Source organism: Amycolatopsis sp. NPDC031561 (assembly GCF_055580625.1).
Genome location: NZ_JBVILA010000021.1, coordinates 95169 through 151046, shown reverse-complemented (window position 1 = coordinate 151046; position 55878 = coordinate 95169). Strand labels below are relative to the sequence as shown.

Annotated in this window: 55 protein-coding genes (2 of these 55 running past the window's edge); 32 read left to right on the top strand and 23 right to left on the bottom strand. The window is 68.9% G+C overall.

Annotated elements, in window-relative coordinates:
* A protein-coding gene (locus ACZ5IK_RS32925) for a glycoside hydrolase family 76 protein (RefSeq protein ID WP_465491268.1) crosses the window boundary here: on the bottom strand, positions 1-1246 show its 5' portion. It extends 179 nt beyond the left edge of the window; only the first 1246 of its 1425 coding nucleotides appear in the window; it begins with the start codon at positions 1244-1246; the stop codon falls past the left edge of the window.
* Between the two features lie 136 nt (positions 1247-1382).
* On the opposite strand from ACZ5IK_RS32925, the gene ACZ5IK_RS32920 reads away from it, so the two are divergent.
* Together ACZ5IK_RS32920 and ACZ5IK_RS32915 are read left to right on the top strand one after the other, a co-directional pair.
* Positions 1383-2465 carry an LLM class flavin-dependent oxidoreductase gene (locus ACZ5IK_RS32920; RefSeq protein WP_465491267.1) on the top strand — a complete coding sequence of 361 codons (1083 nt, stop codon included), beginning with the start codon at positions 1383-1385 and terminating at the stop codon, positions 2463-2465.
* On the top strand, positions 2462-3046 hold the full coding sequence (locus ACZ5IK_RS32915; RefSeq protein ID WP_465491266.1) for an FMN reductase: 585 nt from the start codon (positions 2462-2464) through the stop codon (positions 3044-3046). The genes ACZ5IK_RS32920 and ACZ5IK_RS32915 overlap by 4 nt, the downstream gene beginning before the upstream one ends.
* A gap of 558 nt (positions 3047-3604) precedes the next feature.
* On the opposite strand, the gene ACZ5IK_RS32910 is transcribed toward ACZ5IK_RS32915, so the two are convergent.
* The gene (locus ACZ5IK_RS32910) at positions 3605-3946 is read right to left on the bottom strand and encodes a YciI family protein (RefSeq protein WP_465491265.1); all 342 of its coding nucleotides are present in this window, start codon (positions 3944-3946) and stop codon (positions 3605-3607) included.
* A gap of 274 nt (positions 3947-4220) precedes the next feature.
* Between ACZ5IK_RS32910 and ACZ5IK_RS32905 the strand changes: the two genes are divergently transcribed.
* The 3 genes from ACZ5IK_RS32905 to ACZ5IK_RS32895 all read left to right on the top strand — a co-directional run bounded on the left by ACZ5IK_RS32905 (position 4221) and on the right by ACZ5IK_RS32895 (position 6290).
* Positions 4221-4634: a PGPGW domain-containing protein gene (locus tag ACZ5IK_RS32905; RefSeq protein ID WP_465491264.1), complete on the top strand. Its 414-nt coding sequence runs from the start codon at positions 4221-4223 to the stop codon at positions 4632-4634.
* Positions 4635-4663: 29 nt separating this feature from the next.
* Positions 4664-5347: a TetR/AcrR family transcriptional regulator gene (locus ACZ5IK_RS32900; protein WP_465491263.1), complete on the top strand. Its 684-nt coding sequence runs from the start codon at positions 4664-4666 to the stop codon at positions 5345-5347.
* A gap of 85 nt (positions 5348-5432) precedes the next feature.
* Positions 5433-6290: an oxidoreductase gene (locus ACZ5IK_RS32895; RefSeq protein ID WP_465491262.1), complete on the top strand. Its 858-nt coding sequence runs from the start codon at positions 5433-5435 to the stop codon at positions 6288-6290.
* A gap of 59 nt (positions 6291-6349) precedes the next feature.
* Here the strand turns inward: ACZ5IK_RS32895 and ACZ5IK_RS32890 are convergent, their stop codons facing one another.
* Both ACZ5IK_RS32890 and ACZ5IK_RS32885 read right to left on the bottom strand, forming a co-directional pair.
* On the bottom strand, positions 6350-7174 hold the full coding sequence (locus ACZ5IK_RS32890) for an ABC transporter permease (RefSeq protein WP_465491261.1): 825 nt from the start codon (positions 7172-7174) through the stop codon (positions 6350-6352).
* The gene (locus ACZ5IK_RS32885) at positions 7164-8060 is read right to left on the bottom strand and encodes an ABC transporter ATP-binding protein (RefSeq protein ID WP_465491260.1); all 897 of its coding nucleotides are present in this window, start codon (positions 8058-8060) and stop codon (positions 7164-7166) included. Before ACZ5IK_RS32885 ends, ACZ5IK_RS32890 begins: the two co-directional genes overlap by 11 nt.
* 153 nt (positions 8061-8213) lie before the next feature.
* Between ACZ5IK_RS32885 and ACZ5IK_RS32880 the strand changes: the two genes are divergently transcribed.
* The gene (locus tag ACZ5IK_RS32880) at positions 8214-8672 is read left to right on the top strand and encodes a hypothetical protein (protein WP_465491259.1); all 459 of its coding nucleotides are present in this window, start codon (positions 8214-8216) and stop codon (positions 8670-8672) included.
* Between the two features lie 56 nt (positions 8673-8728).
* Here ACZ5IK_RS32880 and ACZ5IK_RS32875 read toward each other — a convergent pair whose 3' ends face one another.
* The gene (locus ACZ5IK_RS32875) at positions 8729-9052 is read right to left on the bottom strand and encodes a hypothetical protein (protein ID WP_465491258.1); all 324 of its coding nucleotides are present in this window, start codon (positions 9050-9052) and stop codon (positions 8729-8731) included.
* 61 nt (positions 9053-9113) lie between these two features.
* Positions 9114-9761, bottom strand: a complete 648-nt coding sequence (locus ACZ5IK_RS32870; RefSeq protein WP_465491257.1) for a hypothetical protein — start codon at positions 9759-9761, stop codon at positions 9114-9116.
* 707 nt (positions 9762-10468) lie between these two features.
* On the opposite strand from ACZ5IK_RS32870, the gene ACZ5IK_RS32865 reads away from it, so the two are divergent.
* The 4 genes from ACZ5IK_RS32865 (at position 10469) to ACZ5IK_RS32850 (ending at position 16087) form a co-directional block, all read left to right on the top strand.
* Positions 10469-13081, top strand: a complete 2613-nt coding sequence (locus tag ACZ5IK_RS32865; protein ID WP_465491256.1) for a CHAT domain-containing protein — start codon at positions 10469-10471, stop codon at positions 13079-13081.
* Positions 13082-13318: 237 nt separating this feature from the next.
* Positions 13319-13834 carry a lytic polysaccharide monooxygenase auxiliary activity family 9 protein gene (locus ACZ5IK_RS32860; protein ID WP_101612689.1) on the top strand — a complete coding sequence of 172 codons (516 nt, stop codon included), beginning with the start codon at positions 13319-13321 and terminating at the stop codon, positions 13832-13834.
* Between the two features lie 78 nt (positions 13835-13912).
* Positions 13913-14860 (top strand): DNA polymerase domain-containing protein, encoded by a 948-nt coding sequence (locus tag ACZ5IK_RS32855; protein ID WP_465491255.1) that lies wholly within the window; start codon positions 13913-13915, stop codon positions 14858-14860.
* A gap of 72 nt (positions 14861-14932) precedes the next feature.
* Positions 14933-16087 (top strand): 4-hydroxybenzoate 3-monooxygenase, encoded by a 1155-nt coding sequence (locus ACZ5IK_RS32850; protein ID WP_465491254.1) that lies wholly within the window; start codon positions 14933-14935, stop codon positions 16085-16087.
* 175 nt (positions 16088-16262) lie between these two features.
* On the opposite strand, the gene ACZ5IK_RS32845 is transcribed toward ACZ5IK_RS32850, so the two are convergent.
* The 3 genes from ACZ5IK_RS32845 to ACZ5IK_RS32835 form a co-directional block, all read right to left on the bottom strand.
* Positions 16263-16889, bottom strand: a complete 627-nt coding sequence (locus tag ACZ5IK_RS32845; RefSeq protein ID WP_101612692.1) for an AAA family ATPase — start codon at positions 16887-16889, stop codon at positions 16263-16265.
* A 66-nt stretch (positions 16890-16955) separates the two neighbouring features.
* Positions 16956-17621, bottom strand: a complete 666-nt coding sequence (locus ACZ5IK_RS32840) for a DUF998 domain-containing protein (protein ID WP_465491253.1) — start codon at positions 17619-17621, stop codon at positions 16956-16958.
* 107 nt (positions 17622-17728) lie between these two features.
* Positions 17729-18880, bottom strand: a complete 1152-nt coding sequence (locus ACZ5IK_RS32835; RefSeq protein WP_465491252.1) for a beta-ketoacyl synthase N-terminal-like domain-containing protein — start codon at positions 18878-18880, stop codon at positions 17729-17731.
* A 134-nt stretch (positions 18881-19014) separates the two neighbouring features.
* Here ACZ5IK_RS32835 and ACZ5IK_RS32830 point away from each other — a divergent pair, with 134 nt between their 5' ends.
* The 4 genes from ACZ5IK_RS32830 (at position 19015) to ACZ5IK_RS32815 (ending at position 23308) form a co-directional block, all read left to right on the top strand.
* Positions 19015-21591 carry a sensor domain-containing protein gene (locus tag ACZ5IK_RS32830; RefSeq protein WP_465491251.1) on the top strand — a complete coding sequence of 859 codons (2577 nt, stop codon included), beginning with the start codon at positions 19015-19017 and terminating at the stop codon, positions 21589-21591.
* A gap of 131 nt (positions 21592-21722) precedes the next feature.
* On the top strand, positions 21723-22304 hold the full coding sequence (locus tag ACZ5IK_RS32825; protein ID WP_465491250.1) for an Rv1733c family protein: 582 nt from the start codon (positions 21723-21725) through the stop codon (positions 22302-22304).
* Positions 22305-22380: 76 nt separating this feature from the next.
* Entirely contained in the window at positions 22381-22944 is a 564-nt protein-coding gene (locus ACZ5IK_RS32820) for a TetR/AcrR family transcriptional regulator (protein ID WP_465491249.1), read from the top strand.
* Between the two features lies 1 nt (position 22945).
* Positions 22946-23308: a tautomerase family protein gene (locus ACZ5IK_RS32815; protein ID WP_465491248.1), complete on the top strand. Its 363-nt coding sequence runs from the start codon at positions 22946-22948 to the stop codon at positions 23306-23308.
* Here ACZ5IK_RS32815 and ACZ5IK_RS32810 read toward each other — a convergent pair whose 3' ends face one another.
* Positions 23309-24022 (bottom strand): CDP-alcohol phosphatidyltransferase family protein, encoded by a 714-nt coding sequence (locus tag ACZ5IK_RS32810; protein WP_465491247.1) that lies wholly within the window; start codon positions 24020-24022, stop codon positions 23309-23311.
* Positions 24023-24082: 60 nt separating this feature from the next.
* On the opposite strand from ACZ5IK_RS32810, the gene ACZ5IK_RS32805 reads away from it, so the two are divergent.
* The 6 genes from ACZ5IK_RS32805 to ribA are packed head-to-tail and all read left to right on the top strand — an operon-like array spanning position 24083 to position 28969.
* Complete coding sequence (locus tag ACZ5IK_RS32805; RefSeq protein WP_465491246.1) at positions 24083-25063, top strand: dehydrogenase; 981 nt, start codon at positions 24083-24085, stop codon at positions 25061-25063.
* 22 nt (positions 25064-25085) lie between these two features.
* A complete protein-coding gene (locus ACZ5IK_RS32800) occupies positions 25086-25484 on the top strand; it encodes a 6-pyruvoyl trahydropterin synthase family protein (protein WP_465491245.1) in 399 nt (132 codons plus the stop codon).
* Complete coding sequence (locus ACZ5IK_RS32795) at positions 25481-26548, top strand: glycosyltransferase family 4 protein (RefSeq protein ID WP_465491244.1); 1068 nt, start codon at positions 25481-25483, stop codon at positions 26546-26548. The genes ACZ5IK_RS32800 and ACZ5IK_RS32795 overlap by 4 nt, the downstream gene beginning before the upstream one ends.
* A complete protein-coding gene (locus ACZ5IK_RS32790; protein WP_465491243.1) occupies positions 26545-27363 on the top strand; it encodes a class I SAM-dependent methyltransferase in 819 nt (272 codons plus the stop codon). The genes ACZ5IK_RS32795 and ACZ5IK_RS32790 overlap by 4 nt, the downstream gene beginning before the upstream one ends.
* Positions 27360-28340 (top strand): lysylphosphatidylglycerol synthase transmembrane domain-containing protein, encoded by a 981-nt coding sequence (locus ACZ5IK_RS32785; RefSeq protein WP_465491242.1) that lies wholly within the window; start codon positions 27360-27362, stop codon positions 28338-28340. Before ACZ5IK_RS32790 ends, ACZ5IK_RS32785 begins: the two co-directional genes overlap by 4 nt.
* Positions 28337-28969: a GTP cyclohydrolase II gene (gene ribA / locus ACZ5IK_RS32780; protein WP_465491241.1), complete on the top strand. Its 633-nt coding sequence runs from the start codon at positions 28337-28339 to the stop codon at positions 28967-28969. The genes ACZ5IK_RS32785 and ribA overlap by 4 nt, the downstream gene beginning before the upstream one ends.
* 91 nt (positions 28970-29060) lie before the next feature.
* On the opposite strand, the gene ACZ5IK_RS32775 is transcribed toward ribA, so the two are convergent.
* Entirely contained in the window at positions 29061-29756 is a 696-nt protein-coding gene (locus tag ACZ5IK_RS32775; RefSeq protein WP_465491240.1) for a creatininase family protein, read from the bottom strand.
* A gap of 17 nt (positions 29757-29773) precedes the next feature.
* On the opposite strand from ACZ5IK_RS32775, the gene ACZ5IK_RS32770 reads away from it, so the two are divergent.
* From ACZ5IK_RS32770 to ACZ5IK_RS32755, 4 genes are all read left to right on the top strand, one after another.
* Positions 29774-30562 (top strand): inositol monophosphatase family protein, encoded by a 789-nt coding sequence (locus tag ACZ5IK_RS32770; RefSeq protein ID WP_465491239.1) that lies wholly within the window; start codon positions 29774-29776, stop codon positions 30560-30562.
* Between the two features lie 78 nt (positions 30563-30640).
* Positions 30641-31735: a glycosyltransferase family 4 protein gene (locus ACZ5IK_RS32765; RefSeq protein WP_465491238.1), complete on the top strand. Its 1095-nt coding sequence runs from the start codon at positions 30641-30643 to the stop codon at positions 31733-31735.
* A gap of 55 nt (positions 31736-31790) precedes the next feature.
* On the top strand, positions 31791-32528 hold the full coding sequence (locus tag ACZ5IK_RS32760; protein WP_101612709.1) for a GNAT family protein: 738 nt from the start codon (positions 31791-31793) through the stop codon (positions 32526-32528).
* A gap of 459 nt (positions 32529-32987) precedes the next feature.
* On the top strand, positions 32988-33839 hold the full coding sequence (locus ACZ5IK_RS32755) for an NAD(P)-dependent oxidoreductase (protein WP_465491237.1): 852 nt from the start codon (positions 32988-32990) through the stop codon (positions 33837-33839).
* An 86-nt stretch (positions 33840-33925) separates the two neighbouring features.
* Here ACZ5IK_RS32755 and ACZ5IK_RS32750 read toward each other — a convergent pair whose 3' ends face one another.
* From ACZ5IK_RS32750 to ACZ5IK_RS32720, 7 genes are all read right to left on the bottom strand, one after another.
* On the bottom strand, positions 33926-35368 hold the full coding sequence (locus ACZ5IK_RS32750) for a glycoside hydrolase family 3 protein (RefSeq protein WP_465491236.1): 1443 nt from the start codon (positions 35366-35368) through the stop codon (positions 33926-33928).
* A 3-nt stretch (positions 35369-35371) separates the two neighbouring features.
* A complete protein-coding gene (locus ACZ5IK_RS32745; RefSeq protein ID WP_101612713.1) occupies positions 35372-36202 on the bottom strand; it encodes a carbohydrate ABC transporter permease in 831 nt (276 codons plus the stop codon).
* Positions 36199-37185, bottom strand: a complete 987-nt coding sequence (locus ACZ5IK_RS32740) for a carbohydrate ABC transporter permease (protein ID WP_101612714.1) — start codon at positions 37183-37185, stop codon at positions 36199-36201. The genes ACZ5IK_RS32745 and ACZ5IK_RS32740 overlap by 4 nt, the downstream gene beginning before the upstream one ends.
* Positions 37182-38474, bottom strand: coding sequence for a sugar ABC transporter substrate-binding protein (locus ACZ5IK_RS32735; RefSeq protein ID WP_465491235.1), 1293 nt, complete (start codon positions 38472-38474; stop codon positions 37182-37184). Before ACZ5IK_RS32735 ends, ACZ5IK_RS32740 begins: the two co-directional genes overlap by 4 nt.
* A gap of 298 nt (positions 38475-38772) precedes the next feature.
* Positions 38773-39195, bottom strand: a complete 423-nt coding sequence (locus ACZ5IK_RS32730) for a DoxX family protein (protein WP_465491234.1) — start codon at positions 39193-39195, stop codon at positions 38773-38775.
* Between the two features lie 539 nt (positions 39196-39734).
* Positions 39735-41789 (bottom strand): hypothetical protein, encoded by a 2055-nt coding sequence (locus ACZ5IK_RS32725; protein ID WP_465491233.1) that lies wholly within the window; start codon positions 41787-41789, stop codon positions 39735-39737.
* 78 nt (positions 41790-41867) lie between these two features.
* Positions 41868-42665, bottom strand: coding sequence for a thioesterase family protein (locus tag ACZ5IK_RS32720; RefSeq protein ID WP_410665884.1), 798 nt, complete (start codon positions 42663-42665; stop codon positions 41868-41870).
* 59 nt (positions 42666-42724) lie between these two features.
* On the opposite strand from ACZ5IK_RS32720, the gene ACZ5IK_RS32715 reads away from it, so the two are divergent.
* Positions 42725-43420 (top strand): TetR/AcrR family transcriptional regulator, encoded by a 696-nt coding sequence (locus ACZ5IK_RS32715; protein ID WP_465491232.1) that lies wholly within the window; start codon positions 42725-42727, stop codon positions 43418-43420.
* 9 nt (positions 43421-43429) lie between these two features.
* Positions 43430-44635 (top strand): PP2C family protein-serine/threonine phosphatase, encoded by a 1206-nt coding sequence (locus ACZ5IK_RS32710; RefSeq protein ID WP_465491231.1) that lies wholly within the window; start codon positions 43430-43432, stop codon positions 44633-44635.
* A gap of 1 nt (position 44636) precedes the next feature.
* Here ACZ5IK_RS32710 and ACZ5IK_RS32705 read toward each other — a convergent pair whose 3' ends face one another.
* A complete protein-coding gene (locus ACZ5IK_RS32705) occupies positions 44637-45206 on the bottom strand; it encodes a YdeI/OmpD-associated family protein (RefSeq protein WP_465491230.1) in 570 nt (189 codons plus the stop codon).
* 90 nt (positions 45207-45296) lie between these two features.
* Between ACZ5IK_RS32705 and ACZ5IK_RS32700 the strand changes: the two genes are divergently transcribed.
* Positions 45297-45656, top strand: a complete 360-nt coding sequence (locus tag ACZ5IK_RS32700; RefSeq protein ID WP_465491229.1) for an arsenate reductase family protein — start codon at positions 45297-45299, stop codon at positions 45654-45656.
* A 54-nt stretch (positions 45657-45710) separates the two neighbouring features.
* Here ACZ5IK_RS32700 and ACZ5IK_RS32695 read toward each other — a convergent pair whose 3' ends face one another.
* Positions 45711-46892 (bottom strand): MFS transporter, encoded by a 1182-nt coding sequence (locus tag ACZ5IK_RS32695; protein WP_465491228.1) that lies wholly within the window; start codon positions 46890-46892, stop codon positions 45711-45713.
* 75 nt (positions 46893-46967) lie between these two features.
* On the opposite strand from ACZ5IK_RS32695, the gene ACZ5IK_RS32690 reads away from it, so the two are divergent.
* Entirely contained in the window at positions 46968-47510 is a 543-nt protein-coding gene (locus ACZ5IK_RS32690) for an ArsR/SmtB family transcription factor (protein ID WP_465491227.1), read from the top strand.
* Between the two features lie 3 nt (positions 47511-47513).
* Here ACZ5IK_RS32690 and pdxR read toward each other — a convergent pair whose 3' ends face one another.
* On the bottom strand, positions 47514-48866 hold the full coding sequence (pdxR, locus tag ACZ5IK_RS32685; RefSeq protein WP_465491226.1) for a MocR-like pyridoxine biosynthesis transcription factor PdxR: 1353 nt from the start codon (positions 48864-48866) through the stop codon (positions 47514-47516).
* Positions 48867-48913: 47 nt separating this feature from the next.
* Between pdxR and ACZ5IK_RS32680 the strand changes: the two genes are divergently transcribed.
* Positions 48914-49918, top strand: a complete 1005-nt coding sequence (locus ACZ5IK_RS32680; protein ID WP_465491225.1) for an aldo/keto reductase — start codon at positions 48914-48916, stop codon at positions 49916-49918.
* A gap of 86 nt (positions 49919-50004) precedes the next feature.
* Here ACZ5IK_RS32680 and ACZ5IK_RS32675 read toward each other — a convergent pair whose 3' ends face one another.
* A complete protein-coding gene (locus tag ACZ5IK_RS32675) occupies positions 50005-51162 on the bottom strand; it encodes an epoxide hydrolase family protein (RefSeq protein ID WP_465491224.1) in 1158 nt (385 codons plus the stop codon).
* 61 nt (positions 51163-51223) lie between these two features.
* On the opposite strand from ACZ5IK_RS32675, the gene ACZ5IK_RS32670 reads away from it, so the two are divergent.
* The gene (locus ACZ5IK_RS32670) at positions 51224-52180 is read left to right on the top strand and encodes a helix-turn-helix transcriptional regulator (RefSeq protein WP_465491223.1); all 957 of its coding nucleotides are present in this window, start codon (positions 51224-51226) and stop codon (positions 52178-52180) included.
* On the opposite strand, the gene ACZ5IK_RS32665 is transcribed toward ACZ5IK_RS32670, so the two are convergent.
* A complete protein-coding gene (locus ACZ5IK_RS32665; RefSeq protein WP_465491222.1) occupies positions 52177-53838 on the bottom strand; it encodes a sulfatase-like hydrolase/transferase in 1662 nt (553 codons plus the stop codon). The two genes, ACZ5IK_RS32670 and ACZ5IK_RS32665, sit on opposite strands and share 4 nt — an antisense overlap.
* 83 nt (positions 53839-53921) lie before the next feature.
* Between ACZ5IK_RS32665 and ACZ5IK_RS32660 the strand changes: the two genes are divergently transcribed.
* Positions 53922-54539, top strand: a complete 618-nt coding sequence (locus tag ACZ5IK_RS32660; RefSeq protein WP_465491221.1) for a hypothetical protein — start codon at positions 53922-53924, stop codon at positions 54537-54539.
* 47 nt (positions 54540-54586) lie between these two features.
* Positions 54587-55878: the 5' portion of an alkaline phosphatase D family protein gene (locus tag ACZ5IK_RS32655; protein WP_465491220.1), read on the top strand. It continues 295 nt past the right edge of the window; only the first 1292 of its 1587 coding nucleotides appear in the window; its start codon is at positions 54587-54589; its stop codon lies off the right edge, out of view.

The window sequence follows — 55878 nt, the reverse complement described above, 5'->3', positions numbered from 1 at the left end:
GCTCGCCGAGGTTGCGGGCGTACGCGCCCTTGAACGACGGTCCGTCGGCGCCGCAGTCGCCGGACTCGCACGGGTCGCGCAGGATCCCGTTCGCGTGCAGCAGTGACGTCGTGGTGGAGGCGTCGGCGAGCCGACGGGCACGGGTGAGCAGGGCGGTGTCACCGGTCGCGCGGTTCAGTTCGAGCAGCGCGCCGAGGACGATGCCCTGGTTGTAACTCCAGACTGCTTGCCCGTTGTTGGCGCAGGAGGAGTTCAGGCCGTCGTTGATCAGGTCGTCCCCGTTGATCATGCCGCTCGCGCGGAACCAGTCCCAGACCTCGCGTGCCCGCCCGAGCTGGCGTGTGTCGCCGGGGAGCCGGTTGTGCAGTGACGCGGCGACCTTGACGTACAGCTCGTTGGTGACCGCGTTCTTGTAAGTCTTCGCCGTCGACCACCAGAGGCCGCCGCCGCAGGTGCCGTCGCGGTAGGAGTACATGTAGTCCGCCGCGATGACGGCGGTGTCGAGGTAGCGCCGGTCCTTGGTCAGGTCGTAGGCGCGGATCCAGGCGAGCGCCCACCAGCCGGTGTCGTCGATGTACTCGTTCGTGAAGTCGTCGCCGCGGTTGCGGTCGAAGGTGTTGGCGATGGCGTGGCGGTAGTTCCGTGAGCCGGTGCGGGTGCTGTAGTCGAGGATCGCGGTGAGCGCGTTCGCCGAGTTCCACCAGCCCGTGGTCTGCCAGAGGCCGGTGCCGTTGTCGTAGAACTGCATGAGCGCGGTGGCCGCGGCTTCGGCGCGGTCGTTCGCGGCGACCGTGGTGCGGAACCACGGCGTGCAGGCGATTTCCGGCCGGTTGCCCGCCTTCCCGCACGCACGCAGGGCGCCGAAACGGTGGGTGGCGGGGTCGTCCACGTTGAACATCAGGGTCCGCCAGCCGCGCCGGCCGTCGGGGATTTTCGTGTCACCGATCCGGCTGTCGCCCGCCCAGGTGCGGCCGCCGTCGAAAGAGCGGTCGAGCCAGACCTCGTCGCCGGGATCGCCGTTGCCGACGCTGCCCCAACCCATGTTGTCGCCGTCGGAGAGATGCAACGTGATGCCGCGGCCCCAGACCGTCGCCGTGCCGGGTCTTCTTTCGCCGACGGCCAGCGCGGGATCGCGGCTGTCGCAGTATTTGGCGCAGATCGTCGCGGCGACGGCGGGTTCGGGAGTGGTGGTGGCCGGTGTGAGAGCGAATGTCAACGTTGTCACAAGCAGGGAAGTGAGCCACATGGATTCGAGTGTGGGGGCGGCCACTTTCCGGGCCGATCAAGTCACCCTTTCGGCCTGCGTCGATGGTCTGGAATACTTCTTGCGAGCGTGAGGTTGAACGCTCAAGCAACAGTAACCCCGGTCTAGGGAGCAGGTCATGCAGTTCGGAATCTTCACGGTGGGCGATGTGACGACCGACCCGGCCACCGGGGAGGCGCCCAGCGAGTACGAGCGGATCAAGGCGATGGTGCGGATCGCGCTCAAGGCCGAAGAAGTCGGCCTCGACGTCTTCGCGACCGGCGAGCACCACAACCCGCCGTTCGTGCCGTCTTCGCCGACGACGATGCTCGGCTACATCGCCGCGCAGACGTCGAAACTCATCCTTTCCACCTCGACCACGCTGATCACCACGAACGACCCGGTGAAGATCGCCGAGGACTTCGCGATGCTGCAGCACCTCGCCGACGGTCGCGTCGACCTGATGATGGGCCGCGGCAACACCGGTCCGGTGTACCCGTGGTTCGGGCAGGACATCCGGCAGGGGATCCCCCTCGCCATCGAGAACTACCACCTGCTGCACCGGTTGTGGCGCGAGGACGTGGTCAGCTGGTCCGGCAAGTTCCGGACGCCGCTGCAGGAGTTCACCTCGACCCCGCGGCCGCTCGACGGTGTGCCGCCGTTCGTCTGGCACGGTTCGATCCGCAGCCCGGAGATCGCGGAGCAGGCCGCCTATTACGGTGACGGCTTCTTCGCGAACCACATCTTCTGGCCGAAGGAGCACTTCCAGGCGTTGATCGAGCTGTACCGCGAGCGGTACGAGCACTACGGGCACGGCAAGGCGGACCAGGCGATCGTCGGCCTCGGCGGCCAGGTGTTCCTGCGGCCGAAGTCGCAGGACGCGGTGCGGGAGTTCCGGCCGTACTTCGACAACGCGCCGGTGTACGGGCACGGGCCGTCGCTGGAGGAGTTCACCGAGCAGACGCCGCTGACCGTCGGCAGCCCGCAAGAGGTGATCGACAAGACGCTGACCTTCCGCGAGCACTTCGGCGACTACCAGCGTCAGCTGTTCCTGCTGGACCACGCCGGGCTGCCGTTGAAGACCGTGCTGGAACAGCTCGATTTGCTGGGCGAGCACGTGATCCCGGTGCTGCGCAAGGAACTCGACGCGCTTCGTCCCTCTCACGTGCCTGAGGCTCCTACGCACGCTTCGCTTCTTTCGGCTTCGGGGGTTTTGGCATGACGACGATCGCTGTCGTGACCGCGGGGTTGAGCCAGCCGTCCTCGACGCGGCTGCTCGCGGACAAACTCGCCGCCGCGACTTCTTCGGTGCTGCCGGACGTGAAGATCGAGGTGATCGAACTCCGCGACCTCGCCCTCGACGTCACGAAGAACATGCTGACCGGGTTTCCTTCCCCGGCCCTGCGCGCGGCCATCGACACGGTGACCGCCGCGGACGGCCTGATCGCCGTGACGCCGGTGTTCACCGCGTCGTACAGCGGACTGTTCAAGTCGTTCTTCGACGTGCTGGAGCAAAAGGCGCTCGACGGGAAGCCGGTGCTGATCGGCGCCACCGGCGGAACCGAACGGCATTCGCTGGTGCTCGACTTCGCGCTGCGTCCGCTCTTCGCCTACCTTCGCGCCGAGCCAGTCGCGACGGCGGTGTACGCGGCTTCATCGGACTGGGCGTCTCCCGGGGATCTCGACGCGCGGGCTTCGCGGGCGGGGCGGGAGTTCGCGGCTCGGCTGTCTTCGGAGGGGGCGGTTGTGGCTCCGAGCAGCGGGTTTGTGCCGTTTGAGCAGCTGCTGGGCACGGGGGAGTGAGCAAGGGACCTTTGCTATCGCCGGGGTGAGGTGGTGGGGGTGGGGGTCGGTTCAGTGGGTCGTGAGTGGCGATTCTGGTTAGAGCGGACCGGTATTTGCCTACCTACGTGTGACCAGTGCGAAGGTGGGGTGCGGTAGTCGAGGAGCCCTCTCCGGTCTCGGAGTTCGATGACACCGGAATCTCACCGCGACAGGGTTCGAGCGTGGAGGATTCGGGACGCTCAACGTCCTAAATCCTCCACGCTCGGTTCACTCGGCCACCTGACCAGTACGGGGTGGCGGCTCACGCGCGTGCCGGGTGTCGACGATGAAGGAATTGGGACGTTGAGTGTCCTGATTCCTTCATCGTCGAGGGGGGTCGGTCCGGTCTGGGTGCTTGATCGACGGAGGATCGGGGACACTCAACGTCCCCGATCCTCCGTTGATCAAGACCGTGCCACCCCCGCAACCTCGCGGATGGCAGCCGAGTGGGGAGGATCCAGTGGGTAGCCAAATACGGGTCCACCAGAACCCGAATCGCCACTCACGACCACGGTGACCCACTCGGTTCCGCAGGCCTCAGGGAGTCGGCCAGAGCGGCCGGATCTCGATGGTCGCGAACTTGGTGACCGGATGCTTCGAAGCGACCTCGATCGCCTCGTCGAGATCGGCGCACTCGATCAGGTCGTAGCCGAGGATCTGTTCCTTCGTCTCCGCGAACGGCCCGTCCGAGACGAGCAGATCGCCGTCGCGGTGGCGCACGGTGGTCGCGGTGGCCGTCGACCGGAGCCTGCTGCCGGAGAGCCGTACGCCGCGAGCGGTCATCTCGTCGACCCACGCCTGCGTCTTCTCGTCGAGCGGGTCGTCGCAGCCGTCCGCGCCCGGGTAGGGGCTCCCGCAGATCAGCAACATGTAGCGCATCAGTCCTCCATCGTGAGGGCTTTTCCGGGCCGTAGCGCCGAAAGAGCGATCATCAGGTCCAGCGTCTCGAGCAGGCGGCGGCCGCGAATCCCACGCGGAAGCCTCCGGGCCAGAGCAGGGCGGCGCTTGCCATCGGCGCGGGCCGGGTGCATGCGTGCCTCCGTCCTTCAGGGTGGTTCACCACCCCGACGAACGGCCTCGCCGGAAACAGACCGGGCAGGACCAGCGTGTTCCCGGCACAATCAGTCTCAGGAACGACGGCGAGGAGAATGACGTGGGCATCGGAAAACCCGTGAGGCAGGTGCTGATCCTGATCGCGGGCGTCATTCTGCTGCTGGTCGGCATCGCGCTGCTCGTGCTGCCAGGACCCGGACTGCTGCTGGTGCTGGCGGGTTTGCTCGTGCTGGCTTCGGAGTTCCCGGCGGTGGAGAAGTACGTCGATCCCATCCGCGACAGGGCGATGAAAGCGGCCGAGGACAGCGTTTCGTCTCCGCTGCGCATCGCGGGTTCGGTGCTGGCCGGACTGGGTCTGCTGGCCGCGGGGGTGGTCTGGGGGCTCGTGCCCGGGCTGCCGCTCGCCGGCTGGAGCACCGGTTCGAGCCTGATCCTGTCCGGGCTCATCCTGTTCGCGTTGCTGATCTGGAGCTATAAGCGGGTGCAGGCCCGGAGGGCCGCGAAGGCCGAATAACAGCCGGGTGGTCTGGTACCGTGCGGCGCGTGTCCCCCGACTTCCAGCGCGCACGGCGGCCGGAACAGGTGGAGGCGCGGCGCACGGCGATCCTCGGTTCGGCGCGCGAACTCCTGGCCGAGCGGCCCGTCTCGCAGATCAGCCTGCGCGAACTGAGCGATCGCGTCGGCCTGGCGAAGTCGAACGTGCTGCGGTACTTCGACAGCCGCGAGGCGATCTTCTTGGAGGTCCTCGACTCGATCTGGGTCGCGTGGCTCGACGAGCTCGAAGACGAACTATGTGCCCCGAGAGATGTGAAGCCTGGTTACGAGCGCGAAGTGCGCGTCGCGACCGTCATCGCGACGTCGATTTCGCGGCAGCGCCTCCTGTGCGAGCTGATCAGCACGATGGCGGCCGTGCTCGAACGCAACATCTCCGTCGAGACCGCCCGGGCGTTCAAGACCCGGGCAGGCGAACGCACGGAACGGCTCGCGGACCTCATCCGGGCCCAGGTCCCGTTGGACGCCGCAGCGGCCGGGCACTTCGCGAAGGCCGTCTTCATCCTTGTCGCTGGACTGTGGCCCTACGCGAACCCTGGCGAGGCCGTTGCGACGGTCATGGCCGAACGGGGAGCGCCCGCGGGTCGCGAGATGTTCGTCGACGGGCTGGCCGAAGGACTGGCGAACCAGCTGGTCGGTCTGGTCGTTCGCGCAGGTCAGAGCCTCGGTCGATAGCAAAGGTCCCTTGCTCCCTTCCCGCGCGCGCCAAGGCGGCCGACCCTGCATAGGGTGAGCCGGGAACCACGACCAAGGAGCGATCATGAGCCCAGGCGGCACCCTCACTCTCGGCGATCTCACGGTGAGCCGGATGGGCTACGGCGCCATGCGGCTGTCCGGCCCCGGCATCTGGGGGCCGCCGGACGATCGCGAAACCGCGATCGCCGTCCTCCGCGCGGCGGTCGAACTGGGTGTGACCCACATCGACACCAGCGATTTCTACGGGCCGCACACGACCAACGAGCTGATCCGCGAGGCGCTGCACCCGTACCCGGAGAACCTGCACCTCGTCACGAAGGTCGGCGCGAAGCGGACTCCGGACAAGGGCTGGCCTTCGGCGCTCTCGCGTGAGGAGCTGACCTCCGCGGTCCACGACAACCTGCGCAACCTTGGCGTCGACGTGCTCGACGTCGTCAACCTGCGGCTCGCGGGGGAGCACGGCGTCTTCCCGATCCCGGTCTCGATCACGGAGCCGTTCGAGGTTCTCGCCGAACTCCAGCAGCAGGGCCTGATCCGGCACCTCGGCCTGAGCCACGTCTCGGCGGAGCAGGTCAAGGAAGCCCGCTCCATCGCGCCGGTCGTCTGCGTGCAGAACGAGTACAACGTCGCGAACCGCGTCAACGACGGTCTGCTCGACGCGCTCGCGGCCATCAACATCCCGTTCGTGCCGTACTTCCCGCTCGGCGGGTTCACCCCGCTGCAGTCCGGCGTGCTCGACGACTGCGCCCGTCGCGTCGACGCGACGCCGATGCAGGTCGCGCTCGCGTGGCTGCTTCAGCGGTCGCCGAACATCCTGGTGATCCCCGGGACGTCGTCGCTGCTGCACCTGCACGAGAACGTCGCCGCCGCGAAGCTGGAGCTGCCCGAGGACGTCGTCGCGGACCTCGACGCCCTCGCCTGATCCCGCGTGAAGGCCCCCTTCCCTCGGCTGAGTCGCGGGAAGGGGGCCTTCACGCGCTTTCAGAGGACATCCCGGCGCCGCAGCAGCCAGCCGCCGAGAACGGCGAAGGCCACCAGATAGCCGGCCACCACCAGCGTCGCCTGGGAGACGCCGACGAGTTCCCCGATCCCCGGCGTCGCCCCCGAAGCGCCGAGCGACGCGGCCAGCGAACCGGCGTTGGCTCCCGGCAGGGCCAGCTGGAGCGTGCCGACCCAGTCCAGCAGCGGGGCCGCGACGCCGAACAGCAGGTTCTGGACCACCAGCAGCCACACCAGGCCGAGTCCGATCGGCAGCGCCACCCCGCGCATCGCGATGGCGAGCGCGGCGCCGAGGACGGCCCAGGTCATCGCGATCAGCCAGCCCGCGCCGATCCCGGTGACGAGCTCGCCGAACGTGGGCCAGTTCATCGGCTCGTTCTCCGAGGAGGCGATGATCGCGCTCGTGGCGGCTCCGGTCGCGAAGCTCGTCAGCACGACGGCCAGGGTCGCGACGGCCAGCGCGAACAGCTTTCCACTGTAGACGGTCAGCCGCGAAGGTCCTTGTGTCAGAACGGTCTTCCACGTGCTCCAGCCGTATTCGGTGCCGACGGCCAGCACGCCGATCACGAGCACGATCGCGCCGAGGAACACCGGCAGCCCGCCGATCGAGTTGCCGACCAGGTTCGACGGCATGGTCGCGGCCAGCCCGCGATCCGTGCCGGGCGCCCCGCTCGACGAACCCGCCGCGCCCGCGAGCGGCAGCAGATAGGTGAAGGTCAGGCCGAGCAAGACCGCGATCCCCAGCATGAACCAGTTCGCCGGACGCCGGACGAGTTTCGCCAGCTCGGCGGTGCAGCTACCCCACATGACTTGCCACCTCTCCGGTGAGCTCGAAGAAAACCTGCTCCAGATCCCGTTCGCGGACGTGCAGTTCACGTACCGGGATCCCTTCCGTGACGAGTTCGCGGTTCAGCCACGACGCGCGGTCCGGGCCGACGGTCAGATCGAGCCCGGTCCCGCTCGCGCGCACGTTCTCCGCGCCGATCCAGTGCTTCACCAGGTCGGCGGCACGCAGGATCTCGTCGGTTTCGATGTGCAGCACCGTGCCGCCGCGGAGTTCGGTCACCGTGTTCTCCGCGACCAGCCGTCCTCGCGAGACGACGCCGACCCGGTCGCAGATCTGCTGGACCTCGCCCAGCAGGTGGCTCGACAGCAGGACGGTGCAGCCTTCCGCGCCCAGCCGCCGGATCAGCACGCGCATGTCGGCCATCCCCGCCGGGTCCAGGCCGTTGGTCGGTTCGTCGAGGATCAGCAGCCGCGGATCCTTCAGGAGCGCGGCCGCGACACCCAGCCGCTGCTTCATCCCGAGGGAGTAGGTCGAGTACCGGTCCTTACCGCGATCGGCGAGATCGACCAGGGCGAGCACTTCGCCGACGCGGAGCGGATCCGTTCCGCTGTACCGGGCCAGCACCTTGAGGTTGTCCGCGCCGGACAGATACGGGTAGAAGCCCGGCGATTCGATCAGCGCGCCGACCCCGTCGAGGTCGCCGGGCGGTCTGCCGAACAGCCGCACGCTGCCGGACGTCGGGCGGACGAGCCCCAGCAGCATCCGCAACGTCGTCGTCTTGCCGGCGCCGTTCGGGCCGAGGAAACCGTAGATCTCGCCGGGCAGCACGGTCAGCTTCATCCGGTCGACGGCGAGATGTTCTCCGTACCGTTTCGTGAGTTCGTCTGTGTCCACGGGAAGGTTCATGGTGACGAATGGTGGCTCTCGCGAGGCCTCACCACATCCGTTCACAAGCGGCACCCGGCGTACGTCATCGGACGTAGCGCATGGCCGGAATCCTGCGACATCCGTCGAAAACACCCGTATCGGGCACCGGGGTGATGATCTTAGGCTCGGCAGGTGTCGAAAGTACTTCTGATCCTCCACGTGCTCGCCGCCGTCATCGCGGTCGGTCCGGTCACCGTCGCGGCGAGCATGTTCCCGGCCGCCGCCCGGCGCGCGTTCGCCGAACCGGGTTCCGGGCTGTCCGTCCTGCGCATGCTCAACCGGATCTGCCGGGTGTACGCGATCTTCGGGGTGGCCGTGCCGTTGTTCGGGCTGGCGACCGCGGGCAGCATGCGGGTCTTCGGTGACGTGTGGGTGATCGTGTCGATCGTGCTCACCGCCGCGGCCGCCGGGGTGCTGGCGTTGCTGGTCCTGCCCGGGCAGAACGCGATCCTGGCGGTGCTGGACGCCGAGCAGCCGTCGGAACCGGTCACGGCGGGGCGCGTGGCGATGTACACGGGGGTGTTCAACGTGCTCTGGGCCGTGGTGACGGTGCTGATGATCGTGCGGCCCGGGTCGACGACCGGCGCGTAAAAACTCGTGAGTGGTAAGGACGGTTAGAACCGTCCTTACCACTCACGAGGTTTTGGCTACGTGCTCAGCAGTTGGTTGAAGAACGAGCGGTAGCGGCGCAGCGCGATCCGCAGGTCCTCGGTGGCCGGTTCGCCCTGGCTCCAGGCGGATTCCAGTTCCTTCTTGTGGTCCGCGAAGGTCGTGGCCAGGTTCTGGATCACGACGGCGACGAGTTCGTCGGCCTCCTTGACCGCCCGCTGCGGATCGTCCACAAAGGCCGTCTGGATGCCCTGCCAGCTCTCACGGAACCTGTCCACGTCGACGTTTTCGAACAACGTCTGCGCCTCGTCCTCGTGGTGTTCGGCCGTGGTTCCGGTGGTGCGCTCGGGTTCGGCGGCCACCAGGTCCTCGGTGCTCAGCGTGTGCCCGGAATCTTCGTCGGCCCGGGTGTCGCCGAGACCGTCAGCGGTCCGTTCCCCGTCGAGCCGATCCGTCGTCCCCGCGGCGCTTTCCGTGCTCCGCGGTTCCGTTCCCTCGGTTCCCAGAGGCCTGCTCTCCATAACTTTCCGCTCCTTCGCCACCATCGGTCAACAGATCTTCGAACACTTCGCGGTAGTGCTTCATCGCTTCACGCATGTCCTCTGTGGACATTTCGGAATCCCGATGGCGCACCAGCGTGTCGTGCCCGGCGCGGTAGTGCCGCAACGCGTTCGCGTGCCGGACGGACAGATCCGCGAGCTGCTGGTCGTACCCCTCGGTCGGGTAGCCGCGCTCGGCCATCAGGGAGACCAATACCCGGTCCGCGTCGACGACGGCACCGGACGGGCGGTCGACGAACTGTTCCTGGATCAGCGCCCATTCCTGCGCGTACCGGTCCTTTGTGGACGACGGCAGCGGCCGGATGTCGAGGTCCGAGTGGCGTTTCACTCGCGACGACAGCTCGCGTTCCGCTTCTCGCGGGCTTTCGTGTTCCTTGACGGCCCGGTCGTATTCGGGCCCGAACGTTTCTCGCAACCGCCGCTTCCGTTGCTCCGCGACGACGAACCAAGCGGCCGCTCCCACCACCAGGACCGCGGCGATGACGATGATGATGACCAACCACGTGGGCATCGTTATCTCCTCCGGATGTTTTGCCAGGCAACCCCCGACGAGCCGTGAGTTCCCCGGCCTTCGTGGCCGGAAACCCTTGTGCCACAAGTATTTTTGGATCTTAGGCCGGATGGCGCAGTGGGCTCTGCCGGGTCCGCGCGTGGCTTCCGGCCAGTTTCCCTTTCCGGGCAAGGGATTCGTTGATGATCTCGGTCCCGCTAGCGGGTCGGAGACGGCGTACCCCTCGTTCGGCCATTCGGCGCAGGTCGTGAGGTTCGCTAACTAGGCGTCCCCCTTTTGGGTGCCGCCGATGACTCAGTGTAGGTAAAAACTCCCGATCACTGCTCCGTTGTGGCACTATTGCCCCGTTCGCAGGAAGAGGGCCTGCGAATCAGAGGGGGCCCGGTGTGATGGGGCTGCCTGGCACGACAAAGAAAGATCATCAGGGGAGGAGATCGTCAAATGTCGACGCCTACGGACGTCAAGGATCCCATCGGTGAGGAAGAGCCGGTCGACCCGGCTCAGCCCAAGCCCGACCAGGGAGAACACCAGCACAGCCCCGACTGTGAGCACCAGAACGAACGAGTCTGGGACTGCCCTGGCGGATGCGCTCAGACGCCGCCGCCCACTCCCTGAGCAACACTCCTGGCTGAAGAGGTTTCGCCCGTCACCCGGGTAAGAACCGGTGGCGGGCGACTCTCGGCTACGGAGTGTGCTGTCATAGATCAGTGGCGGTTACACAGCTCGATCAAGCCGATGTCATTCGCAAGGCGCGAGAACTGCAGCGCGCCGGTATCGATGCCGCGTGTTCGGCCCGTCAACGCGAGGGAATTCTCCTGCTGCGGCGGGGGATGGCCCTGCTCGATTCGATCCATCCGGTCGCCGAACGGATGAGGAACGACTGGCTGGCCACCCGGATCCGGCTGGCTTCCAGCATCGCGACCGTGGGGTCTGAGACCAGCGGGGGCGTGGCTTCCGGCCTCGCGGGCCTGGACGACGTCCGGTTGTTGCTCAAAGCGGTGGACGACCCCCGGCTCTACGCGGAATTGCGCGGCCAGCTCGACCACAATTACGGACTCCTGCTCATGGCGGTGGGGCGGAACGAGGAAAGCACGGCGTATTTCGATTCCTCGCTCGCGCACAAAGAGGCCCTGCTGGCCATGGAAAAGGATCCCGGGCCCTCGCTCGATCCGTACCTGGGCACGTTGACCACCCGGGGGCTGGCCTACACCAGGCTCGGCGACATCCGCCGTGCCAGGCGGGACCTCGCCAACGCAGTGGCGCTCGCGGAACGGAACGGCCTGCACGCCCAGGCGGCGGACGTCCGCCGCCCGCTGGGCACGCTGGAACTCCGCGTCGGGAACGTGCCCGCCGCACTGCGGCTCTACGAGGAAAGCGAGCGGATCTACCGATCTCTCGACCTGGAGATCCCGCCGCTGCTGCGGTGGGAACGGGCCGAAGCGCTGCTGACCGCGGGCCTGGCCGAAGAGGCCGGAGCCCATCTCGACGAGATCCTGCCGGTGATGCTGGAACAGCGGAGCATCACCAGGGATCTGGGCGGGGTGGAGCTGTTCCGCGCCTCCGCGGCGCTGATGACCGACGACCTGGAACTCGCCCGAACGTACGCCTCTTCGGCCCGGCGCCGGACGCTGCGCTGGGGATGCCAGACCTGTGTCGCCAACGCGACGATCGTCGGTCTTCGTGCCGACGTGCGGGATGCGTTGCGTACCAACGATATCCCGGCCAACCTGACGGCCCGCGCGCTGCGGGCGGCGAACGGGATGCCGATGCCGAGGCTCGCCGATCAGGCCGCTTTGGCGCGCATGCTGGCCGTCCGGGTCGAGCTGCGGAAGGGAAAGCGCAAGCGCGCCGCCGAACTGCTGGCGCGGATTCCGCAGCCGGGCCGGTTGACCGCCGTCGATTACCGGATGCTGCGACGGCTCTGCCGCGCGGAACTCGCGGTCGCCGAGGGGGACAAGGCCAGGGCGCTGGCCGAGATCAGGAGCGGGCTCACCGAACTAGACCGGGTCCGCGACCGGATGGGCGGTCTCGAACTGGTGTCCGGGACGGCGTTGCACGGCAGGGAACTGGCGGATCTGGCCGTCAAGATCGTGCTCGAACGCGCGGACGCGGCCCGGTTGTTCGGCTGGACGGAACGGACCCGCGCGCAAAGTTACCGGTACGAACCTGTTGCCGCGGACGATCCGGATCTCGCCGAGCGGGTCGGTGAGGTCCGGGGTCTCGATCAGGCGATCCACCAGGCGCAGCACGACGGGCATCCGACGGCGGCCTTGCGCGCGAAACACGCCGAGCGGTTGCGTGAGGCGCATCGGCTCGGGTGGCACACCGGACGCTGGGGCAGGCCGCGGCCGGTCGCGCGGCTCGCCGAGGTCGCCGACGAGCTGGGCGAACGCGCGCTGGTGAGCTTCGTGTCCTCCGGAGACGACCTGGTGGCGGTGGTCGTCGCGGGCAGACGGTGCGAACTGGTGCGGCTCGGCTCGGCGGCATCGGCGGCGGAGTCGGCGCGGATGCTGAACGTCGATCTCGACGCCCTCGCGCCGGATCACCTGCCGCCACCCCTGGTCCAGGCGGTACTCGGTTCGGCGCGGAAACAGGCCGAACGGCTCGACGCCCAGCTCATCCGGCCGCTGGAGGGGCTGCTCGGGGATCGCGGCCTGGTCGTCGTGCCGACCGGTCCGCTGTTCGCCGTCCCGTGGGGGGTGCTGCCGGCGCTGCGGTCGCGGCCGATCGTCGTCGCCCCGTCGGCGACCGCCTGGCTGGGAGCCGAACGCACGACGGTCCCCGAGGCGCGGAAGGTCGTCCTCGTCAGCGGACCCGGCCTCGTGGGGACCAGGGGTGAGCTGGCCAAACTCGCCACGCACTACCGGACGGCGCATACGCTGACCGGGCCGGACGCGACGGTGCGGTCCGTCCTCGGCGCGCTGGACGGCGCGAAGCTCGCGCACATCGCCGCGCACGGTGCGCACGAGCCCGAGAACGCCTTGTTCTCCCGGCTGGAACTGGCCGACGGCACCCTCTTCGCGCACGAGATGGCCGGGCTCGCGCAGCCGCCGTCGCAAGTCGTCTTCGCGTCGTGCGAACTGGCGCTGAACCGGATCCGGCCCGGCGACGAAGTCCTCGGTTTCGCCAGCGCGCTGCTCGCGAGCGGCTCGCGGACGGTGATCGCGCCGTTGAGCCGAGTCGGTGACGAAGCCGCCGCAGCCGCGATGGACGATTACCACCGCGGACTCGCCGAAGGCGCCGGACCGGCGACGGCACTGGCGGACGCCGTCGCGGTTGATCCGTTCCGGCGACCGTTCGTCTGTTTGGGTGCGGGCTGATCGCCCGACTTGACAACCCCTGTTCGATCTTCACGACTCCAAGTGCCCGGTTGGTTACTCTTGACCGAGTCGTCTGAACCAATTATGGTCTAGACCACATTCGCCGCTCGGCGCTTCGGCGGATGTGGTCCCAACCTTCATTGGTTTTTCGCTCGCCGTGGCCCCAGGAACCTCGAGTTCCACGGACGGTTCCGCCACCGGGTCGGCGGTGGGTGCACAGATGGGAAAGGGGTAGGCATGAGCTTCAAACGACGGCTTTTGACCCTGGCGGCAGGTGCGGCAACGGTGCCGGCGGTTCTGGTCGCGATCCCGGCGGGTACCGCCAGCGCGCACGGCTACGTCTCCTCACCTGCCAGCAGGCAGGCGCAGTGTGCTCAGAACACCGTTTCCTGCGGTGACATCAAATGGGAACCGCAAAGCGTCGAGGGCCCCAAGGGGCTCATGAGCTGTAGCGGCGGCGTCGGCCGTTTCTCGGATCTCAACAATGACAGCAAGGGCTGGAAGGTGCATTCCCTCGGCCGTACCACCACGTTCCGGTGGACGATCACGGCTCGCCACCGCACCAGCACGTGGGAGTACTTCGTCGACGGCGCGAAGGTCGCGACCGTCAACGACAACGGCGCGCAGCCGGGCGCCACGGTCACGCACAGCGTGAACCTCCAGCAGAGCGGGCGGCACAAGATCCTCGCCCGCTGGAACGTCTACGACACGGCGAACGCGTTTTACGCCTGCATCGACGCCAACATCAGCTAAGCGTCGGCCTCGTGAGTGGTACGGACGGTTCTCACCGTCCGTACCACTCACGAGGCTTTTTGTGTCAGGCTCACCGTCATGAGCGATGACGAGCGTGACGGGGTCAAGCTGACCAACCTCGACCAGCCGTTGTTCGAGGGCGCGACGAAACGCGACCTCGTCGACTACCTGGACTTCGTCGCGGGACGTCTCCTCCCGGTGCTGGAGAACCGGCCGCTGTCGGTGATCCGCGTCCTGCGCGGCCAGGACCCGTTCATGCAGAAGAACCTGCCCAAATACACACCCGGCTGGGTGAAGCGGCACGAAATCTGGGCGGAGACCTCCCAGCGGCAGGTGTCGTACGCGCTGTGCGACGACCGCCGCACGTTGCTGTGGTTCGCGAACCAGCGCGCCGTCGAGTACCACCCGACGTTGATGACCGCCGGGGATGTCGCGGGCCCGACGCATCTGGTCCTGGACCTCGACCCGCCGCCGGGTGACGATTTCGCGCACGTCGTGAAGGCCGCGGGACTGGTGCGGCGGGCGCTCTCCGATTCCGGGCTCGCCGGCGCGGTGAAGACCAGTGGTTCCAAGGGAGTGCACATCTTCGTCCCGTTGGTGCCGGGGCAGACGTTCGAAGACGTCGCGGCCGCGACCCGCGCTCTTTCCGCTCGCGCGGAGCAGGTCGACCCGTCGGTCGCGACGACCGCGTACATCGTGGAAGACCGCGAGGGCAAGGTGTACCTCGATTCGACGCGGGCAGGCGGGAACACGGTCGCGGCGGCCTACAGCCCGCGTTTGCGGCCGGGACTGCCGGTGTCGTTCCCGGTCGCCTGGGATGCCTTGGCGGACGTGGTCCCCGCCGACTTCACCGTCTACACGGCGCCGGGTCTGCTCGGTGACAAGGACCCGTGGGCCGAGGCGATGCCCGCACCGCAGACGCTGCCCGCCGACCTCGTCGAACAGGGGCACACGATCCCGATCGCGCGCGTCGTGGCGATGCACGAAGGGAAACGCCGGGCGAGGTTGCGTGCCCAGAAGGGCTGAACATCCCCCGGCTCAACGCACTTTGTGTACCGTGGATCGCAGTGGGGGAGGGCGCGGGCACGGGGGGCTTTCGTGGGGAAGAACGACGCCGATGTACTGATCGTGGGCGCGGGTCCGGCCGGACTGGTCGTGGGAAATCTTTTGCGCGCGGCCGGAATCGACTGCCTGATCCTGGAGCGGAAAAGCCGGGAGTACGTCGAAAACCGTGCCAGGGCTGGATTTCTGGCCGCGAACAGTGTCCGTGTCCTCGACGGGAACGGACTCGCCGACGGGCTTCTCGCCAACGGCGTCCGGCATGACACCTGTGCCTTCCGTGCCGAACAAGGGGAATTCGAGCTCAGGTACGGCGAACTCGGCGGCGGTGAGGTGCACACCGTCTATCCGCAGCAATTCCTGGTCACCGATCTGATCGCGGAATTCCTCGCCCGCGGCGGGGAGATCCGGTTCGAGACCGAGGTTTCGTCGGTGTCGGGGACGGAGGCCACCGTCATCGCCGACGACCGTCTCTTGCGCGCCGGGTACATCGCCGGCTGCGACGGCAGGCACGGCGTCTCGCGGAGATCCGTTCCCGCCAAGGTCTTCCAGCGAGACCACGCGATCTCGTGGCTCGCGATCCTCGCCGAAGCGCCGCCCAGTATGTCCGCGATCGGCTACGCACTCCACGAACGCGGTTTCGCCGGGCATATGGCGAGGACGCCGACGGTGACGCGCTACTACCTCGAAGTCCCGCGCGGCGAGGATCCGGACACCTGGACCGAAGACCGGATCTGGGACGAACTGCGCCTGCGGATGCGCGGCGAGCGGTACGGCGCGCTCAAACGCGGCCCCGTCATCGAACGCCGGATCGTGGACCTGGGTTCGCACGTGATGGACACGATCCAGCGCGGGAAACTGTTCCTCGCGGGCGACGCGGCGAGCCTGATCAGCCCCGCCGCCGCGAAAGGCGCGAATCTCGCGTTGATGGAGGCCGAGATCCTCGCCAAGGCGTTGATCGCCGCCCACGAAACGGACGACACGACGGCGCTCGACCGCTACTCCGCGGAGTGCCTGCCGCGGATCTGGCGCGCGCAGGAGTTCTCGCACTGGATGATCGGTCTCCTGCACAGCCCGGCCGGATACGACGACGAGGCCCTCTTCCAGCGGGCCCTGCGGGACGCGCGGCTGGAGAGCCTGCGGGTTTCCCGTGCGCACCAGGACTTCTTCGCCGAGAGCTACGTGGGGATCTGACCCGATCCGGGGATGGGGTGAACCGGTGGATCAGCACGTCCGTATCTCCGTGCGGGGGTCCTTCTCTCCGTGGAAAGGACGAACGACGATGCCGGTACGCATCCGCTGGGCGCCAGGGAACCCGTGGCCGCCCCCGAACCGACCCGGACCTTCGGACGAACCCGACCCGGAACCGCTAACCTGCGCGCACTGTGGGCGCGCCGGGCCGGTCGACCGGGAGGAGCCGGACGTCGCCTGAGCGGCCTCTTCCCGGCTCCTCTTCGGTGACGAACCGCAGCGCACCGGTGACCTCGCGGGTCACCATCCGCGCGCCGTGCCAGCCTGCCGGGACCCAGCCGGCGCGCAGGTCGCGGCGCACCTTCTCGGCCCTTCTGACGTGGCGGGCGAACGACCGCGGCCGGATTACGCGCCCGCGCGCGACTTGGCCCGCGCGGGCCTCCTCCGGGGTGACGTCGAGCCACAGCAGCCGGACCGGGCGGCGGCTCACCAGGCCGAGCAGGGCCAGCAGCCCGCGGGTCGTCGCGCGGGTCGACGGCTCGTGCACGACCAGCGGGCCACCGTCCGCGAGCGCGGCCCGGACGACCCGCGCGCGGTGCCACAGGTGGACCAGCGGCCGGTAGCACCGGTACGGCAGCGCGGCGGGCAGCCGTCCGCGCAGCCGCGCGCGGACCTGGTCGGAATCGAGCACCGGCATCGCGCCGGTCGCCGCCCGGGCCAGGAGCGTGGTCTTGCCCGCCCCGGGTATCCCCGCGACCACCAGGAGGTCGCGGCGGCCGAGCTGGAGTGCGATGCGCTCAGTCATACCGCGTCAACGACCCGGCCGATGATAAAGGTTCCTTTACCTTGATCGGCCCGGCTCCGGTACAGGTCAGACCGTCACCCGCGTTCCCGCCGTCACGGTCTTGTCCGGCAGCAGCGTCCCGCCCTTGGTGAGCCACGCGACACCGAACGCGAAGATCGCCACCGACTCCAGCCACAGCGCCGGGTAAAGCGACTTCGTCAGATCGTCGAAGACGAGGCCGCAGAGCACGATCAAGGCCAGGCACACCAGCATGATCACGCCCGAGGTGACGTACAGCCGGTTCCGTTCGGGTTTGCGGGCGCCGGGGATCTCCTTGTCCGACTTGGTGAACAGCACGATGCAGAAGAATGCCAGGGTGAGGAAGAAGACCGCGGCGAACCCGAGGTGCAGCAGGCCGAGGATCTCGTCCGTGCGGTCACCGTTCGACGGTGTCGTGGGGAACAGCGCCACGCCGACCGCGGCCACCGCGGCGATGTTCCCGGCGATGTCGTCGATCCGGCCGTAACCCCGGTAGGACAACAGGAAGACACCGATGGCGCACATGACGCCGACCCAGACGTCGCGCATCCCCGAGTAGTAGTAGCCGCTGATCGAGTTGAGCAGGCCGCCGCCGTCGACGGCGATCTTCCCGAAGATCAGCACGAAAGGCAGTCCGATCCCGAGGAAACCGATGGCACGCCGCAAGAACAGGTAGTTGTGGACGAGGTTGTCGGATGCCGTTCTCGGGCTCATGGCCGCCTCCGTGCCTAGTGCGTATCGCTACTTGGCAGTATCGGCCCGATGAGCACCGGGTATGACACTTCGTGACGACGTTGATACCTTGTGTTATCGAATAGGAGTCAGGCGGCGTCCAACACGACCGCGGCGACGTACCCGCCCATCCCGATCGACGTCTTGACGGTGAGCCCGCTTTCCGGCCGGGACGGCCCGTCCATCAGCTGCGGATGCCCGTCCGCCACCGGTTTCGGCGCCGGGACGAGGTCGCGCTGTGCCGCGAGACAGGTCGTCGCGATCTCGGTCAGCGCGCTGCCGGACTGGCTGTGGCCGGTCAGCGGTTTGATCGAGTAGATCTCCGTGGTGCGGGGGAAGACCGCTTCGAGGATCTGGGATTCCGTGCGGTGGCAGAGTTTCGTGCCCGTTCCGTGCGCGTTCAGGTAGCGGACGTCCTTCGCGGCGGCGTTCGCGTTCTCCAGGGCCCCGGTCACCGCCGAGATCGCGTTCGCCGGGTTCGGGTCGAGCGCCATCGCGTTGTGCGCTTCATGGGACATGGCGCCGCCCAGCACGGTCGCGTACGAGTCGGTCTTCCGCTGGGTCAGCACCACCGCGACGGCGGTCTCGGAGAAGGTGAATCCCCTTGTGCCCTCTTGGAAAGGGCGGCACGCGTCGAGCGGGGGAGTGTCGGTGATCGCCACCCCGCAGTGCACGAAGTTGCGCACCATCGCCCGGGTCGCGGACAGATCGGTGGTGACCACCACGACGTCGTCGGCCATTCCCGCGTCCAGCCACATCTTCGCGGTGAGGACGGCGGCGCTGCCGGTCGCGCACATCGCGGAGGTGGCCATCGACGGGCCGTGGAAACCGAACTCCGACATCAGCGAGGCGATCGGGGTCGAGGGCATCATGCCGATGAACTCGCGCCGGTACATGAGTTCCTCGCCGAGCTGGGTGAGCCTGTCCCAGGTCCGCAGGTCCTCGCGGACACCGCCGGAGATGACGCCCACCCGCCGTCCCGGCGACCAGCCGCGGGTGCCCGCGTCTTCGATCGCTTCCCGCGCGGCGGCGAGCAGAGCGCGGGCGTGCAGACTGCCGTCCCTCGCCTTGCCGCCCTCGGGGATGTGGGCCACCCAGCCGGGCAGTTCCGGGGTTTCCCCGAAGCCGTCGGTGTACTGGGCGCAGGGGACGCCGCTCGCGAGGCCCTCCCACAGCGATTCGCGCCCCCAGCCGTAGGCGGTTACGGCGCCGATGCCGCAGATGTCTGTTTTGCTCCGCACGTGTTTCCCTTCAACTGCATTCCGTCAACGCTGGGGTGGAAAAGCCGCACCGATCAGCTGGACGAGGAGGACGGCTACGTCGATTTAGTGATCTAATCGGAAGCTACATCAGTCGAGTAGGGGGTTTGGATCACATGGATCCTGACGATCTCGACGGTGGGACCCCCGACACCCACCGGCCTTCGGATCAGGATTCCTCGCCAGCGAACGGCACCGCGACCTGCACGGTTGGAGAACCCGACCGTCATGCCTCGCTCGTCCGCCTGCTGACCGAGTTGTCCGCCGAGAGGGATCAACGTGGTGAACCCGCGCTTGCCTTTCTCGGCAAGGGGTACCGCCTTTTGGAGCAAAATTCCGACGGCGGCACTTTGGGTACGCAATACCTCACGATGGTCGAGGCGAGCCCTTACGGGATCTGTGTCCATCAGCGGGGCAAAGTCGTCTTCGTGAACTCGGCCACGATGCGCTTCGTCGGCGCGAGTGTGTCGACCGAAATCATCGGGATGCACATCACGGACCTCGTCGACGCCGGCTCGCAGGACGCGTTGCTGGCGCGGATCGGTTCGCTGGTCGGGCCCGGCTCGTTCAGTGAGCCGACCGAAATGATGCTGCAGACCCTTCAGGGCCACAAAGTCGCCGTCGAATCCCAGGCGGTGCTCACCACCTGGGAGGGCAAACCCGCCTATCAGGTGATCATGCGCGATCTGACCATGCAGAAGGCGGCGGAAGCCGGTCTGCGGTTTCAGGCCGCGCTGGTCGGCCACGCGAGTGACGCGATCATCGCGACCTCGCCCGACGGCCTGGTGACGAGCTGGAACCCGGCGGCCGAGGCCGTCTACGGACACGAACTCGACCAGGTCATCGGGGTGCCGGTGGCCGAAGTCGTGGGCGCGCCGATGAGTCCGCGGCAGGTCGTCGCGGCGGGCGGTGTGGTGCAGGCGACGCATTTCAGCGCCGACGGCACAGCGCTCGCGGTCCGCGTCTCCGCGGCCGAGATGTTCGACGGCTACGTGCTGCTGTGCGCCGACGAGACCGCGCAGCGCCGGGCCGAGGCCGAGTTCGCCACCGTCGTCGAAACGCTCGACGAAGGAGTGCTGCTGGTCGGCCCCAGTGGGCGGATCGAGCTGGCGAACTCCGCCGCGCACCGGATCTCCGGCGTGCCGGAGGGCTCCCTGGTCGGCCTGGAAAGCCGGACGTTGCGGCTGCACGACGAGCACGGCGCCCCGGTGCCCGTCGACGATCTGCCGTCGGCGCGCGTGCGGCGCTCGGGGAAGGTCGAGACCGGACGGGTCGTGCAGGTGCGGCGGCGCGACGGTGCCCATCGGTGGCTTTCGCTGACGTCCGGTCCGCTGATGGCGCCGGGACAGAGCGTGCCCTCGGTGCTGACGTCCTTCGCCGACATCACCGAACGGCGGGCGATCAGCGAGCGGCTGGCCTACGAGGCGACCCACGATCCGCTGACCCGGCTCGCGAACCGCACGCTCGCGCTGAACCATCTGCGCCTCACGATCGCGGATCCGTCGCAGACGACCACCGTGCTGTTCATCGACCTCGACAAGTTCAAGATCATCAACGACTCGCTCGGGCACACCGTCGGCGACCAGGTGCTGCGCATCATCGGTGAGCGGCTGCGGGCCGCCGCCGGGCCTTCGGACCTGGTCGGACGGCTCGGCGGGGACGAGTTCCTGGTCATCACCACCGGTTATCCCGAAGCCGCCGAGGTGCGGGCGCTGGCCGACCACCTCCAGCGGCATCTGGCCGAATCGCTCACCGTGCACGGCAGGGAACTGCATATCAATACGAGCATCGGAATAGTGATCGCAGAACCCGGTGATACCCGCACTGCCGACGAATTGCTGGAAGACGCCGATTTGGCGATGTATCAGGCGAAAACATTCGGACCGGGCCGCTCTGCTTTCTATGCGCCGATCATGCGGAAACGCGTGCAGGACCGTTTCATCCTGGAGCAGGATCTGCGGAACGCCGTCGCGGACGGGCTGGTCGAGACCGTTTATCAGCCCGTCGTCGATCTGCGGACCGGCGACATGGTCGCGGTGAAGGCGAAGTCCTGTTGGGACCATCCGGTCCGGGGGCCGATCGATCCGGCGGAATTGGCCGAGATCGCCGACGACGGCGATCTTTTGACGATCATCGGTGCGGAGGTCCTTGCCAAGGCCGCCGGTGAGATCTCCCGATGGCGTGCCGATCATGGTGTGCACTGTAATGTGAATGTGAGTCTTTCGGTCCGCCAACTGGGCGATCCCACGTTGCTGCAATTGGTTCAGACCACGCTGGAAGACGCGGGGCTGGGACCGCACGACCTGAGCCTCGACGTCGACGAGACGGCACTGAAGGACGCGGCCGACGCCGTCGACGCGCTGCGGAAGACCGGGGTCAGGGTGACCGCGGAACGGTTCGGCGCCGGGTACTCGTCGCTCGCCCAGCTGTGCCGTCTCGATCTGAACGTGATCGAAATCGACCGGTCGTTCGTGGCCGATCTCGGCAGGTCGAGCGACGCCGAGCCGATCGTCGCCGGGATCATGGCGATGGCGCACGCCGTCGACCTCGTGGTGGTCGCCGAGGGAGTCGAGACCGCGCGGCAGCTGAAGGTCCTGCACGAACTCGGCTGCGACTGGGCGAAAGGGCCGCTGGTCGCGCCGGCCGGTCCGGTCGGGGACCTGAAGTCCGCGTACGAACACGTCGTGCGATGAACCGTGCGGCCTCCGCGCACGTGATCCCGGGTGAGAACGTTCCTCGCCGCTGACAGGGACCAAAGCCTCCTATCTCCCCGGCTCTTCCCGGCGCAGTCTTGTCGGTGGGGAACCGGCGAAGGAGGCCCGTCGTGTCGCTTCTGTTCCTGTGGCGCCGGATCCGTCCCGGCCGGAATCCGCTCGCGCGGATCTGGGACCGGATCGAGGCGGTGATCCTCGTCGGCGGCGTCGCGGTGGCGCTGCTCGGCGTCCCGCTGGCCGCGGCGGCCGGTTCGGAGGCTTACGCGGCCATGATGGAGCGCTCGGCGTTCGAGACGGCCGTGCGGCACTCGACGACCGCGTTCCTGCTCGAAGACGCTCCGCAGGCGCGCGTCGGCGTCGATGGGACCCCTTCGGCCGAGACCGCTTCGGTGGCGGCCCGGTGGACGTTGCCGGACGGGACTTTCCGGGAGGAGCCCGTCACCGCCGATCTCGGCGCTTCGGCGGGCGACGGGGTGACCGTGTGGCTCGACGAGGCCGAAGCCGTGGTCGATCCGCCGGTGACGCCGATGGACGCGACCAGTACGGGGGTCGGCGTCGGGGTGGGCGTGTGGCTGATCGCGGTGACGCTGCTGGCGGTGGGGTACCTGATCGCGCGGCACCTGCTGGACCGGGCGCGGCGCGCTGCCTGGGACCGGGAGTGGGAGCGGTTCGGGCAGGACACGCGGTCTTGAGGCGCGGTTAGTCGACTAAATGCGTTCCGGGGGCCTTGGCTTGCTCTCTGTACCTACTAGTATGTACGGTCTCGGTGTGGACAAGAGGGAACAGCTCATCGAGAGCACTCGCGAGCTCCTGTGGGAGCGCGGGTACGTCGGCACCAGCCCGAAGGCGATCCAGGAACGTTCCGGTGCCGGCCAGGGCAGCATGTACCACCACTTCCAGGGCAAGTCCGGACTCGCGCTCGCCGCGATCGGCCGCAACGCCGAAGAGCTGCGGGCCAGGGCGGAGGCCGAGTTCGCCGGACCCGGCACGGTCGTCGAGCGGATCACCGTCTACCTCCGCCGCGAGCGCGACGTGCTCAAGGGCTGCCCGGTCGGCAGGCTCACCCAGGATCCCGACGTGATGGCCGATCCGGACCTGCGAAAGCCGGTCGAGGACACCTTCGGCTGGCTCACCGGCCGTCTCGCCGAACTGCTCGAAGAGGGCCGCGCGAACGGCGAACTGGACGCTTCGCTCGATTCCATCGCCACAGCGACCGCGCTGGTCGCGGTCCTGCAGGGCGGCTACGTCCTCGCCCGCGCCGCCGGATCCCCGGACGTGTTCGCGAAGGCCGTCGACGGCGCCCTCGGCCTGCTCGCCACCAAGGAGAACTGACATGCCCTTCGTGCGCATCGACGCTGTCGGAACCGACAGGCTCGAAGCCCTCGGCAACGCCGTCCACGACGCGATGGTCGAGACGCTCGGCATCCCGGCCGACGACCGGTTCCAGGTCCTCAACGGCCGGAGCACCTTGAAATACGACGACTACCTGGGGATCCACCGGGACGAGGGGATCGTGTTCGTCGCGATCACCATGCGCCCGGGGCGTACCGACGAACGGAAGAAGGCGCTGTACCGGCGGATCGCGGAGCTCGCCGAGAAGTATTCGGGGACCGAGCCGCGGAACGTGCTCGTGACGATCAACGAGACCGATCTGATCAACTGGTCGTTCGGGAACGGCGAGGCGCAGTACGCGTGATCAGGCGGCGTCGGCCGTCACGCGCCGCGTGCCGCTGAAGGCGTGCTGCTCCAGCAGCCACCACGTGTCGCGGCCGAAAGACCAGGTCAGCAGCCCGAGCGCGCCCAGTGTCACGACGAAACCGGCCCAGAGCGGCAGGATCGTCGAAGCCGTCGCGACCAGCACGATGCCCTGCACCGCCGCGACCGTCTTGCGCGCCAGGCTCGGCGGCAGCGGGGTGTTCAGCCACGGCCACAGCCGGCTCGCGGCGACGAAGACGTACCGCATCGCGCCGATCGTGAGCACCCACGGGCCGAGCGATTGGGCGACGACCACGCTCAGGATCAGGATCAGATACGCGTCGACCTCCATGTCGAAGCGTGCGCCGAGGGGCGACGCCGTGCCGGTGCGGCGCGCGACCTGGCCGTCGACGGCGTCCAGGGCGAGCGCGACCGACGCGATGACGACCATCGTGACGATCTCCCCGCCCGCGGTGTCGACGACGAGGGCGGTCACACAGCCGACCAGCCCGGAGCGTCCGAGCGTCACGGCGTCGGCCGGACCGAGGGAGCGCGCGGTGCTCCGGTTCAGGCCGTAGGTCAGGAATCCGCCCACGGCGACGCCGTAGGCCGCTCCGGCGATCCAGCCCAGCGGGCCCAGTCCGGTGACGGCGTCCAGCGTTCCCAACAGTGCCAGCTGGACGAGGACCCCCAGGAAAACTCCGGGGTTGATCACGAGGCCTCCTCGTTATGGTGACGGCGACCCTGTCTCCAAGGTCCGACATGAGAGGACACGATGGAACGCGCCTTCTGGTTCAGTGGTTCCGGTGACGGTGAGCTCCGGCCGGTCACGCTCCCTCCGGTCGGCGACGGCGAGGTGCTGGTCCGCACCCTGTACACCGGCGTGAGCCGGGGTACCGAGACGCTCGTCTTCCGCGGCGAGGTCCCGCCGAGTCAACGAAAAGCCATGCGCGCGCCGTTTCAGGAAGGCGACTTCCCCGGCCCCGTGAAGTACGGCTACCTCAACGTCGGCGTGGTCGAACATGGTCCGGAGCACCTGGCCGGGCAAGTGGTTTTCTGCCTCTATCCACATCAGACCCGCTACGTCGTCCCGGCGTCGGCGGTCACGCCGGTGCCGCACGGGGTCCCGCCGGAGCGCGCGATCCTCGCCGGGACGATCGAGACCGCGGTCAACGCAGTCTGGGACGCGTCGCCGAAACTCGGCGACCGGATCGCCGTCGTCGGCGCCGGGATGGTCGGCAGCAGCGTCGCGAAACTGCTGGCAGGTTTCCCCGCGACGCGGGTGCAGCTGATCGACGTCGACCCGGGGCGAGCGAAGATCGCCGAAGCGCTCGGCGTCGAGTTCTCGACACCGGAGGACGCGCTGGGCGACTGCGACCTCGTCGTGCACGCCAGCGCGAGCGAAGCCGGGCTGGCGCGGTCACTGGAACTGCTCGCGCCGGAGGGCGAGGTCGTCGAGCTGAGCTGGTACGGCGACCGCCGGATCAGTGTCCCGCTCGGCGAGAACTTCCACTCACGGCGCCTGACGATCCGCAGCAGCCAGGTCGGCATGGTCTCGCCCGCTCGCCGCACGAACCGAAGCTACGGCGACCGCTTGGCTCTCGCTTTGCGAATTCTGGCCGATCCGGGCTTTGAAGTGCTGGTCAGCGGGGAATGCCGGTTCCATGAACTACCGGACGTCGTGGGGCGTCTGGCCGCGAATGAACCAGGAACGCTCTGCCTCCGTGTCACGTATCAGATGGAGGACACGCGTTAGGGGCACGACCGGAGGAGGTCCGTTGTTCAGTATCACTGTCCGCGATCACGTCATGGTGGCCCACAGCTTCCGCGGCGAGGTCTTCGGACCCGCGCAGAAACTGCACGGCGCCACCTTCGTGGTGGACGCGACGTTCCGCCGGTCCGCGCTGGACGCCGACAACATCGTCGTCGACATCGGCAAGGCGACCGAAGAGCTCAAGGCGGTGCTCGCCGACCTGAACTACCGCAACCTCGACGACGTGCCCGAGTTCGCCGGGATCAACACCTCGACCGAATTCCTCGCCAAGGTCGTCGCCGACAGGCTCGCTGACCGCGTCCACGCGGGAGCGCTCGGCGAAGGGGCGCGAGGGCTCGAGGGGATCACCGTCTCGCTGCACGAATCCCACGTCGCGTGGGCGAGTTACGAGCGTGTGTTGTGAACGGACTCCACGTCGTCCTGCCCAACGACATCGACGACCTGAGCGCGCCGAGCGGCGGCAACGTCTACGACCGCCGCCTGTGCGACGGCCTCGCCGCGACGGGTGTGGAGGTCCGCGAGATCGCCGTCCGCGGGAACTGGCCGCGGCCCGACACCGAGGCGCGCAAGGTCCTGGCGCGCAAGCTCGCCGAGCTGCCGGACGGTGCGGCGGTCCTGCTCGACGGACTGGTCGCCTGCGGGGTGCCCGAGGTGATCCTGCCCGCGGCGCAACGGCTGTCGATCGCGGTGCTGGTGCACCTGCCGCTGGCCGACGAGACGGGACTTTCGCCCTCGCTCGCCGCCGAACTGGACCGTCTGGAGCGCGAGACGCTCGGCGCGGTCGAGGCCGTGGTCGCGACGAGCGACTGGGCGGCGCGGCGGCTGATCGAGCACCACGACCTCGCCCCGCATCGCGTGCACGCGGTACCGCCCGGCGTCGACAAGGCCGAAGTCTCGCCCGGAAGCCTGAACGGGACGCACCTGGTCTGCGTCGCCAACGTGACCCCGCGCAAGGGGCAGGGCTTGCTCGCGGACGCGCTGAAGTCGCTCACCGATCTCCCGTGGATCTGTGAATGCGTCGGAGCCATCCGCCGCGAGACGCGCTACGTCGAGCGCCTGCGGCGACACACGCTCGGCGAGAGGTTCACCCTCACCGGCCCGCGGTCCGGCGAAGCGCTCGAAGCAACGTACGCGGCCGCAGACCTTCTCGTGCTGCCTTCGCGTGCGGAGACCTACGGCATGGTGGTCACCGAGGCGCTCGCACACGGCGTTCCCGTGCTCGCGACCGCCGTCGACGCGCTGCCGGACACGCTCGGCCGGTCGCCCGACGGCAGCGTGCCCGGGATCCTCGTCCCGGGCGAGGACGTCAACGCGCTGGCCGCAGCCCTTCGCCGCTGGCTCACCGAGCCTGAACTGCGTGACCGTCTTCGCGCCTCCGCCCGCCTTCGCCGCGAGACGCTGACCGGCTGGGACGCGACGGCCCGCGGCGTCGCCGCCGTGCTGCTGAACGAAAGGACGGCGGCATGACCAAGTACGCCCCCAGCTGGCTGCGATTGCGGGAGGACGCCGACGCCGCCGCGCGCGCGACCGAGCTGATCGAGCCGGTCCGTTCCTTCTTGAAGACACAGGACGAGGTCGTCGTCCGGGATCTCGGCTGCGGCACCGGATCACTCGGCCGCTGGCTGGCCAGGCGGCTGCCCGGCCGCCAGCGCTGGATCCTGCACGACCGCGACACCGATCTGCTCACCCACGCGCTGGCCCGCACCAGCCGTCCGGAGCACGCTTTGGACGGAAGCGAAGTCACCGTCGTCGCCGAAGAACGCGACATCACCGAACTGCGCGCCGAGGACCTCGCCGGGACGTCGCTCGTGGCGGCGTCCGCGCTGCTCGACCTGCTCACCGCCGAGGAGATGAGCAGGCTCGCGGAGGCGTGCGTCGAGGCCCGTTGCGCGGTCCTGTTCACGTTGAGCGTTTCGGGCCGGGTCGTGCTGTCGCCCAAGGACAAGTTCGACGTCGAGATCGCCGACGCCTTCAACGCCCACCAGCGCCGGGTGACCAACGGCCGGTGGCTGCTCGGCCCGGACGCGGTGGACGTCGCGTTCGGCGTCTTCGAACGGCTCGGCGCCACCGTGCGGCGAGCCCCGAGCCCGTGGCGGCTCGGGGCGGACCAGGCCGCGCTGACCGCGGAATGGCTCACCGGCTGGGTCGGCGCCGCCCGCGAGCAGCGGCCGGAGCTCGCGGCGGACGGCGACGCCTACCTGCGGTGGCGGCTCGCGCAGTGCGCGGCTGGCGAACTGAACGCGGTGATCCAGCACGAAGATCTTCTGGTGGTGCCGTCGTGAAGCGATTTTGGCCGTGGCTGAGGATCCTCGGCGCGCTCGGCATCCTCGCCGTTCTCGTCTGGCAACTGGGCACCCGGGCCTTCCTGGACGGGCTGCGCGAGGTCGACGCCACCGGCGTCGCCGCCGCGCTCGGGATCGGCTTCGCGACGACGGTGTTCAGCGCCTGGCGCTGGTGCCTGGTCGCGCGGCGGCTGAGCCTGAAGCTGTCGTTGTGGGGCGCCGTCGGCGAGTACTACCGCGCGTTGTTCCTCAACGGTGTCCTGCCGGCGGGAGTCCTCGGTGACGTCAACCGCGCCGTGCAGCACGGCCGCGAATCCGGTGACGTCCCGCGCGGGGTCCGCGCGGTGGTGCTGGAGCGGACGGCGGGGCAGGTCGCGGTGATCGGCGCCTCGGTCGCCGTCGTGCTCAGTGCGCCTTCCGTGGTCCCGCCGCCGATCGACGGGGTCGTCCTGGCCGCCGCGATCGTGGTCGTCGTCGTTGCCTTCGCGGCCGTCGTCACCGGGATGACGGCGGGGAAACACTGGATCCACAGTGGATCGAAGTGGCGCCGCGGTTTCGCCGTCACCCTCGCCGACGTCCGGCTCGGCCTGCTGACCAAGGAGACCTGGCCCGGGGTGAGCCTGCTTTCGGTGGCCACCCTCGCCGGGCACCTCGCGCTGTTCGTCGTCGCCGCGCGGGCGGCCGGGGTCACCGCACCGGTCGGCGAACTGCTGCCGCTGATGATCCTCGCCCTGCTCGCGATGGGGCTGCCGCTGAACATCGGCGGCTGGGGCCCTCGCGAAGGCGTCTGCGCACTGCTGTTCGGCACGGCCGGGCTCGGTTCGGCGCAGGGCGTCACCGTGGCCGTCGTCTACGGCGTGCTCGCGCTCGTGGCGAGCTTTCCCGGCGCCGCCGTACTGCTGGCGCGCTCTTTCAAGACTCATACGCCCGCCGCACCGCGCCTCGGGGTACCTGTACGGATAGGAGAAACGCGATGACCGTGGAGAGGGTCGTAGAGACCAGATTGCCGACCCATTACGGCGTTTTCCGCGCATACGGCTACCTCGACGCCGACGGCACCGAGCAGATGGCGCTGGTGCACGGCGACGTTGAGGGGACGGGCACGTTGGCGCGGGTCCACTCGGAATGCCTGACCGGCGACGTGTTCGGCTCGATGCACTGCGAATGCGGAGACCAGCTCGCCGCCGCGCTGCGAGCGATCGTCGAAGAGGGCGCCGGAGTCCTCGTGTACGCGCAAGGGCATGAAGGACGCGGCATCGGCCTGCTCGCGAAACTGAAGGCGATGCGGCTGCAGGACGAAGGACTCGACACCGTCGAGGCGAACATCGCGCTCGGGCTGCCGGTGGACGCGCGGGACTACCGTGCGGCGGCGGAGATCCTGGCAGACCTCGGGGTGCGGTCGGTGCGGCTGCTGTCCAACAACCCGACGAAGGTCGACCAGCTGAAACTGCACGGGGTGCGGATCAGCGAGCGGGTGCCGCTGCTGGTCACGCCGAACGACGAGAACCTGCGGTACTTGCGGACGAAACGGGAGCGGATGCACCACTTCCTGCCGCACCTGGACGCTGTCGGGCCGATCGGCACTGTCGGTTCAGTCGGCTCCTGAAGCTCCGTTTGCTCCCGCGGCGGATGCAATGAAGGGGACTTTCATTGCGAAATTTGCAATGAAAGTCCCCCTCATTGCACGCGCGGGTGGGTCAGGCGAGCGCGGTCAGGGTGTCCCCGAAGCTCCGCACGAGCGACTCCAGCACCAGCCGTCCCTTCTCCGCCGTCGCCAGCGAAGGACGCCCCACCACGCCGGACTCCGAGTACGGCCGCAGCCCCGTCGTCAGCAGGTGCCGCCGGTCGTCGGCCAGGTGGTCCGCCTCCGCGAAACCGGGCCGGACCAGTGCGGGGTGGGCGTGCAGCAACAGGGAGGTCTCCAGCTCCCCGGCGTGCATGTCGCTGTCCAGTGACGTCTCCAGCCCGGCCGCGTCGTGCGCCGCCTGCCAGCCTTCGACGCCGGGGAAGAGCGCCATCGGCGACGTCGACTCCTGGACCACGTTGGACAGGACGTAGTTGCCGCCGTGCGCGTTCACCAGCACCAGTTTCGGCACCCCGGAACGGCGCAGCGAGGCGGCGACGTCGTTCACCACGGCGTACAGCGTCGCGGCCGAGATGCTGACCGTTCCCGGCCAGTCCGCGTGTTCGTGCGAGCAGGCGATCGTGATCGGCGGGAGGCGCAGCACCGGGTACGCCGAGGCGAGGGCGTCGGCGATGGTGGTCGCGATGATCGCGTCGGTGGACAGCGGGAGGTGCGCGCCGTGCTGTTCGAAACTGCCGACGGGCAGCACCGCGACGTCGGTGTCCCGGGCGCGTTCGTCGGCCGTCGTGGTCGTCGGGAACAGATTCACCGGGCTACGGTACCCAGATGACCGACCACGCCGCATTGTTGTCCGTCGCTCGTGAGGCCGTCGTCAAGGCGACCGGGATCATCCGCTCGATGACGTCGTTTTCCGTTGCCGCCAAGGGTGATCGCGACATGGTGACCGACGTCGACCTCGCCGTCGAGGACGCCGTGCGCGAGTTCCTGGCGCGCGAGACCCCGGAGATCGGCATCCTCGGCGAGGAACGCGGGCACCAAGGCGACGAGAACCTGTGGTGGGCGCTCGACCCTGTCGACGGCACGGCCAACTTCGCGCGCGGAATCCCACTGTGCGGGGTTTCGCTAGGTCTCGTCGACGGTCTCAAGAGCACGGTGGCGGCCATCTCCCTGCCGTTCCTCGATGTCACGTACACCGCTGCGGAGGGTCAGGGCGCGTACGCGGGCGAAGAACGTCTCGAAGCCTCCAAGGCGACGAAGATGTCCGACGCGATCGTCTCGATCGGAGATTTCGCTGTCGGCGAGGGCGCCGAGGCCAAGAACCGCGTCCGGATGGCGTTGCTGGCCGAACTCGGCGGCCGCGTGCAGCGGGTCCGGTTCCTCGGCTCCGCGGCGATCGATCTGGCCTGGGTCGCGCACGGCAAACTCGACGCGAGCGTCATCCTCGCCAACAAGCCCTGGGACACGATGGCGGGTGTCCTGCTGGTGCGCGAGGCCGGGGGAGTGGTCGTCGACGCCGACGGCGCCGACCACACGGTGCGCTCGGCGGCCACCATCGCGGTCGGGGACGGGCTGCATGACGAGATCGTCGCCGCGATCGCCCGCGTGCGCGGCTGAAATTTCCGCCTCCAGATGTGAACCGTCCGGGCTCCGCGTCCGTGTCCCCTTATAAGGCGCCCGCACCTGGAGGTAACCGTGTTCACCTCGAATGTCCGCGTGACCGAACCGGTCGTCTTCGTCCTGCCGGGGGAAGCCGGGGAAACCAGCGGTGAGTACGACCGGCGGATGTGCCAGAACCTCCCGGCCACCGGCCTCCCGTTGCTGGAACTGCCGATCGCGGGCGACTGGCCGATGCCGGGGCCACTCGCCCGGTCGAGATTGGCCCGTTCGCTCACCGCGCTGCCCGACGACACCGTCGTCCTGATCGACGGCGCGGTCGCCTGCGGGGTCCCGGAGATCGTGATCCCGCACGCCCGGCGGCTGCGGCTGGCCGTCCTGGTGCATCAGCCGCTCGCCGACGATCCCGCGCTCGACCCGGCGCAGGCCGGTGACCTCGACGCGTGCGAACGGGAGACCCTGCGGCTCGCGGGAATGGTCGTCGCCACCGGGCCGTGGCTCGCGCGGCAGCTGATCGACCGGCACGACCTCGACCCCACCCGGGTCTACGTCGCGACACCCGGCACGGACGCGGCGCCGCTCGCCGCCGGCGCCGACGGCGTCTCCCGGCTGCTCTGTCTCGCGCCGATGACCGCGCGCCACGGCCAGGACGTGCTGATCCAGGCGCTTTCGATGGTCGACGAACTGGCGTTCAAATGCGTGTTCGCCGGGGCGACGCACCACGATCCCACCTACGTCGACGAACTGCGCTGGACGGTCGAACGGCTCGGGCTCGGTTCCCGGATCAGCCTCATCCGGCCACCGGACGACCTCGACCTGGTCTACGACGGCGCGGATCTGCTCGTCCTCCCGTCGCGGGGCGGCACTTCCGGGCTGGTCGTCGCCGAGGCGCTGGCACGCGGGATCCCCGTGGTGGCCACCGAAACCGCCGGCACGCACGACGCGCTCGGCACGGCGCCCGGCGGCGGGGTCCCCGGCATGCTGGTGCCGCCGAACAATCCGTCCGCGCTCGCGACGGCGTTGGCACGCTGGTCGCTCGACGCCGAACTCCGGCATTCCCTGCGGACGTCGGCGCTCGCGCGGAGCAGCGTTCTCGAGGAATGGGACGTCGCCGCGGGCAGGCTCACCGACGTTCTGTCCCGACTGCAGGCCGCGCCGCGTCAGCTGGCTTGATCATCGCCCGGAAGCAGCTATCGCCGGCGATCATCGGCTCGCTTGACTGGGCGGCATGCGAATCGTCGATCTTGCGTCCCGTCCCGATCTCCTCGACCCCGCACTGAATCTCGGCGATGTCGGGGGTGAGTTCATCTACCGGGGTTTCAGCGGCAAGATGATCACCCCGGAACGGTTCCTGCGGCACTGGGCCCGCTACTTCCTGATCGCGCTGGACGACGACGGCGTGCCGATCGCGCGGGCGCTGTCGGTTCCGCTGACCTATCCCGCCGAGGATCGCCGCGAACTGCCGGAACACGGCTGGGACGAGGCGATCCAGTGGGCCGCGCAGGACCTCATGGACGGCCGCGAGCCGGACACGCTGTGCGCGCTCGAAGTCGTCGTGGCACCGAAAATGCGCGGGACGGGCCTGTCCACGCCGATGTTGAAGGCGCTCAAGGCGCGTGCGGCCGAGACGGGGTTGAAGCGGCTGATCGTCTCGGTGCGCCCGATCGGCAAGGAGGACGAGCCCGACGTCCCGATGGAGGAGTACGCCGTCCGGCGCCGTGAGGACGGTCTGTTCGCCGACCGCTGGCTGCGCACCCACGAACGGCTCGGCGCGCGGATGATCAAGGTCTGCCCGTTCGCCGTGACCATCTCGGGCTCGATCGCCGACTGGCACGACTGGACCGGCGTCAAACTCGCCGACGGCGACAACGTGATCCCCGGCGGGATCGCGCCGGTGCACGCGAACGTCGAGCGGGACTGCGGGGTCTACGTGGAAGCGAACGTGTGGATGGTGCACCCGTTCTAAATCCTCGTGAGTGGTAAGGACGGTTATTGAGGGGAAGGGCAAACGTAGCGTGCTCGTGCCGTTTTCGGTGTCGGTTGTGGGGCGGGTGTTGTGAAGGCCTCGTTCGCAACAGTGAAGGTTGGGAACGTGGCTTTCGGGACACTGTTGTTCTGGGTGACGCTGTTCCTGGCCGGGGTTGAAGGTTCAAACTGTGTGGGTCGCACAGCCGCCCGGGGTGTCGCGAAAGCCACTTTCGGGACATCAGACGTCGCGAAAGTGGCTTTCGCAACACGGCCACTCGGCATCGAGCGCGGCAAAGGGCGCCTTCATCCCGTCACCGGCCCACCCCACGAACACGCCACCTTTGACTCACCTCTCAATAGAACCGTCCTTACCGCTCACGAGGGGCATTCCTCGCGATTTCCGGCAGGAAGATCTCATCGGCCACACCGGTCGGCGACTTTGCCGCACAGTGGTCCCATGGGTATCTCACGAGTCGGTTTCGCGGGGCTGGGCAGCATGGGCGGGCCGATGGCACTGAACCTGGCGCGGGCCGGAATCCCGTTGCTCGTCTGGAATCGCACCCCCGGCAAGACCGCGGAACAGGTGGCCGCGGGTGCCGAGGCCGTCGAGGACGCGGCGGAGCTCTTCACGCGGTGCGACGTCGTGATCCTGATGCTGAAGGACGCGGCGGCCGTCGATGCCGTGCTCGACCGCGGACGGCCCGCGCTCGCCGGCCGCACGATCGTCCACATGGGAACGACGGCGCCGGAGCATTCCCGCGGGATCGAGGCCGAGCTCCTCGCGGCCGGGGCGAAGTACGTGGAGGCGCCGGTTTCCGGCTCGAGGGTTCCGGCCGAGGCGGGTGAGCTGGTCGCCATGCTCGCGGGTGACCCGGGCGCGATCGGGGAGATCCGGTCGCTGCTCGGGCCCTTGTGCCGGGAGGCCGTGGACTGCGGGCCGGTACCGAACGGGCTCCTGATGAAGCTGGCGGTCAACGTCCAGCTGACCGCGGTCGTGACCGGGCTGGCCGAGACCGTCCACTTCGCCCGGGCACACGGGCTCGACCTCGGCCTGCTCACCGACGTCCTCGGCGCGGGGCAGCTGGCCAGCCCGATCCTGCGGGTCAAGGCACCCAAACTGACCGAAGAGGATTTCGCGCCGCAGGCCTCGATCGCGAACGTCCTGGCCAACGTCGAGCTGATCAAGGCGGCGGCAGGGCGAGCGGGACTCACCCTGCCGCTGCTCGACGCGTCCCGTGCTCTCTACGCCGAGGCCGCGCGGCTCGGGCTCGGCGCGGAGGACATGGTCGCCGTCGTGAAGGCGCTCTGAACGCCGCCCCCCAACGCAATTCGTCCTCTGGTTGCGGTACTTGCGCGTGCAAGTACCGCAACCAGAGGACGAAATGCGAGAGAGGGTCAGGCCAGGTACTCCGCGGCGGCGCGGAGGCTGACGTAGGACCCGCTGAACGTGTCGATCCGCGGACCTTCGGTGTCGGGGCCGGGAGCGCCGGTCTCGACCCGGATGTAGTCCACGCCTGCCTCACGAAGCCAGCCGAGGAACTCGCGGACCTCGGGGTGCCGGTGCGCCTCGCGGGTCACCACGACGATGTCGCGCGCGCCGTGGACGGCGTCGATCGCGGTCGCGATCTCGTCCGCGGTGACTTTGAGCGCGCGGGTGCCCGGCACGAGTTCGGTCAGATGCGCCCCGAGCCCCCACGGCATCGGGCCCGCGGCGATGATCGGCTCGGTCTCGATGTCGATCACCAGCGGCGGCCCGTCCAGCTTCGGCGAGCCCTGGATCCGCAGCGCCTTGCGCGCCGCCTCCAGGCCGAGCCGGTGGTCGACCGGCGAGATCGGCGTCGCCACCGGGGGAGTGCCGAGCGCGGCGACCCGTTCCGACGCCTCCACGAGCCGTTCCATCGGTAGCTCACCGGACTCGACCGCGGCCGCGATGACCGCCGCGATCCGGTTCAGTTCGTCCTCTTCGAACGAAACACCGCCGAGGCAGAGCGCGTCGGCACCGGCGATCAGCGCCCGCACCGACGCCCGGCCGACACCCTCGGTCTTGCCGAGTTCGCCCGCGATGGCACCCATGTCGAGCGCGTCGGTGACCACCGCGCCGGTGAAGCCGAGTTCGCCGCGCAGGACGTCGGTGAGCGCCTTCGGGTTGAGCGTCGCGGGCAAATCGCCCCACGCGGGCACGACGAGGTGCCCGGTCATCACCGCGCGCACCCCGGCCGCGATCGCCGCCTTGAACGGGACGAGTTCGATCTCGTGCAGTTCCGCCTCGGTCCTGGGCAGGACCGGCAGCGAGTGGTGCGAATCGTCGGTCGCCGCCCCGTGCCCGGGGAAGTGCTTCGCCGACGCGGCCACGCCGTACTTCTGCAGACCGGTGATGTACGCCGCGACATGCGGCGACGCCTTCACCGGATCCGAACCGAACGCGCGGACCCCGATGGAGGGATCCTCCGCCGCCAGGGTCAGATCCGCGCACGGGGCGAAGTTGATCGTGACCCCGCACGCGGCCAGCCGCTCGCCGAGCGCCGCCGCGACCGAGGTCGTCAGCTCGACGTCGTCCGCGGCGCCGAGTGCGAGTGGTCCCGGGACGAACGAGCCGGTGGCGACGTCGAGCCGCGTGACGTCACCGCCCTCTTCGTCGATGCCGATGAGCACGTCGGGCCGCTCCGCCCGCAGCTGCGCGCTGAGCGCGGCCACCTGCTCGTCGTCGACCACGTTGCGGCCGAACAGGATCGCGCCGCCGAGGCCGTCGGCCACCTTGCGCCGCAGCCAGTCCGGTGCGGTGGTGCCGTCGAAGCCCGATACGAGAACGGAGCCGGCGAGCTTTTCCGGTGAAGACAAGGATTATCCCTTCACTGCGCCTGCGGTCAGGTTGGACACGAGTTTGCGCTGAACGAGGATGAAGAACACCAGCGCGGGTACGGCGTAGATGACCGACGCCGCCATGATCCCGCCCCAGTCCACGGAAAACGCCGTCCGGAACGAAGAAAGCCACACCGGCAGCGTCTGCTTGTTCTGGTCGCGCATGAACACGAACGCGAACAGGAACTCGTTCCACGCGGTGATGAAACTGAACACCGACGTGGTCACCAGTCCCGGCGCGAGCAGCGGCAGCGTCACCCGGCGGAACGCGCCCGCCCGGCTGCAGCCGTCGATCATCGCGGCCTCTTCGAGGTCGTACGGGATGCCGTTGACGAAGCCGTAGAGCATCCAGCACGTGAAGGGCAGCGTCGCGGCGAAGTACACCAGCAGCAGCGAAGGCAGCTGGTTGAGCAGCCCGGCGTCCCGCATCAGCAGGTACATCGGGATCAGCAAAGCCTCGAACGGCGCGAGCTGGGCGATCAGCACCAGCATCAGGAACCCCTTGCGCCCGCGGAATCGCATCCGGGACAGGGGGACCGCGGCGAGCACACCCGCGACGAGCGAGCACAGCACCGCGCCGATCGTGACGATCAGGCTGTTGGCGAGATAGGTGGTGAATCCGGGCTTCGTCAGCGCCGTGACGAAGTTGTCGAACGTCACCGAGAGCGGGATCAGGTCGTAATTCGGAGACAGGACCTCGCCCGGCGTCTTCAGCGCGGACGTGACCATCCAGTACGTCGGGAAGACGAACAGGAAGGCCACGATCACGCCGAAGGTGCCGAGGCCGATCCGCTGTGCGAGGGACTTCTTCATGACAGGTCGGCCTCCTTCGTGCGCACCAGCAGCTGGACGTACCGGGCGGTGAGCAGGATCAGCACGAGCATCATCAGCAGGGCGGCGGTCGCCGCCAGGCCGAAGTGGTTGCCCGCGAGGCCCTTGAGGTACATGTAGACCGGCAGCGTCGTGCTGGAGCCGTCCGGCCCGCCCTGGCGGATCGCCCACACCTGGGCGAACAACTTGAAGTCCCACAGGACCGACAGGAACGTGACCATGGTCAGGATCGGCCGGATCGCCGGCCAGCTGACCGCCCAGAACGCCTGCCAGCCGTTCGCACCGTCGATGCCCGCGGCCTCGTACTGTTCCTTGGGGACGCCGAGGAGCCCGGCGTAGAGCGTGAACGCCACGAACGGCACGGCCTGCCAGATGACCAGCAGGCCGATAACGGTCAGCGTGCTCGGTCCGGTGGCGAACCAGGAATGCCCGATGAATCCCTCGAAGCCGAGTTTCGCGAGCGTCTTGTTCAGGATCCCGTACTGCTGGTCGAAGATCCACTGGAAGATCGTGGTCGTCGCGAGCACCGGGGTCGCCCACGCGAGGATCAGCGCGACCTGCAGGATCACCCGGACCACCGGGTTGAGATGCCGCATCAGCAGCGCCATGAACAGCGCGAGCAGCAGGGTGGTGATCACGACCGCGGCGGTGAACACCAGCGTGCGGACGGTGATCTCCCAGAATTCGGAGTCGGACAGGATCTCGGAGAAGTTCTCGAATCCGACCCAGACCATCTCTCCGGAGACCAGCTCACGGAGGTCGAGCTTGCGGAAACTGATCCCGATCAGCTGCAGTGTCGGCCACCCCAGCAGGACCAGGATCGCGATCAACGCGGGAAGGATCAGCAGGTACGGCGCCGTCCGCTCGCCGAGGCGGAGGCGCCGGTTCGATTTCGGGGGCTTGATGCGCGGCGAAGCCGGCGGGGTTGCCCCCGCCGGCGTCGTCACATCTTTGGTCGTGGTCATCCGCCGATGAGCTTGTCGAGCGCTGCGTTGGCGTCGGCGGTCGCCTGGTCGAGCGATTTGGTTCCGGTCAGGTACGCGGTCAGCATGTCCTTGATCGGGTTCTGACCGGATTCGACGTCACCCCACTTGGGGCTGGTCGGCACGGCGCGGCCGTTCTTGGACGCCTCGGCCATGACCTTGGTGAGCGGGTTCGCGTCGAGCGCGGACACGTCGGTCGAGGTACCGGGGACGTAACCGGCCTTGGCCAGCTCGGTCTGGTACTTCGGGGTGGAGAACAGCTTGACGTAGTCCTTGGCCGCGGCCGAGTTCTTGCTGTTGGCCGGGATGACCAGGTTCGAACCGCCGAGGAAGACCGGGGCCGACTTGTCGGCGGCCTTGCCGGGGATCGGGAAGGCGCCCGACTTCTCCTTGATCGACTTGTCGGTCTTCGCCGCGGTGTCGGCCTCACCCGGGACACCGATCATCATCGCGACCTTGCCGGCGCCGTAGATGCCGGCCTGCTGCGGGGTGGCCTCGTCGGCGTCCTTCGGCGCCTTGGTGCCCGAAGCGTCGGTGAGCTGCTTGTAGAACTCGAGACCGGCCTTGGCCTGCGGGGAGTCCAGGGTCGCCTTGAAGGACTTCCCGTTGGCCTGGGCGATGTCGCCGCCCTCGTCCCAGATGAACGACAGCAGCTCGTACCAGTTCTGGCCGGGCTGGTAGAGGGCCTGGAACTCGGGGTCGCTGCCGAACTTGGCCTTGAGCTTGGTGATCGCGTCGAGCCACTCCGCACGGGTCTTGGGCGTCGCGGTGATGCCTGCCTGCTCGAACATGTCCTTGCGGTAGATGACCTCACGGTTGGCCGCGTAGAACGGGACGCCGTAGGTCTTGCCGTCGTACTCGCCCGAAGCCTTGAGGCCCTGGAGCCACTGCGCGCCGTTGAAGTCGCCCACGCTCGAGGTGAGGTCGGCGAGCACGCCCTGGTTCGCGAACGCGGGGGTCTGGGTGTTGCCCAGCTCGATCACGTCCGGCGGGTTGTCACTGGCCAGCGCGGTGGTCAGCTTCTGCTGGATGCCGTTCCACTGCTGGATCTCGTACTTGACCTTGACGCCGGGGTGCGCGTCTTCGAATTCCTTGTGGAGCGAGTTCGTCAGTGCTTCCGGGGCGGTCCCGGTCATGAGCCAGACCGTGAGCGAGCCGTTCGAGGCCGGAGCGCTCGAATTCGTGCTGTCGCCACTGCCGGAACCGGCGCAGCCCGCCGTCGCGAGGGTGATGGCCGCGGCGCCCGCAGTCATCTTGAGCCAGCGCTTCACTCGTGCCGTCCTTTCGATGCCCGGCCACTGTGCCGGGCTCCCACAAAATGGTGTAGACCAATGCGGGCAGCGTGGTACGTACCACTCCGACTGTCAAGCAGGTGGCCGGTTCGTTGTAAACGAGCCGCAATCTTTCACCTTGAGTGAGCGCGTGATCACGCTGATGATCGGTTTTCGGCGCTGCCGACAAGCGCTCGCGAGGCGCGCTGACATGCGGTTTTTCGTTGACTGTTCCGGTGATCGGTGCATTCGGCGGGAGGCCGTTGCGCCGTTCGGAGGACGGTGGCCTCGCGTTCGCCTAGCGGTAGTCCTCGTCGTCCGCGGGAGGCTCGATTCCGAGGAGCGCGCGGGTCTGATCCTGCAGGAACCACGCCAGGGTCGCGGAGACGATCAGCAGGATCAGGGGGAGGACCGGGCCGCCGTTGGTGAGGATGAACAGTTCGGTGACGCTCGCGCCCACCATGACGCCCGCCAGCAGCAGCGCCGCGGGCCCGCCGAGGCGGGGTATGAGCAGGCCGATCGCGCCGCCGACCTCCAGGACGCCGGTGACGTACCGGAGCCACTGCCCGAGCCCGATCTCGGCGAAGGTCTGTTCGGTGTGGCCGCCGGCGAACAGCAGGTAACCGCTGTAGAGGAATTCGGCCGCCAGCGCGACGCGCACGATCCACAGCGCGATCGAACCGAGGGGCAGGCTTCGGGTGACGCTGGCTCCGTCGGGCATGACGGGCATTTTTCTCCGGGTCGCGAGGGCTGGCAAGCTCGCGTTTAGGGGACTATTTGCGAGGGTCGCCGTGACCCAGTCGGTACTAGCGCCCTGGTCGGGTGGGTCGTGCGTGGCGTGACACTGCCGCTGGGCATCACGGACCTGCGATCACTCGCACCCGTAGGTGCCTAAGGGGCTCCTTGGCCCTGACCTGAAATGCCACTCACGCACACCCCGGCCCTCTCAGTGCTGGCGCCCTGGTCGCTTGAAGTACGGGAAAGCCCCCTTCCGTGCCTAGCGCAAGGAAGGAGACCTTCACGTACTGGAGAAGGCGTGGAGATCGCGCTTCCTCGGCTCAGTCGAGGGAAGGGGCCCTTCACGCGCGGCCGTTGGGACTCGCGAAGGCGGGTCCCGAGGTCCGTGAAGGCCTCCTTGAGGGACTCTGGGTCCCTCAAGGGGCCCTTCACGGACCAGCGCCCGGAGTAGGAAACGCAACTAGAGGACTAAACGTGCCCCAGGCGGGGAGTGAGCGTGTCACTGACAGAACAGGGCACTCGTCACTTTTGTTCACCGAGAAGTATTTGTTCGAGCAGCAGGTCGACGTCGCGGGCGGACTCGGCTTCGCCTATCCGGTGGAAGGTTTCGGCGGCGCGGAGTGCGCGCCGGGCGGCTTCGCGGATCCGGCCCGCGGCGCTGAGCACGTGGGCGGCGACGTGATCGAGCTGGGCGATGAGATGGTCCCTGGCGGGCGCGGTTTCGGTTTCCACCGCGTGCACGGCGGTTTCCGCGGCGTCGAGCGCGGCCAGCGCCGCGTCCAGGTCGCCGGACCGCAGCCGGGAAAGCGTCGCGGCGTTCCGGCAGGTGGCGGCCACGTATCCGCCGCCGATCGCCAGCGCCGCGTCGGCCGCCCGCGCGTAGAAGTCGGCGGCGTTCGCGCCGTAGCCGAGCAGGTCCAGTTGTTCGGCGGCGGCCATGCTCACCGAGATGTAGGAGTGCCCGGTGTCGCCCGACTCCTCCAGGATTTCGGCGAGGACGGCGTATTCGTTGAAGGCGCGCGAAGAGTCGCCGAGCGCGCGGTAGGTGTCTGCGTACATCCACCGGCAGCGGTGGCCCCAGTCCGGCAGTCCGGTGAGCAGGTCGATGGCGTGGGGCGCGACGTCGAGGACCTCGTCGTAGCGGCCGGCGCCGTGCAGCGCGGTGACGAGGACGTACCAATGTTCCGCGTTGTCCTTGCCTTTCGACGCGGCGACACCGAGAGACGCGTAGGCGTCGTCGACGGCTTCCGCGAATCGGCCCGTGCCGATCAGGGACAACGCCCGCAGCTGGCGGAGATGCCCGCGCAACCGTTCCGGGCCGCCGACGGGCAGCGTCACCAGCAGGTGCTCCACGAAGACGTCCAACTCGTCGAGCGATCCTGCTCGTTCGTAGGCGATCCGGACCTGTTCGACGGCTTCGACGGCCTTCTCGCCGACGTTGCCGACGATGAAGGCGTCCGTCGCCGCCTGCGCGAGTTCCAAGGTGGTCACCGGATCCTCGCCGTCGCCGTTCCGCAGTGACGCCTCCAGGCACAGAAGAGTGCCGTGGAGCAAGGGATCGCCCGCTTCACGGGCCCGTTCGGCGCCACGCCGCAAGGCCTCGTACGCCTCGGGAGTGCGTCCTTGCCCGGAAAGCACGTGTGCCAGCCAGTATTCGCCCCAGCAGGCGGCGCGATCGTCGGTCCCGGCGCGCAATCGCGCCGCGGCGACCGTCGTCAGCGCGACCCCGGTCTCCGCCTGATCGTCGAAGACGAGCCACAGGCCGAGCCAGCATTGGTTGAGCAGGAACCGGATTTCGTCGCCGTGCCGCCGGAACCCGGCGGCCGCGCGGCGCAGCCGTTCTTCGGTGTCGTCGCCCTGGAAGAAGATCGCACGCAGTTCCGCCAGCCGCGGGGCGATCTCGTCTCCGACGGTGCCGATCGCGGCGAGACAGGCCCGCGCCTCCTCCGGTTCGGACCGGTGATTGTGGATTTCGGCCCGGACGACGAGTTCCTCCGCCGACAGGTCCGGCGGGGGCAGGATCGGGACCCGCGGGAGTGCGGCAGGCAGGAGCGGGACGAATTCGGTGACCGGTTTCGCGGCCATCTTCCGCTCGGCGTGCGCGGTGAAATAAGCGGTCTGATCGCGTTCGTCGAGTTCCTCGGCCTCGACGAACGCCGCCGCCCGCACCCGCCGGTGCAGCAGCCGCAGGGAAAGGCCGTCGTACGGACCGTTGAGAACGAACCGGGTTTCGCCGTATCCGGTTTCCATTAACCGCCGGGTGAGCAAAGCGGCCGACGCGAAGAACTCCAGCCTGCCGACGGCGTCCGAATGGTCGCCGACACCGTCCAAAAGCGACAGAAGATCGAAACCGGTGTGCTCGTTGCCGGTGAGCGCGCAGAACTCCAGCCGGAGCGCGTGGTCGCCGTACTGACGCGGAGCGCCCATGGACGCCCTGGTCACCCATCGATAAGTCGACGCGGCCTCGGCGTGCTTACCGGCGGCCGCCAGTGGCACCAGGGTCCGGCAGAGCCGGGTGATTTCGGCCCCGTCCCCGTCGGAGCCGTCCGCGTCCGCGCGGCGTGGTTCCACTTCCATGGTCCTGCCCCCAGAACAATGACGTCGACGCCGGATCTTAACTCCTGGAGTTCCGTCATGACCCTGCTTTCGGGTGGATCAGGGAACGCGCACGGCGGCAATTTGGGTGGCTTGCCCGATCAATCGGTTCTTTTCGTCCCAAAGTTCCGCGACCTCGTCCATCCGGTCGCCGCCGATCTCGCCCGCCCGCATCCGCACCCGGACCGGGCCCGGCGCCGGGATCCCGCGCAGGTACGCGGTGAACTGGACGGTCGGCGCCCAGCCCGCGATGCCGAGGTCGTAGGAGATCGGGGGTACCGGGTCGAGCGCCACGAGCAGGCTCACCGGATCCCAGTCGGTGCCGTCGGCGAGCCGCAACCAGGACGAGATGACGCCTTTTCGGGACGGCTGTCCCACCGCGAAACCGGCGGAGGCCGGGTCGAGCCGCTGCTCGACGACGTCCATCAGGCCGATGCGGAATCCGCCGCCACCGTCGGCGGGCACCGGAAGGCAATCCTGCTCCGGCGGGATCTCGACCGGGTCCACTCCGGACCACCACGCGTCGCCGTCCGTCAGGACGCCCTGGGTGATCAGGGCCTCGGTGCAGGGCGCGCCGTGCTGGCTCAGCCGCGCGCGCAGCTGGGTGAGGCCGCGGCCTTCGCGCAGGACCTCGACCTCGACGACCGCGGGGCCGGGTTCCGGGGCCACCGAGAACGAGCCGCTGATCGCGGTCAGATGCGGATGCGCGGAGACCGCCGCGGCGGCCTTGGCGAGGACGGCGAGCAGGTAGCCGCCGTGCAGCTTCGCCCCGATCGTCCACTGTGGATCGAGTTCGGTGTCGAACACCGGGCCGTCGCCCCGGCGGACCAGGGCGGTCGCGGTCTGGAAATGCGCCATACGCTCAAGCTGACATCGTCAAGTTGACGGTGTCAAGTCAATGCTGGCAGCATCACGGCATGGGCGCGAAGCGGACGAAGGCGCGACCGGGCGAAGGGGAGAAGCTGCGGGGCGAGATCCTGCGCGCCGCCGACGCCCTGCTCGCCGAGACGGGGACCGACGAGGCGCTGACGCTGCGCGCGGTCGCGCGGCGGACCGGCGTCTCCACACCGTCGGTCTACGCGCACTTCCCGAGTCGTGACGCGTTGCTGGAGGCCGTCTGCCTGGGGGTCTGGGACGAACTCGCGCAGCGGATGCGCGAACACGCCGCCGAAGTCGCGGATCCCATGCGCGCGCTCAGCCGGTGCGCGCGGGTGTACGCGCGGTTCGCCCTGGACCATCCGGTGCAGTACCGCGTACTCCTGATGCGACCGTCCGGTGGCTCGTCGCCTGGCGCGGTCGCCTGTTTCCGGCACCTCGCCGACGCGACGGCCGCCTGCGTGCGCGCGGGCATCCTGCGTGGCGAACCGGAAGTCCTCGCGATGGGCCTCTGGTCGGCGATGCACGGATGCGTGAGCCTGCTGATCGCCCAGCCCGGCTTCGACTGGCCGGAGGAGCCGGAGGCGCTGATCGACACCGTCATCCGGATGGCGGGGCTCGGCACGGCGCTCGCCTGCCGGGTCCCGAGGGACGCGATTCCGCCGAGTGCCGAACTGGCCGACGGCCTCGACGAACTGGCGGCGGGCTGGACGACATCCCGCCATCGGACTGGCTAGGCTCAGCGCATGTCCGGGACTTCGACCGCCGACGACCGGCTCCGGGTGCTCGAGGCCATCACCGACACCGCGCTGGGGCATCTCGATCCCGAAAGGGTGATGGCCACGATTCTCGGCCGGGTGCGCGAAGTGCTCGGCGTCGACACGGCCACGGTGCTGCGGCACGAGCCGGAAGCCCAGCAGTTGCACGCCATCGCCGCTTCCGGCATCGAGGAAGAGGTCTTCCAGGATGTCCGGATCGCCGTCGGCGCGGGTTTCGCGGGCCGGGTCGCCGCGGAACGGCGTCCGGTGATCCTCGACCACGTCGACGAGACCACCGTGGTCAACGCGCTGCTGCGGGAACGCGGGCTCCGCACGCTGCTCGGGGTGCCGATGGTGGCCGGGGACGAGCTGATCGGCGTGCTGCACGTCGGATCCACGACGCCGCGCGAATTCCCCGAGGCCGACGTCGAACTGCTGCGGCTGGTGGCCGCGCGGCTCGCGCTGGCGTTGCAGATCGACAACTCCGCCACCGACCGTGCGGCCGCGGCGGCGCTCCAGCGGAGCCTGCTGCCGGGACGGCTGCCCGCCGTCGCCGGGATGAAGTTCTCCGCGCGGTACGTCCCGGGTACCGAACCCGGGGTCGGTGGTGACTGGTACGACCTGTTCCCGCTGCCGGGTGATCGCCTCGGCGTCGTGATGGGTGACGTCGCCGGGCACGGCCTCAACGCCGCCGTGATCATGGGACGGCTGCGCAGCGCGCTTCGCGCCTACGCGCTCGAATCTGACGATCCGGCGGAGGTCCTGTCCAAATTGGACCGGAAGGTCCACCATTTCGAGCCGGGGGCGCTGGCCACCGTCGTGTACGGATTGGTACCGGCTTCGCGCGACAGCGTGGCGATTTCGCTGGCGGGACATCTCCCTCCGGTGCTCGCGGTGCCCGGCCGCCCGTCGGTGTTCGTCGAGGTCCCGGTCGACCCGCCCATCGGGGTGACGGGACTGACGCGGCGAAGAACGGTGATCGACCTGCCACCCGGCGGCGTGCTCGCCTTCTACACGGACGGTCTCGTGGAGCGCCGGGATCGCCTGATCGACGTCGGTTTGCAGCGGCTCGCCGACGTGATCACCCCCGAACTGCCCGGAGTGGTGTGCGCGCGGGTGATGGCCGCGCTCGTCGGCTCGAGGGCGGCACAGGACGACATCGCCCTCCTCGTGGCCCGGCGCGACGAGCTCTGAGTCACCGGACAGGGTGATTGGCGCGGAGGTTCACGGCCGCGAGTTCGACGGTCCTGGCGATCCGCCGCTCCCGGGTCTCCGGCTTCTTCGCCGTCAGGATCCATTCCAGGATCAGCCTTTTCGACGACGACGGGAACTTCGCGAAATGGGTTCCGGCGGTTTCGTCGGCGTCGAGCCGGACGCGCAGATCCTCGGGGACGCCTTCGCCGTCGGGCACCATCTGCCAGCGGCCCTTTTCCTTGGCGAGATCGATCGTCGCCTGACCCCGCGCGGTCATCAGCCCGTCGGCGATCAGGCGCGCGGCCCGCTCGCGGTTGACCCGGCTCCACGAACTCCGGGGGCCGCGCGGGGTGAACCGCAGCCGGGAACTGGTCGCGTCGTTCTTGCGGTGCAGCCCGTCGATCCAGCCGAAGCAGAGTGCCTGCTCCATCGCCTCCTCGATGCGGACGCTCGCGACGCCGTTGCCTTTGTGCTGGATGATCAGCCAGACCTCCTTCGCGGTGCCGGCGTTTTCGGCCAGCCAGGCGCGCCATTCGGCGGGGGTGGCGGCGGTGAAGGTGGTCTCGTCCATGACCGGGTTCCTCTCGTCGTAACGTCTGTGACCATCATCGGAAGCAAAGTGCTCACCGACTGAGCACTTTTCGAAGGGAGGCGGCCTCAGATGGAGATCTGGGTGAACCCGGCGTGCGCCAAATGCCGGTCGGCGGTGTCGATGCTGGACGAGGCCGGGGCCGAGTACACCGTGCGGAAGTACCTCGAGGAGCCGCCGACGGCGAAGGAACTGAAGGCCGTACTCAAGCGGCTCGGCCTCGAACCGTGGGACATCACCCGCACCGCCGAGGCGATCGCGAAGGAACTCGGGCTGAAGACCTGGGGGCGCACGCCCGCCGACCGCGACCGGTGGATCGAGGCGCTGGCGACACATCCGAAGCTGATCCAGCGGCCGATCATCACGGCCGACGACGGCACGACCGTGGTCGCGCGGACCCCGGAGGCCGTGCGGTCGGTGCTGCCTGGCTGAGCCGCGGCGGTGAGGCGTTGGTCTCGTGAGTGGTAAAGGCGGTTCTAACCGTCCTTACCACTCACGAGGGCAGAGCAGCACCAGCGCCAGGATCAGCGCCGCCGCACCCGCGAACACGGGCCGCAGCCCGACGACCTCCGCGAGCAGCCCCGCCGCCAGTGCGCCCAGCGGTTTGGTGCCCCAAGCGACGAGCCGGTGGCCACTGGTGCCCCGTCCCAGCAGGTGGTCCGGGATGATCCGCTGCCGCAGCGACACGACGACGACGTTCCACACCACGACCCCGGCCCCGCCGAGGAAGAACACCGCGCCGATCACGTACGGATTCGTGGTCACCGCGGGGATCCCGACGAGTGCGGCGCCGGTGAGCAGGCTGAGGACCAGGGACCGGGTGCGGCCGAGCGTGAGTTCGATCCGCTCGGCCGCGAACGACGCCGCGAAGCTGCCGAGGGCGATGGCGGACAGCAGGAAACCATAGGCCTGTTCCGACAGGCCTATCGCCGACGACGGGCCCACCGCGTGGAGCACGAAGATCGTGATCATGGCGCTCGTGGCGAAGTTGAACCCGCCGACCATGATCGCCAGGATCCGGAGAATCCGGTTCTCCCAAAGGAAACGCAGTCCTTCGACGAGGTCTTCGCGCACACTCGTTTCGCGGGTCCGCTCGGCGCGGAACGATCCCGGGACGAAGAAGAGTGCGACGATCGCGACGATCCAGAGCGCCGAGGGAGCCGCGAACGCGGCGAAAGCACCCGCGGCGACGAGAAAGCCGCCCACCGGTGGCCCGGCGAACTCGTTGGCGGTGAGTTCGGCGGCGTAGAGGCGGCTGTTGGCCCGCGTCAGCTGATCGCGGCCCACGACCTGGGGGAGGATCGCCTGCGCGGCCGTGTCATGGACGGTTTCGGCGAGCCCGAGCCCGAGTGCGACCACGTAGAGCAGCCAGATCGACCCGAAGCCCAGTGCGATCGCGGCCGTGAGCGAGGCGAGCAGGCCCGCGCGGATCACGTTGGCGGTGAGCATCGCGCGACGGCGGTCGACGCGGTCGGCGAGCACCCCGGCGTGCAGGGCGAACACCAGCCACGGCAAGGACAACACGGTCGCCAGTCCCGCGACGAGCGCCGGGGACCGGGTGTACTGGACGGCCACCAGACCGAGCGCGACCTTGACGATCCCGTCGGCCAGATTCGACAGCCCCGACGAGCTCCACAGCCGCCAGTAGGCGGTCCCCAGCGCGCTCACCGATCGAGGATCGCACATCGATGGGGAAAACTCCATCGATGTGTACTTTGCCCATCGCTCGGCTACGCTGCGGTCATGGACGATCAGGTCGCCGCCAGGGTCGCGGACCGGCGGCGTGAGGCGACGGCGCGCGAGGCCAAGGCGCTCGGTCACCCGGTGCGGTTGCGCATCCTCCGGCTCTGCGGGGAGCGGGAACTGACCAACAAGGAACTGGCCGACCGGCTCGGCAAGGATCCCGGCACGGTGCTCCACCACGTGCGGCAACTGGTCGACGCCGGGCTGCTGGAGCAGGCGCCGGTGCGGACGGGCGCGAGCGGCGCGCTCGAGAAGCCGTACCGCAACGCCGGCAAGACCTGGTGGCTGGACGGGCCCCTGAACGAGGAAAACGAAGACACCCGGTTCGGGCCGATCGAGGCGTTCCAGGACGAACTCCGCGAGGCGGGCCCGGCTTCGGTGCGGGTCGTCGAGCGCTTCGCGCTGCACCTCTCGCCCGAGGAGGCCACCGAACTCGACAACCGCATCCTCGACGTCCTCGACGAGTACATGGCCACCGACCACCAGCGGCTCGACAGGCCGTTGCTGAACGGGATCTTCCTGTTGCACCGCATGGCCGAGTGAGCTTCACGAGCCCCTGACGGCCTCGATCAGCAAGCGGGCGGCGATGCCGACGGAACCGTCCGCGAGGTTGCCGTAGCCGAGAACGAGCCCGGGAGTGCCAGGAGTCGCGCGGTAATCGTCGAGATCGGCGGCGCGCAGCCCATTGATCGCCGCTCGTCGCACCACCTCGGCCGCGGATCCGCCCGGCAGGTCCAGCACGAGGTGCAGCCCCGCGGCGACGCCGGAGAGGGGCAGCGGGCCGAGCGCGCCGACCAGCGCGTCGCGCCGGGAACGGTAGCGCCGCCGGGCCGCGCGCAGATGCCGGTCGTACGAGCCGCGTTCGAGGAAGGCCGCGAACGCGAGCTGGTCCAGCGCGGGCGGGGACGGCGAGGGTTCGACCAGCTCTGTCCACTGTGGAGGCAGGGCGTACCAGCCGAGGCCGAGCGCGGGACTGAGCGTCTTGCTGACCGACCCCAGCAGAGCGACCCTCGCCGGATCCATGCCCTGCACCGTTCCGACCGGGCGCCGGTCGTAGCGGAACTCGGCGTCGTAGTCGTCCTCGACGATGAGCCCGTCGACGTCGCGTGCCCAGTTCAGCAGCCCGGCGCGGCGGGCGGGGGACAGGACGGTGCCGGTGGGGAACTGGTGCGCCGGGGTCACGAGGACCGCCCGCACACCGGGCGGGATCTCGTCGACGCGGAGGCCGTCTTCGTCGACAGGGACACCGACGACTTCGAGACCGGCTCTCGTCGCGACGCGGCGGAGCGTCAGCCATCCGGGCTCCTCGGCCGCGACGCGGGTGATCCCGGCCGCGAGCAGCGCGCGGCACACACGGCCGAACCCGTCTGTGACGCCGGACGAGATCCGCACGTCGTCGACGACGGCGCCCCGGCAGCGGCGGAGGTAGTCGGCCAGCACCGCGCGGAGATGCGGATGCCCGCCGGGGACGGGGTAACCGAACTCGCCGTGCGGCGTGTTCGCGAGCACTTCGCGGACCGCCTCCGCCCAGCGCTGCCGGGGGAAATGGCGGAGATCGGGCAGGCCGGGCGCGAGGTCGATCTCCGGCGGCGCGGCCCGGTGGCGAAGGGGTTTCGCGGGCTCCGTCCCCGGCGCCACCCAGCGCACGACAGTGGCCGAGCCGGTGCGCGCGGCGAGGTAGCCCTCCGCGATCAGCTGCTCGTACGCCTGCGTGATCACCCAGCGGGAGAAGCCCAGATCCGCGGCGAGGGTGCGACTCGGCGGCAGCGCGGCACCGGAGCCGAGCGCGCCTTCGCGGATCACCGTGCGGAGTGCCCGGGTGAGCCGCTCGTGCCGGGGACCCGGTCCGGAGAGGTCGAGGAGCACGTCCCAAGCCAGATTGGTCTGGGATTTCGTCATGTGAATGGACTGTAGTCCCGGACCGATCTTTTCGTAAGGTCTAGACCATGGAAAAGGTGGAGCTCGGCCGGACGGGCCGGAAAGTCAGCCAGGTCTCGCTCGGGTGCATGACGATGGGCACCGCCACCGACGAGCGGACCTCGGCACGGATCCTGGACGCGTACCTCGACGACGGCGGCGACTTCCTCGACACCGCGAACTGCTACTCGTGGTGGGTGCCCGGCGCGGCGGGCGGGGAAAGCGAGGAACTGCTCGGGAAACTGCTGAAAGGCAGGCGGGACAAGGTCTTCCTCGCGACGAAGGTGTCGGCCGGGGTCGCCGACGCCGACAGCGCGCGCAAGGGGTACCACGAAGACGGCAGCGCGGACTGGGACTACATCGGACGGCATTTCGAGGGCGCGGGCGGCGACGTGATCCGGCGCGGCGTCGACGAAAGCCTGCGGCGGCTCGGGACCGACCACCTCGACCTGTACTACATCCACGTCGACGACCGGGCGACGCCGCTGGAGGAGACGCTGGCCGCGCTCGACGAGATCGTCCGCGCGGGGAAGGTGCGGCACATCGGCTGGAGCAACGTCCGCTCCTGGCGGCTGGAACGGATCCGCGCGCTCGCGGAACGGAACGGCTGGGCGTCGCCGGTGGCCGTCCAGCTGCAGCATTCGTATCTGCGGCCGGTGGTCGATTCGGCGTCACTCGCCACCGGGGACATGCTCGATTTCCTGCGGGACAACGAAGACATCGCGCTCGCCGCGTACTCGTCGATCCTGCGCGGGATCTACGACGACTCCGCGCGACGGCTCGCGCACCCCGTGTGGCAGTCCTACTCCGGGCCGGACGGCGAAGCGCGGATGGCCGCGATCGAGGCGGTGGCGGCGGAGACCGGGGCGACCGGGAACCAGGTCGCGCTGGCGTGGCTGCTGCGTCAGACGTCGCCGCGGGTGCTGCCCCTGATCGGACCGCGGACCTGGGAACACTACGAGGCGATCCGGCCGGCCTTCACTCTGGAGCTGAGCGCGTCGCAGCTGGCGGTGCTGGACGGTGCCGGAGCCTGACCGCCGCGGGGATGTCAGGAAAGGGGCTTTCAGGACACTTTTCGTCATGAAAGCCCCTTTCCTGACACTGGGGCAGGCAGCCGGGGTCAGGCCAGCTTGCGGAAGAACGCGCGGATGTCGCCCAGCAGCAGGTCCGGCGCGTCCTGGGTCGCCCAGTGGCTGCCGCGGTCGAATTCCTGCCACGAAACGATGTTCGTGTGGTCGCGGTCGGCGAAGCGCCGCAGCGGCCGGAAGTCGTAGGCGAAACTCGCCAGTCCGGTCGGCGCGGTCGTCGGCTCGCTCGGGTGCTCGGTGTGCTTGTCCTCGTAGTAGAACCGCGCCGCCGAGGCCGCCGTGTTCGTCAGCCAGTACAGCGTGGCGTTGGTGAGCACGTGGTCGTCGCTCGTCCCCGACAGCAGTTGCGCACTCCAGGCCAGCTGCCCGGTCGGCGAGTCGGCGAGCGCGTGCGCGAGGTTCTGCGGCGCGCTCTCCTGCAGCTTCGCGTAGCCGGACATGTCGTCGTTGAAGGTCTGGAGGAACTGCATGTACTCCAGTTCCTTCTCCGTCATGCCCTCGAACTCCGCGGGGTCACCACTGGGGAAGGAGAACAACTGCGTCACGTGCACCCCGACGACGTGCTCGGCGTCGACGCGGCCGACCTCGGGGGCGACGAAGGATCCGGCGTCGTTCCCGTGGGTGCCGTAACGCTCGTAACCCAGCCGCCGCATTAGCTCGGCCCAGGCGCGGGCGGTGCGGTACCGGTTCCAGCCCTTCTCGCGGGTGGCGCCCGAGAAACCGAACCCGGGCAGCGACGGGATGACCACGTGGAACGCGTCGGCCGGATCGCCGTCGTGCGACCGCGGGTCCGTCAGCCGGTCGATCAGGTCGAGGTACTCGAAGACCGAGTTCGGCCAGCCGTGCGTCAGGATCAGCGGCGTCGCGTCGGGCTCCGGCGAGCGGACGTGCAGGAAGTGGATGTTCTGCCCGTCGATCTCGGTGGTGAACTGCGGGTACTCGTTGAGCTTGGCCTCCCACTTCCGCCAGTCGTAGCCGTCACGCCAGTAGGCGACCAGGCGCTGTACGTAGTCGAGGGGCACGCCGTACTCCCAGCCCGGCGTGACCGGTCCACGCTGCACCCCGTCGGTGACCTGATCGGCGGGCAGCTCGTTCGCCCACCGGACCCGCGCGAGGCGGTTGGCCAGATCGTCCAATTCGGACTGCGGGACGTCGATGCGGAAGGGTCTGATCTCGGTGTTCTCGTTCATGAGACCAAGGTAAGCTCCTATTAGGAACATGGCGTTCCTAATAGGAGGGCAACCTGAAAATATGTTGGACACTTCGGCTCGACTGCTCCGTTTGCTCTCCCTCTTGCAAACACCCCGTGACTGGACCGGCACTGAACTGGCGGAACGCCTCGAAGTGAGCTCCCGGACGATCCGCAACGACGTCGAGCGGCTGCGCGGGCTCGGCTACCCGGTGAACGCGACCCGGGGCTCCGTCGGCGGCTACCGGCTCGGCGCGGGCGCCGAACTGCCGCCGCTGCTGCTGGACGACGAGGAGGCCGTCGCCGTCGCGATAGGACTCCGCACGGCGGCCGGCGGCACCATCGCGGGCGTCGAGGAGACGTCGTTGCGCGCGCTCGCGAAACTGGAGCAGGTGCTCCCTTCACGGCTGAGGCGCCGCGTCAACGCGTTGCAGGCGTACACGATCCCCGTGCCCAGGGACGAGCCCGGCCCGAGGGTCGACGCGAAGACGCTCACCGTGCTGACGGCCGCCTGCCGAGACCACGAGCAGCTGCGTTTCGGCTACCGGGCCCACGACGGGTCGGAGAGCGTCCGCAAGGTCGAGCCGTACCGCCTGGTCAACTGGGGACGCCGCTGGTACCTCGTCGCGTGGGACCTCGACCGCGGCGACTGGCGCACCTACCGCGTCGACAGGCTGACCCCGCGCGTCCCGATCGGACCCCGGTTCACCCCGCGCGATCTGCCCGAGGACGTTACGGACCGGGTGCGGCGCGGTGTCTCGTCCGCCGCTTGGCGCCATCGGGCCGACGTCACCGTGCACGCGCCCGCCGACGAGGTGACCGCGCGGATCAACCCGGCCGTCGGCACGGTGGAGGCCGTCGACGCGAGTACGTGCGTGCTGCACACCGGCGCCGACAGCATCGAGACCCTGGCCGTCCACTTGGGACTCCTCGGGTACCCGTTCACCGTCGAAGGGCCGCCGCAATTGGTCGACTACTTGTGGACTTTGGCCGATCGATACCGCGACGCCGTCGGCTAGTGCGCGAAAGTCGTCAGGAACCGGTCCCGGAACGTGTGCATCGGCCAGACGGTCGCGTTCCGGTCCGGGTTCAGGCCCTCCTGCCAGTTCCAGCCGGCGATCTTGCCGAGGACGGCCTTGTCCCGCGTGACGACGGTGATCGGGACGTCGCGATCCGCGCCCTCGCCCGCGACGATCGGGTTCGGCTGGTGGTCGCCCAAGAACACCAGGACGAGATCGTCGTCGCCGTAGGTCTCCACGTACGAGATGAGCGAGTTCAGCGAATAGGCGATCGAGTCGCCGTACGCGCCGCGCACCTTGGCCGGGTCGGTGAACACCTCGTCGGGCGTTTTCCCTTGCGAGGGCATGGGGTGGTAGATCGAACCGTCGCCGACGGCGTCCCAGCCGACCATGCGGGGGAGCGGGGTCCACGGCCAGTGACTGGTGACGAGATCGATCTCCGCCATCAGCGGAGGGTGGTCGGCCTTCGCGCGTTCGGCGCGCTGGAAGGCCGAAAGCGTGAACTGGTCCGGCATCGTGGCGTAGGAGAACGGCGGGCCGTGGTAGCCGATGCCGCGTGAGTCGTAGTAGCGGTCGTAACCGTAGACCTTGCCCTCCGGCCAGTCCTCGGTGTGCGCCGGGACGACACCGACGGTTTCCCAGCCCGCGCGTTTGAACGCGCCGCCGAGGGTGAACCGGTCGGTCTTCACGAAGTCGTCGTAGCGGTGCTGACTGTCCACCCAGACCCCGGACTGGAACGTGGAGTGCGCCAGCCAGCTTCCCGCGCTCGTCGTCGGTGACGTCAGGAACGCGCTGCGCGAGCCGTATCCGGCGTTCTTCAGCCGCGTGGTCCCGGCGTCGAGGACCGCGTCGACCTTGGGCGCGATGTCGGAGTCCTGGACGGCCACCCGCCCGTAGCTCTCGATAAAGGTGAACAGGACGTCCTTGCCCCGCAACGCGTTCAGCAGCCCGGACGGCGGAGTGTCGCGAAAGGCGTCGACGGCGACTTCTTCGGCGAAGGACTCCCGGTCCCGGATGCCTGCTCGCACCTGGCGGAGGTCGTCGTAGGCGAACGCGACCGCGCTGCGCGACGCGAGCGGCTGCCCGGGCGCGAGCTGCGCGCCGAACAGCGCGCACCCGATCCAGACCACGCTGAGCACGGCGACCACCCGGGTCGACGCGGTGCGGCGTCCGGCCACCACCCGGCTCAGCCGCAGCGTCGCCAGCGCCATCAGCACGATCACGGCCACGGCCAGCAGGGTCAGCCCGGCGAAGGACGCGATCGCGCCCGTCCGGCCGATCGACGTGCCGAGCAGGTCGACGCCGTTGCCGAGCACACCCCAGTCGAACACCGGGTTGAACCGCCGGTCCAGCGCGAGCCCGAACCCGATGTCGATGGCCTTGACGACGGTCAGTAGTCCGAGGACCGCGCCGGCGGACACCGCGACGGTCCGCCGGGCCCCGTCTCGCAGCATGAGCACGACCGCCACCCCGAGCAGCGCCTCGACCGGCAGCCGCACGAACGCCTCCGGCGTCAGCCTGTCGAGGTCGTTCGGCGCGAGCAGGGCGAACAGCACGAGGACCGCGGAGAGGGTGGTCACCGCGCTGGACGCGATTTCGCGGGCGGCCGTCCGGTCGCCCGGCAGGCCCACGAGGGCGGGAGGCGTGAAAACCGACAACGCAGGTTCCTTCCGGGGGGCAGCCTTCATCCGGTTACACGGAACGCGGGACCCGGCGGTTCAAAGCTCGGTAGTCTGCGCCGGTGAGTGACGAGATCTGGGCGGCCCTCGGTGCGACGACCCTCGACGAGGTAAAGCGGCGAGCCGCGATCATCGACGCGATCACCGAGATCGAGCCGGTCGAGGTGGACGGCGCGGTGCGGTTCGCCTGGAACGACAGCGGCGGGCAGTCGGCCGTCTGGTATTTCACACCGGACGAACGCGCGCTGTTGCTGACCTTCGACCACGAGTCGGACTTGAACCTGTTCGCCGAGGAGGACTACTCGGTGCAGGAGGCGCTCTATGGCGGCGTCCCCCAAGAGCTCGTCGCGTTGGTGCGTGACCGGCCCGAGAACTACGAGTCCCTGAACCTCGTCGACGCGGAGACGGGAGCGACGATCCTCTACGCCGGAGGCGTGTTCTGGTTCGACGGCGAGCGGTGGACGCAGGCCGAAGGCTTCCTCGACCACTGCCGCCGGGAAGGCCTGGATCCGCTGAGCGAGTCCGGGTTCTCCTACTGCCTCGGTGAGTACCGGTTCGGCGAGGAGTTCACCCCCGAGGTGGTCGTCGAGGACCGTGCTGCCGATGGCTACTACGAAGACGACGCCGAACGGGAGAAGGCGCTGACCGAGATCCGGGAGATCTTCTCGCGGCTCGGCTGACTTCGCTCAGCGGACGATCTTGGCCCGGCTGTGGCACCGTTTCAGGAATGAGCTTGCTCCTGGGTCCCCTGCTGAGACACGTCGACGAGACATCGGCGACGGTGTGGGTCGAGACCGGTACCGCGAGTGAGGTCGAAGTCCTCGGCACCACCGCGAGGACGTTCGAGGTCCGCGGCCACCACTACGCCTTGCTGGTGCTCACCGGGCTCGAACCCGGCACCCGCACCGAATACGAAGTGCGCGTGGACGGCGAGAAGGTGTGGCCGGAGCAGGGATCGGAGTTCCCGCCCAGCGTCATCCGGACGCTGCCGGAGAACGAGACCCGGGTCCGGCTCGTGTTCGGTTCCTGTCGCAAACCGCACGACGGCGACGTCTACGGTCCGGATGCGCTGGCCGCGTACGCCCGCCGGATGGCCGACGGCGAGGAAACCGATTGGCCGCAGGCACTGCTGATGCTCGGCGACCAGGTCTACGCCGACGAGACCACCGATGAAACGCAGGAGTGGCTCAAGCAGCGCCGGGACACCTCGAAACCGCCGGGTACCGAGGTGATGGACTTCGAGGAGTACACCCACCTCTACTTCGAGGCGTGGGGCGAACCGGCGATCCGCTGGCTGCTCTCCACCGTGCCGACGTCGATGATCTTCGACGACCACGACGTCCGCGACGACTGGAACACCTCGTACACCTGGCAGCGGCAAATGCGCGCGCAGCCGTGGTGGAAGGAGCGCCTGCGCGGCGCGATCATGACCTACTGGGTCTACCAGCACCTCGGGAACCTCGGCCCCGCCGAACTCGCCGAAGACGAAACCTTCCAGAAGGCGATCACCTCCGGCGGCGACAACGCCGAGTTGCTCGTCGCATTCGCCGACGAGGCCGACAACGAACGCGACGGCACCAAGGGCGCGCGCTGGAGTTACCGCCGCGACTTCGGCGGCGTGCGGCTGCTGGTCATCGACAGCCGCGCGGGCCGGATCCTGGCAGGCGGCGCCCGGTCGATGGTCGACGACGACGAGTTCGACTGGATCGAGGAGAACGCCGCCGAGGCCTGTGACCACCTGCTCATCGGGTCTTCGCTGCCGTGGCTGCTGCCGCCGGTCATCTCCCACCTGCAATCCCTCAACGAGCGCGCCTGCAACCGCCCCGGGTGGCGCGGCAGGCTCGCGGAGAAGATCCGGCAGGCCGCCGACCTCGAACACTGGGCGGCGTTCCGGGCGTCGTTCGAGCGGCTCTCCGCGATGATCGCCCGCGAGGGGCGCAAGGATGATCCGCCCGCGACCATCGCGGTGCTCTCCGGCGACGTCCACCACGCGTACATCGCTGAAGCGCGGTACCCCGA

Excerpts from the sequence above, each read along its gene's own strand:
- ACZ5IK_RS32920 (WP_465491267.1), top strand. The coding sequence starts at position 1,383 with ATGCAGTTCGGAATCTTCACGGTGGGCGATGTGACGACCGACCCGGCC.
- ACZ5IK_RS32915 (WP_465491266.1), top strand. The coding sequence starts at position 2,462 with ATGACGACGATCGCTGTCGTGACCGCGGGGTTGAGCCAGCCGTCCTCG.
- ACZ5IK_RS32910 (WP_465491265.1), bottom strand. The coding sequence starts at position 3,946 with ATGCGCTACATGTTGCTGATCTGCGGGAGCCCCTACCCGGGCGCGGAC.
- ACZ5IK_RS32895 (WP_465491262.1), top strand. The coding sequence starts at position 5,433 with ATGAGCCCAGGCGGCACCCTCACTCTCGGCGATCTCACGGTGAGCCGG.
- ACZ5IK_RS32890 (WP_465491261.1), bottom strand. The coding sequence starts at position 7,174 with ATGTGGGGTAGCTGCACCGCCGAGCTGGCGAAACTCGTCCGGCGTCCG.
- ACZ5IK_RS32885 (WP_465491260.1), bottom strand. The coding sequence starts at position 8,060 with ATGAACCTTCCCGTGGACACAGACGAACTCACGAAACGGTACGGAGAA.
- ACZ5IK_RS32870 (WP_465491257.1), bottom strand. The coding sequence starts at position 9,761 with ATGCCCACGTGGTTGGTCATCATCATCGTCATCGCCGCGGTCCTGGTG.
- ACZ5IK_RS32860 (WP_101612689.1), top strand. The coding sequence starts at position 13,319 with ATGAGCTTCAAACGACGGCTTTTGACCCTGGCGGCAGGTGCGGCAACG.
- ACZ5IK_RS32855 (WP_465491255.1), top strand. The coding sequence starts at position 13,913 with ATGAGCGATGACGAGCGTGACGGGGTCAAGCTGACCAACCTCGACCAG.
- ACZ5IK_RS32845 (WP_101612692.1), bottom strand. The coding sequence starts at position 16,889 with ATGACTGAGCGCATCGCACTCCAGCTCGGCCGCCGCGACCTCCTGGTG.
- ACZ5IK_RS32840 (WP_465491253.1), bottom strand. The coding sequence starts at position 17,621 with ATGAGCCCGAGAACGGCATCCGACAACCTCGTCCACAACTACCTGTTC.
- ACZ5IK_RS32830 (WP_465491251.1), top strand. The coding sequence starts at position 19,015 with ATGGATCCTGACGATCTCGACGGTGGGACCCCCGACACCCACCGGCCT.
- ACZ5IK_RS32815 (WP_465491248.1), top strand. The coding sequence starts at position 22,946 with ATGCCCTTCGTGCGCATCGACGCTGTCGGAACCGACAGGCTCGAAGCC.
- ACZ5IK_RS32805 (WP_465491246.1), top strand. The coding sequence starts at position 24,083 with ATGGAACGCGCCTTCTGGTTCAGTGGTTCCGGTGACGGTGAGCTCCGG.
- ACZ5IK_RS32790 (WP_465491243.1), top strand. The coding sequence starts at position 26,545 with ATGACCAAGTACGCCCCCAGCTGGCTGCGATTGCGGGAGGACGCCGAC.
- ribA (WP_465491241.1), top strand. The coding sequence starts at position 28,337 with ATGACCGTGGAGAGGGTCGTAGAGACCAGATTGCCGACCCATTACGGC.
- ACZ5IK_RS32770 (WP_465491239.1), top strand. The coding sequence starts at position 29,774 with ATGACCGACCACGCCGCATTGTTGTCCGTCGCTCGTGAGGCCGTCGTC.
- ACZ5IK_RS32760 (WP_101612709.1), top strand. The coding sequence starts at position 31,791 with ATGCGAATCGTCGATCTTGCGTCCCGTCCCGATCTCCTCGACCCCGCA.
- ACZ5IK_RS32755 (WP_465491237.1), top strand. The coding sequence starts at position 32,988 with ATGGGTATCTCACGAGTCGGTTTCGCGGGGCTGGGCAGCATGGGCGGG.
- ACZ5IK_RS32745 (WP_101612713.1), bottom strand. The coding sequence starts at position 36,202 with ATGAAGAAGTCCCTCGCACAGCGGATCGGCCTCGGCACCTTCGGCGTG.
- ACZ5IK_RS32740 (WP_101612714.1), bottom strand. The coding sequence starts at position 37,185 with ATGACCACGACCAAAGATGTGACGACGCCGGCGGGGGCAACCCCGCCG.
- ACZ5IK_RS32730 (WP_465491234.1), bottom strand. The coding sequence starts at position 39,195 with ATGCCCGACGGAGCCAGCGTCACCCGAAGCCTGCCCCTCGGTTCGATC.
- ACZ5IK_RS32725 (WP_465491233.1), bottom strand. The coding sequence starts at position 41,789 with ATGGAAGTGGAACCACGCCGCGCGGACGCGGACGGCTCCGACGGGGAC.
- ACZ5IK_RS32720 (WP_410665884.1), bottom strand. The coding sequence starts at position 42,665 with ATGGCGCATTTCCAGACCGCGACCGCCCTGGTCCGCCGGGGCGACGGC.
- ACZ5IK_RS32715 (WP_465491232.1), top strand. The coding sequence starts at position 42,725 with ATGGGCGCGAAGCGGACGAAGGCGCGACCGGGCGAAGGGGAGAAGCTG.
- ACZ5IK_RS32710 (WP_465491231.1), top strand. The coding sequence starts at position 43,430 with ATGTCCGGGACTTCGACCGCCGACGACCGGCTCCGGGTGCTCGAGGCC.
- ACZ5IK_RS32705 (WP_465491230.1), bottom strand. The coding sequence starts at position 45,206 with ATGGACGAGACCACCTTCACCGCCGCCACCCCCGCCGAATGGCGCGCC.
- ACZ5IK_RS32700 (WP_465491229.1), top strand. The coding sequence starts at position 45,297 with ATGGAGATCTGGGTGAACCCGGCGTGCGCCAAATGCCGGTCGGCGGTG.
- ACZ5IK_RS32690 (WP_465491227.1), top strand. The coding sequence starts at position 46,968 with ATGGACGATCAGGTCGCCGCCAGGGTCGCGGACCGGCGGCGTGAGGCG.
- pdxR (WP_465491226.1), bottom strand. The coding sequence starts at position 48,866 with ATGACGAAATCCCAGACCAATCTGGCTTGGGACGTGCTCCTCGACCTC.
- ACZ5IK_RS32680 (WP_465491225.1), top strand. The coding sequence starts at position 48,914 with ATGGAAAAGGTGGAGCTCGGCCGGACGGGCCGGAAAGTCAGCCAGGTC.
- ACZ5IK_RS32675 (WP_465491224.1), bottom strand. The coding sequence starts at position 51,162 with ATGAACGAGAACACCGAGATCAGACCCTTCCGCATCGACGTCCCGCAG.
- ACZ5IK_RS32670 (WP_465491223.1), top strand. The coding sequence starts at position 51,224 with ATGTTGGACACTTCGGCTCGACTGCTCCGTTTGCTCTCCCTCTTGCAA.